A 57230-nucleotide genomic window follows, 5' to 3' on the forward strand; every position below is an offset into this window, starting at 1 on the left:
GAGCCGCTGGTGGGATACCAACCTTGTTTTATTGGGATTCTAACGAGAGACGTAACGAGTCTTTGGACAGTCTCAGGCGGGCAGTTTGACTGGGGCGGTCGCCTCCGAAAGAGCAACGGAGGCGCCCAAAGGTTCCCTCAGCGCGGACGGAAACCGCGCGAAGAGTGTAAAGGCAGAAGGGAGCTTGACTGCGAGACGGACAGGTCGAGCAGGGACGAAAGTCGGGCTTAGTGATCCGGTGGTAGAGAGTGGAATTGCCATCGCTCAACGGATAAAAGCTACCCTGGGGATAACAGGCTTATCTCTCCCAAGAGTCCATATCGACGGGGAGGTTTGGCACCTCGATGTCGGCTCATCACATCCTGGGGCTGAAGTAGGTCCCAAGGGTTGGGCTGTTCGCCCATTAAAGTGGTACGCGAGCTGGGTTCAGAACGTCGTGAGACAGTTCGGTCCCTATCCATCGCGGGCGGAAGAAACTTGAAAGGGGCTGCTCCTAGTACGAGAGGACCGGAGTGGACGGACCAATGGTGTACCAGTCATGGCGCCAGCCGTGCAGCTGGGTAGCTACGTCCGGGACGGATAAACGCTGAAAGCATCTAAGCGTGAAACCAGCCTAAAGATGAGGTTTCTCATTGTGAAAGCAAGTAAGGTCCCATGAAGACGACATGGTAGATAGGCCGGGAGTGGAAGTGCAGTGATGCACGGAGCGGACCGGTACTAATAGACCGAGGGCTTGACTTAAGTAGAGAAGCGGTTTTAAAAGAGCGAAAGCGACGCGTAAAACCGACTGAATCACTTATCCTTTAGGGTAAGCAGAGAAGCGCTTACTCCCGAAGGGAGTGGGTGAGGAAATCTGGAAGCAGGTTCTGAAAAAGGAAGACCGTAACAGAGCGGAGGCTCGTTAAGGAAGTTCGTTTTATGCAGTTGTAAGGGCACGGGCCCTTAGGAAAATTCAGTGGCGATAGCTGCGGGGATCCACCTGTTCCCATGCCGAACACAGCAGTTAAGCCCGCAAACGCCGAAAGTACTTGGGGGGAGGCCCCCTGGAAGGATAGGAAGCCGCTGATTATTATAGGGGTATAGCTCAATTGGTAGAGTAGCGGTCTCCAAAACCGTCGGTTGAGGGTTCAAGTCCTTCTGCCCCTGCCAAAAAGGGATTATATCTGTTAGCGATTTAATCCCTTCCATGACTCGGTAGCTCAGCTGGATAGAGTGACTGACTACGAATCAGTAGGTCTAGGGTTCGAATCCCTACCGGGTCACCACAGAACAGCTCATGCAATTTGTATGAGCTGTTTTTTTGTATACTTAAATGGGCGTAATGATTTTACTTTTGACTGTGTTTCTATTAAAATATATTCAAAAGTCTAAATATATGAGGAGTACTAACATGAAGATTTCAGAGATCGGCGAATTTGGATTCATTGATGCCGTCAAGGAAGGGACCTTGTTTAATCCTTCTTCTGTCGTCGTGGGAATTGGCGACGACGGCGCTGTGTATAAGACGACAGAAGGCATGGAACAAATTGCCGTCATTGATACGATGGTCGAGGGGAGTCATTTCATCATAGGGAAGACGGCTTCCTGGTTTGACGTCGGGTATAAAGCAGTGGCTTCTAATTTAAGCGATATCGCCGCGATGGGAGGCATTCCGACGCATATCGTCCTGTCTACTGCAATTCCTACGGATATGGAAATGGCTGATTTGACGGCGCTGTATGAGGGAATGAAAGACATATGCAAAACCTACGGCGTCAATATTATTGGCGGGGATACGGTTTTGTCTAAAGGCGCGTTAGTCATCACTGTGGCGGCCTTTGGCGAAGTGGAGTCAGGGAAAGCTATTTGCCGCAGCGGAGCCAAGCCGGGCGATGTCGTCGCCGTTTCGCATACGATTGGCGATTCTGCCGGCGGTCTGGATGTACTTCTTCATGGGATAGATGGGTATACTCATTTGAAAAAAGCTCATCAATTTCCAACGCCGCAGATACAACTAGGACGAGCTTTGGTAGCATATCGTGCCCATAGTTTAAATGACATCAGCGACGGCTTAGCTAGCGAATCCAATGAAATTGCCAAGGCCAGCGGCGTCGATTTGATATTGGATAAAGAGGCGATTCCCTGCAGCGAGGAGCTGCGGCAATGGGCCCAGTCTGTACAGAAAGATATATATGCCTATGTATTTAACGGCGGAGAAGATTATGAGTTGATCTTTACGATGGCTCCCGACGATTTCGAAGCCCTGCGGAGGGAGTATCCCTATGTGACGGCCATTGGGCAGGTATGGCCCGGCAAGGGACAGGTATATGTCCGGCATGAGGGAAAGACGTCTGTATTACAGCCGACTGGTTGGAATCATTTTCATAGGTGAGGAGATGCGTCATGATAGATATAGAAACACATTCGGAACAAGATACGATTGCCTTAGGCGCTGCGTTAGGACGAGTTTTAAGCGACGGCGACGTATTAGCGCTGCAGGGGGATTTGGGCGCGGGAAAAACGCATTTTGTCCAAGGCATTGCTAAGGGAATGGGCATTGACGAGCCCGTCGTCAGTCCGACGTTCACTATATTGAACTATTATGAACATGCCGTTCCGCTGCAGCATTTTGATTTTTATCGTCTGGAAGACGAATATGAATTAGACGATTTGGGTTTTGACGATTACTTGACGAGAGGCGTGACCGTCATCGAGTGGTCGGAAAAATTCCCCGAACGCCTGCCGGAGGACGCGGCTCGCGTTTTTATCGAAAAAAAGGGTTTGACGGAACGCATCTTTCATTTTGAATTTAACGGCGCCCGCTGGGCTGCCGCGGAAAAAGAGGTAGAGTCTTATGTTGTTAGCCATTGAAACATCCAGCCTTGTGTCGAGCGTGGCCCTTTTACATGAGCAGACGCTGCGGGCGGAGCTTACGATACAAGCAAGATTAACCCATTCGGAACAGCTGATGCCGCATATCGCCGATATGCTGGATAAGGCGTCGGTAGGCAAAGCCGATATCGACGGGATTGTCGTATCTATCGGACCGGGGTCTTTTACGGGGCTGCGCATCGGCTTGGCGACGGCTAAGGGATTGGCCTTTGCCTGGCAGACGCCTATTGTCGGCATAGAAACGCCGACGAGTTTGGCTTGGAATTTTGTAGGAAATGCGGATAAAATCTGTCCTCTTATCGACGCGCAGAAGGGGAACGTGTACGCATCGGTATACAAGTGGAACCGGGGCATACTGGAAACGCTGGACGACGTGTCTGTCATGCCGTTGGACGACGTATTGGAACGGCTGCAGCAGCAGGGCGAGCCCGTCGTATTTTGCGGAGACGGTGCCTTGCTGGGCCGGCAGAAGATTGCCGCTGCCAGCGATTTATTCCGCATCGCACCGCCGACGATGGTCATTCCCCGTGCTGGCAGTTTGGCCCTTGCCGGCCAGCAGCGCCTGGCCGCTGGAGAGGCAGACGACTGCATGACCTTGACGCCGGCGTACAAGCGCCGGAGCGAGGCGGAGGTATTGTGGGAAAAACGTCATGGAGGCCAACGGTGCCTATGATTGTAAGAAAAGCAGAAGAGGCTGACGCCCAAGGCATTTTCGACGTAGAGACAGAATCTTTTTCCGTGCCGTGGTCGTTGCAGGCGATAACCAGAGAGCTGGCCAATCCGAATTTGACCATGTATTACGTATTAGCCGATGAAGATGGAACTATTGCCGGATATGCCGGGTTGTGGCGCGTTCTTGACGAAGGGCAGATTACGAACATCGCGCTGAAACAGCAGTACCGCCGGCAAGGCTACGGTGAACTGCTGCTGCGGGTCTTGATGGAAGCGGCTTGGGAAGACGGATGCAGCGATATTTTTTTGGAAGTGCGCGTTTCTAATATCGGGGCGCTGCATTTGTACCGCAAATTAGGATATCAGGTCCTGTCAGTACGGAAAAACTATTATTCTGAGCCGGAAGAAGACGCCTACGTAATGGACTGTAAAAAAGAAAATTATCAGTGGATTACCAATTCATATAAAAAGGATGAGTAAGGATGTATACTTTAGCACTGGAAACGAGTTGCGACGAAACGTCGGCCGCCGTCATTCAGGACGGACGGCAGATTCTTTCTAATATCATATCGACGCAGGTGCCGATTCACCGTAAATTCGGCGGCGTCGTCCCGGAAATTGCTTCGCGGCAGCATATCGAATACGTCATGCCGATTATTAAAGAAGCTCTCGATACGGCGCATGTGTCGCTGCAGGAGATAGATCACATTGGCGTTACCTATGGTCCGGGGTTAGTCGGCGCGCTGCTGGTCGGTGTCGCGGCCGCCAAGGCCCTGAGCTTTGCCTTGGATAAGCCCTTGGTCGGCGTCAACCACATGGAGGGACATATTTTTGCCAATTTCCTCAGCCATCCCGAGCTGGAGCCGCCCTTTTTGGCTCTGGTCGTGTCGGGGGGCCACACGCAGCTGGTAAAAATCGAAGGATACAATACGTTTACGCTGCTGGGGCAGACGCGGGATGACGCGGCGGGGGAAGCCTTCGATAAAATTGCCCGCGTCATGGGCTATCCCTATCCTGGCGGCCCGCAGATCGACAAGCTGGCGAAGGACGGAAATCCTGACGCCATTGCATTTCCTAAGGCCCTGCATGAAAAGCATAACTTTGAATTCAGCTTCAGCGGCTTAAAATCGGCGGTGCTGAATTACCTTCATACACAGGAACAGCGAAAGCAGCCCTATGACGTACACGACGTTGCGGCAAGCTTCCAAAAGACCGTAGTGGAAACGCTGGTAGAAAAGACCATGGACGCAGCGGCGTACTGCGGCATGAACAAGATTGCCGTTGCCGGCGGCGTTTCGGCCAACAGCGCCTTAGCCGCGGCGATGGAACAGGCCTGCGCAGCCCACGGGTATTCGTTTTATCGGCCAGAGCCCGTTTTATGTACGGACAACGGGGCGATGATTGGATGCCGGGCTTATTACATGGCCCTGGAAGGGCATTTCGCCGATTTAACGCTCAACGCCAAGCCGGCCTTGGCGATTTCCTCGTATTAAAGAGGTCCTGATTATGTCTTCTATCGAAACGATTTGCCGCAGTGCCAGCGCCTTGTCGGACGTACAAATTCATATTCTAAAAAACAGCGAAGATTTGCTGCAGTTTGCCAGCGACTTATCCCATCGGGAGCTGCTGGTCTTTGTGCCGGGGCAGAAGGCTGGCACGGTAGTCTTGGCGGCGCAGCGCCTCCCGCTGCTGCAGCCGGCGGAAACGCAGGCGAATAGAAAAAAAGCCGGAACAGTCTGCGCCGGGTACGAAGAACCGGTCGTGCTGCAGGTACTGCAGACGGGGCAGATGATGCAAGGCAGCAAAGAGGTAGATTATGGGCGTATTGAGCCGCTGTTCGCCTATCCTTTCGTCGATAACGGCGGGGAAACGATCGCCGTCGTCGCCTTTGTCGGCACAATAGAAAGCAACCGCGATATGCTGACTGAAACGGCTTTTTTGGCCCTGCAGGTTCCCATCGAGAGGGATTTCCGCAAGCTGTACCGCCCCTTATCCGTCCAGGACGGCGTCATCCTCATCAACTGCAACGGCGTCGTGATTTACGCGGACGAAATGGCGGAAAGCATCATGCACATGCGCGGATATTCCGGCATGCTGGTCGGTTCTAATATCTACAACAGCCGGACCAATCTGACCGGCGCGAAGCAGGCCCTGGCGACGCGGGAAGGCTTTGCCGAGGACATTACCTTCGGGGAAGTCGTCGTCACGCGGCGGGTCATTCCTCTGCTGCGGCGCGGCAAGGTATATCGGGTCATAGCTATTTTGACGGAGCGGACTGAGTTGTATCGCAAAGAAGAAGAGCTGATGATCAAGACGTCGGTTATCAAGGAAATTCACCACCGCGTAAAAAATAATTTGCAGACTGTCGCCAGCCTGCTGCGCATGCAGATGCGCAGGACCGAAAGCCGGGAGGCGAAGGATGTGCTGCAGGAAAGCGTAAACCGCATACTCAGCATTTCCTTGGTTCATGAAATTTTATCGCACCACGACGAAGAATCTATTGATATCTGCGTAGTCGCCAAACAGCTGCTGTCGCTGCTGACTCATGGCATGGCCGGGGCGGAATGCCGCGTCAGGACGTCGTTTTCCGGAAACGAGCTGCCCCTGCCGTCGGATATGGCTACGTCGCTGGCGTTAGTGCTGAATGAACTGATTACTAATGCCATCATCCACGGCTTTGAGGGGCTGGACGAAGGGGAAGTGCGCGTCGCCGTGACGCAGGCAGGGACGACGTGCGCGCTGACCGTCAGCGATACGGGCGTCGGCATGACCTTGCCGCAAGGCGGCGAAGGGCGCAAGCATTTGGGCCTGACAATCGTCCGCACGTTGGTGGAAAAGGATTTAAAAGGAGAGTTGTCGTTTACTCCCGTTGTGCCGCACGGCACGGAAGTACGAATACAGTTTTCTATTGCAGAGAGGGGATAACGAATATGGGGTATCGCGTCGTAATTGGGGACGATGAATCTATCATCCGGCTGGATTTATGCGAAATGCTCGAAGAAGCCGGCCATGTGGTCGTGGGGGAAGCGGCCGACGGCGTGGAAGCGCTGGAATTGGCGCGGAAAGAAAAGCCGGATATCGTATTGCTGGACATCAAAATGCCGCGGCTGGACGGCATCCATGCGGCTAAAATGATCTGCCACGAACGCATTGCGCCGGTTTTGCTGCTGACGGCTTACAGCCAGCAGGACGTCGTCGAGCAAGCCAAGGATTCGGGTGTGCTGGGATATTTGGTCAAGCCCGTGAGCCCGGTCAACCTGTTTCCTGCCATGGAAATCGCCATATCTCAGTTTAAACGGCAGGAAGAAACGGCGCGGCGGCTCTGGGAAATGAACGAGCGCATAGAGACGAGAAAAGTCGTCGAAAAGGCAAAGGGATACTTGATGGAGCTGTATAAGATATCCGAACAGGAGGCGTATCGCCGCCTGCAGCAATACAGCATGAAAAAGCGCCGTTCGTTAAAATCCGTTGCCGAGGCGGTCGTCGCCAGCGCAGAGCAGCGCCGCGGCGGCTCGACGTAAGGGTTGCGAAAAAAAGAAGACAAAAGTCTTGACTTTTTCACCTTTCATGAGTAATATATATATTGTAATTAGCACTCGGATACAGCGAGTGCTAACAAGATGAAAGATACAGTGTATGATTGAGGAGGAATATAAAATGTTAAAACCGTTAGGAGATCGCGTTGTTATCCGCGTATTGGAACAAGAAGAAAAAACTGCCAGCGGCATCTTTTTGCCTGATACGGCTAAAGAAAAACCGAGCCAGGGCGAAGTCGTTGCCGTAGGTCCAGGCAAAGTGCAGGACAATGGCAGCCGCGTTGCATTGGATGTAAAAGTCGGCGACAAGATTATTTTCTCCAAATATGCAGGCACGGAAGTCAAATATGAAGGCACTGAATATTTGATCGTCAGCGAACGCGACATCTTGGCTATTTGCTAATTTTATAGAACCTAGATTACTTTACATACAGGAGAGTGTTTAACAATGGCAAAACAGATTTTGTTCAATGAAGAAGCACGCCGCGCTTTGGGCAAAGGCGTCGACGCTTTGGCAAACGCAGTAAAAGTGACGTTGGGACCTAAAGGCCGCAACGTCGTGTTGGATAAGAAATTCGGCGCCCCGACGATTACGAACGACGGCGTAACGATTGCCCGCGACATTGAATTGGAAGATCCCTTTGAAAACATGGGCGCACAGCTCGTCAAAGAAGTCGCTACGAAGACAAACGACGTAGCAGGCGACGGCACGACGACGGCTACGCTGCTGGCTCAGGCTATGATCCAGGAAGGCATGCGCAACGTAGCGGCCGGCGCAAACCCGATGATTTTGAAACGGGGCATTGAAAAAGCTGTCGCTAAATTGGTAGAAGAAATCAAACAGCGTTCCATCGCCGTTTCCGATAAAGCCGCTATTGCTCAGGTAGCATCTATTTCCGCAGGCGACGAAGAAATCGGCGGCCTCATTGCCGACGCTATGGAAAAAGTTGGTAAAGACGGCGTCATCACCGTTGAAGAATCCAAGACGATGGGTACGCAGCTGTCTGTCGTCGAAGGCATGCAGTTCGACCGCGGCTACATTTCCCCGTACATGGTAACGGATCCGGATAAGATGGAAGCCGTTATGACTGAACCGTACATCCTCGTTACGGATCGCAAAATCGCTTCTATTCAGGAAATGCTCCCTGTCCTCGAAAAAGTCGTACAGGCTGGGAAAGAACTCCTCATCATCGCAGAAGACGTAGAAGGCGAAGCGTTGGCTACGTTGGTAGTCAACAAGCTCCGCGGCACCTTCAGAGCCGTTGCCGTTAAGGCTCCGGGCTTCGGCGACCGCCGCAAAGCAATGCTTCAGGATATCGCTATCCTCACCGGCGCTACTGTCATTACAGAAGACGTAGGCCGCAAACTTGACAGCATTACGATGGAAGACCTCGGCACGGCTCGTCAGGTTCGCGTTACGAAGGACGAAACGACGATTGTTGAAGGTCACGGCAACGCTGAAGAAATCAAAAACCGCGTTGCGCAGATCAAAGCGCAGATTGCTGAAACGACGTCTGATTTCGATAAAGAAAAATTGCAGGAACGCTTGGCCAAGATGTCCGGCGGCGTAGCTGTCATCGAAGTCGGCGCTGCGACGGAAGTTGAATTGAAAGATAAGAAGCTTCGCCTCGAAGACGCCTTGAATGCTACGCGCGCAGCTGTTGAAGAAGGCATCGTAGCCGGCGGCGGCACGACGTTCATCGACATTCTCCCGGCTTTGGATGAATTCCATGAAGAAGGCGACGTACAGACGGGCATCAACCTCGTAAAACGCGCTATTGAAGAACCGGTTCGTCAGATTGCCGCTAATGCAGGCTTGGAAGGCTCGGTTATCGTAGCGAAGGTTAAAGCATCCGATAAGGGCGTTGGCTTTAACGCGCTGACGGAAGAATACGTCGACATGGTAAAAGCCGGTATCGTAGACCCGGCTAAGGTTACGCGTACGGCCTTGCAGAACGCTGCTTCCATCGCCGCTTTGGTATTGACGACGGAAACGTTGGTTGCAGACAAACCGGAACCGGCTCCGGCAGCCCTGGCAGCTCCCGGCATGGGCGGCATGCCTGGCATGATGTAAGAGTTGCTCTTACCTGTGTAAATGTAATTGCAAAAGCTCTCGTGATTTTTCGCGAGAGCTTTTTTTACGTGCATTTTTCTTGACCTTTCGCTTAAAATTTTATATGATAGGGAAGTTCAATTCTTAGCTATATCAGGAGATGTCGTTTTTTTATGAACCACCGTATTTCATTGCGTCAATTTCTGCCTCTGGCGGGGATTACCGTTTCGGCTTTTTTATTTAATACGTCGGAATTTATGCCGATTGGACTGCTGACGAGCATCGCTTCGGATTTTCAGATTACCGAAGCGCAGGCCGGCGTCATGATATCGGCCTATTCCTGGGCGGTTACGATTTTATCTCTGCCGCTCATGCTGCTGGCCTGCAAGGTAGAATACCGCAAGCTGCTGCTGATGACGCTGGGCATGTTTTGTCTGGGGCAGGCACTATCGGCTTTTTCCAGCCAATATGCATTGCTGACGGCGTCGCGCATCTGCGTGGCCTGCGCTCATTCCGTCTTTTGGTCTATTGCGGCTCCTATGGCCGTTCAGCTCGTAGAAAAGGAACATCGCTCGACGGCGCTGAGCATGGTGGCGACGGGAACTTCTATCGCGATGATTTTAGGCCTGCCTTTAGGCCGCGTCATCGGCTTGTATATTGGCTGGCGCATGACCTTTTTGACGATCGGCATCATATCTTTTCTCACCTTGGTTTATATATGGCGCGTATTTCCGCAGATTCCCAGCCGCTCGGCTTTCTCGGTACGGCAGCTGCCGGAGCTCGTTAAAAATCCCGTCTTGATTCGTTTATATGGGCTGACCGTAGTCATGGCGACGGCATATTATACGAGTTACAGCTATATCGAACCGTTTTTGCAGCAGATTGGCGGTATGTCGGAAGAGAGGATTACTTTGACGCTGATTCTTTTCGGCCTCAGCGGATTAGGCGGCAGCGTCTTGTTTTCGCGCGGCTACGGCCATTTTCGCTTCGGAATGCTTCGCCTGTCGTTTATCTGCATGGCTGTGCCGCCATTATTGCTGCACGCGGCTTCAGGCAGCTTGTATGCCGTCATGATATTATGCGCGGTCCTCGGCATGGCTGCTACGATTTTCAACGTATCTTTCCAGGCCGAACTAATTCAGCATACGTCTCTCGGTGCGGCTGCCGTGGCGATGTCTATCTTTTCTGGCATCTTCAACTTGGGAATCGGCAGCGGAACCTGGATTGGCGGCATGGTTTCTACGTACAGTTCTATTGCCTATATCGGCTATGCCGGAGGCGGCTTGGCGGCTGCGGCGTCGGCGTATTGTATTTTCAGCTTTATCAAACGGCTGAAACAAGGGTAATTGCGGTAAAATGGATGTGTAAGGCCGGCGAGCAGGCTGGGACATAGAGGCGTCAGAATTCATCAAAAAATTTTCAAAAAAGTACTTGCATTTTTTCTTTCTTACTAGTATAATAAATATCGTTCCAGTGAGAACACATGAGTTATTCCTCAATAGCTCAGTCGGTAGAGCAATCGGCTGTTAACCGATTTGTCGTAGGTTCGAGTCCTACTTGAGGAGCCATGGCCCCTTGGTCAAGTGGTTTAAGACACCGCCCTTTCACGGCGAGAACATGGGTTCGAATCCCGTAGGGGTCACCACTATCCGGGCGATTAGCTCAGCTGGGAGAGCGCCTGCCTTACAAGCAGGATGTCAGCAGTTCGATCCTGTTATCGCCCACCAGACTCGAGAGCGCTAGTGCAGTGATGCACTAGCGTTTTTTTTCGTATACGGAGATATACTTTAATATGGAAAACAGCCAGATATGCCGGGGCACATCTGGCTGTTGTGTCAGGATTCTGTTGGTTTTTTCAGGGATTGCTTTAATTTTTTGATCGATAAGCCGACGCGGCCGCGGGAGCTGTCGACGGAGATGATGACGGCATCGACGACGTCTCCGACGCTGATGACGTCGGTCGGGTGGCGGAAGGGATGATTGCACAGCTCGGAGCGGTGAATCAGCCCCGGTGTCTTTAATCCGAAGTCGACGAACGCGCCGAAGTCGACGACGTTGTGGACGGTGCCGCGGACGACGGTTCCTATTTTTAATTCGTCCAGAGATACGACGTTGCGGCGCGTCAGCGGCAGAGGGAATTCACTGCGGACATCGCGGCCCGGCTTGCGCAGCTCTTCCAGGATATCGCGGATCGTCGGCTCGCCGGCCTGGAATTTGGCGGCCAGGACGGGGACGGCATTCATCTGCACCTTGCTTTGCAGGGCGCGGAGCTTCGCTTCGTCGTGGAGGTCTGCTTTCGTCAGGCCATAATGGCTGATGATTTTTTCTGTCAGCTCGTACGATTCGGGATGGACCGACGTGTTGTCCAAGGGTTCGTCGCCGCCTTTAATGCGCAGGAAGCCGGCGCACTGCGTAAAGGTAGCCGGGCCTAAGCGGTTGACCGACAGCAGCTCCTGCCGGCTGTGAAAGGGGCCGTTTTCCTTGCGGTAGGCGACGATATTGGCCGCCGTGGCCGCCGTCAAGCCCGACACGTGCTGCAGCAGGGCTGCCGACGCCGTGTTGAGGTCGACGCCGACGTAGTTGACGACGGATTCGACGACGGCGTCCAGGGCGGCTGATAAGGACTTTTGGTTGACGTCGTGCTGATATTGGCCGACGCCGATTGATTTCGGGTCGATTTTGACGGCCTCTGCCAGGGGATCCTGAATCCGGCGGGCAATGGATACGGCTCCGCGGATGGTGACATCCAGGTCGGGCAGCTCTTCCCTAGCCAGATCGGACGCAGAGTAGACCGACGCGCCTGATTCGTTGGCGATGATGTAGCGGCAGGATAAGTCGTTTTCCTGAATGAGGCCGGCTACGAACTGCTCCGTTTCATAAGAGGCCGTGCCGTTTCCGATAGATAAGAGCGTTACGCCGTGATTTTGAATCATGCTCAGGAGGGTGTCGGCGCTGGCGCGGCGCTGTTTTTCCGAGCCGGTCAAATAGCAGACGCCGTAATCGAGGACGTTGCCCGTCGCGTCGATGACGGCGGCCTTGCAGCCCGTGCGGTATCCCGGGTCCAGGCCTAAGATTACCTGTCCGGCAAAGGGCGGCTGGAGGAGCAGGCTGCGCAGGTTCTTGGCGAAGATAGAAATGGCCTGCTTTTCGGCCCGTTCTGTCAGGTCGCTGCGGATTTCCCGTTCCAACTGGGGGAAGATGAGGCGCTTATAGCTGTCGGCTGCTGCTGCGGCGATGATCTGCCCGTAAGGCGAATCGCAGACTGTTACGTCTTGTATGAGCTTGCCGATGTTGGCGTCCGGCGTGTCGGTCAGAGTTACCTTCAGCAGCTTCTGCGCTTCTCCTCGGTTGATGGCCAGTATGCGGTGGCTGGGAAGGGAGGCGATGCGGCCGCTGAAGTCCTTATAGGTCAGCATGGCCTTGGCTTCGTCCTCTTCGACTAACAGGGCGCATTCCAGCTTTGACGTTTTCCACAAGGCGCGGCGGAGATACTGACGGTACGGCGCAAGCTCGGACATGCGTTCCGCTAAAATATTGGCCGCGCCGGCAATGGCGTCTTCGATTGTCGGTATCGTTTCATTCAGGTAAGATGCGGCGGCCTCTTCCGGAGACGGCCCGTGGGGATCCTGCTGCCAGAAGATGTCGGCCAGCGGCTCCAGCCCGGCGTCGCGGGCCATGGACGCTTTTGTCCGTTTTTTCGGCTTATAAGGCATGTAAAGGTCTTCGATTTCCTGCAGCTTGCCGGCCTGGTCTAGGAGACGGCCTAATTCTTCCGTCCACTGGCCTTGCTCCATAATGGACTGGCGCACGGCTTCGCGGCGGCTGGACAGGGCTTGTTCATATTCGTACTGCTCCTGGATTTGGCGCAGCTGTATTTCGTTCAGCATACCCGTCGCTTCCTTGCGGTAACGGGCGATAAAGGGAATCGTGTTGCCGCTTTGCAGGAGGCTCAGGGCCGTCTGGATTTGCTTTTCTGACACGTGTATCGTATGAGCGATTGTTTGAATAATGTGTTGGTCTGTCATGGAAAACTCCTTTCTAATATAGTATATATATTATGCTTGCAAATTTTGTATTCGTCAAATTAAAAAATTTTATCTATTTATATTGAAAAATCTATTAATAACCGTTACAATGTAATAGAGAATACTTTCGCATATTATATGTTTAGTTAGTATGCTCAGTATCCTTGCACAAAAGGGGGGAAACGATATGAATATTGCCGAATTATTACGGAGTAACGGCTACAAGGTTACGCCGCAGCGGCTGGCTGTATACGATGCGATCGATCATAATATGACCCATCCCAACGCAGAATCCATTTACCAGCAGCTCCAGCCCCAGTATCCATCGATGAGCTTGGCGACGGTGTACAAGACCATGGAGATTTTTGCAAAAATCGGCGTAGTAAAAATTTTGCAGTGCGGCGAAGACGCCCACCGCTACGATTATAATACATCCCAGCACGCCCATATACGGTGCGTCAAATGCAACCGCGTGCTCGACGTCGATATCGACGAAGGCCAGCTGGCCAGACAGGCCGAGGCGCAGACAGGATTTTCTGTCAGCGGCGTGAGTTTGTCTTTCCTGGGTGTATGCAAGGACTGCCAGGAGGCAGAATAATAAAAAATACGAAGAGCGCTGCAGCGAAGTGACATACTATTTGCTGCAGCCTTTTTCTTATGCGAGGTGAAGAAATATGCTGCATATAGGATGTCATCTGTCCGTTTCTCAGGGCTTTCGCCATATGGGCGAGGAAGCTCTGACCATCGGGGCCGATACGTTTCAGTTTTTTACGCGCAATCCCCGCGGCGGCAGTGTCCGCAAGCTGGATATAGACGATATGAAACAGCTGAACGAGCTCATGGCGGCCCATGATTTTGCGCCTATTCTGGCCCATGCGCCGTATACGCTCAACGGCTGTTCCAAGACGGAGAGAACGCGGCAGTTTGCCGTCGAAGCGATGAGCGAGGATTTGCAGCGGCTGGAATATCTGGATAACTGCCGTTACAATTTTCATCCCGGCAGCCACGTCGGGCAGGGCGCGGACGAGGGAATCCGCCTCATTGCGTCCATGATGAACCAATGCATGTTTTCGGGACAAAAGACGATGGTGCTGCTGGAAACCATGGCCGGCAAGGGGACGGAAGTAGGCCGCAGCTTTGAAGAGCTGGCGGCTATTATCGACAAGGTGCAATTCTCCGATAAGGTAGGCGTCTGCCTGGATACGTGCCACGTATTTGACGGCGGCTATGACATTACGGAGCACCTGGACGAGGTGCTGGAGCAGTTTGACCGCCTTATTGGATTGGAGCGGCTGAAGGCCGTTCATATTAACGACAGCAAAAATCCCCTGGGCAGCCGCAAGGACCGGCATGAAAAAATCGGCGAAGGCCATATCGGACTGGAGGCATTTCGGAAGATTATCAACCATCCGGCCCTGCGGACGTTGCCGTTTTATCTGGAAACTCCTAACGAGTTAGACGGCTACGCCAGGGAAATTGCTATGCTGCGGGACTTATACTGCGAATAAGGAGGGATTGCCTATGCGGATTCTGCATACGGCAGATTGGCATTTAGGAAAACTATTTTACGGCGATTACCTGACGGACGACCAGGCCTATGTGCTGACGGAACAGCTTCTGCCGATGATCCGGGACGAGGGCATCGACGCCGTCGTGCTGGCCGGCGACGTATACGACCGCAGCCTGCCGCCGGCAGACGCCGTGGCCTTGTTTGATGAAATCGCGACGAAGATTACGGCGGAAACGGGCGTTCCCTTTTTCGTCATCAGCGGCAATCATGACAGCGCGGCCCGCCTGTCCTTCGGCAGCCGGATGCTGGAAAAACAGGGGTTTTATATTGCCGGGGAACTCGACAAGCTGATCGGGCCGGTCGTCCTGCACGACGCCTATGGGCCCGTGGCCTTTGTGCTCCTGCCGTTTATCGAGCCGGCAGCGGCCAGGCTGTATTTCGGCGACGATACGATCCGCAGCCATGAGGACGCCTTAGCCCGTTTTATAGACAGCCGGCGCGCCGGAACGGCGATGCGGACGGTCTGCGTCGCCCATGTCTTCGCTGCCGGCGGCGAAAGCAGCGATTCAGAACGCCCGTTGTCGATCGGCGGCAGCGACGCCGTTTCGCCGGCCTTGTTTTCCGACTATACGTATACGGCTCTGGGCCATCTCCACGGGCCGCAGCAGGTGGGCGGGCCGAACGTGTGCTATGCCGGCAGCCTGCTGAAATATTCCTTCGGCGAATGGAGGCAGAAAAAAGGAGCCGTCATCGTGGATATAGACGAAAAGGGCGGGACGGCGACGTCGTTTTTGCCCTTTTCTCCCCGCCATGACGTACGCGTTGTCGAGGGCTTGTTTGAGGATATCATGGCCGGCGAAGACTTGCATACCGACGACTATATCCTGTTCCGCCTGACCGATACGGCTCCGATTCTGGATGGCATGGCTAAGCTGCGGCAGAAATATCCGCGAGCGGCGGCGCTGGAAATGCCGAACCGTCAAAGCGGCGGCACGGGAGAGCGGGATTTCGACCTGCGCAGGACTACGGAGCGGCAGCTGTTTGAGAGCTTTGCCGCTGCCATGATGCCGGACCGGCCGCTGACGGAGGCCGAGCAGGCTTGTATGGACGATTTATGGACGGATATGCTGCAGCGGGAAGGAGACGGCTTGTTGTGAAACCCTTATATTTGGAAATGAACGCCTTCGGCCCCTATGCCGGGCGTCAGGTCATTGATTTTAGCCGGCTGGAAGAACACAAGCTGTTTTTGATATACGGGCCGACCGGCGCCGGTAAGACGACCGTGCTGGACGCGATGTGCTATGCCCTGTACGGCGAAACGAGCGGAAACCGCCGCTCAGGCGCCCATATGCGCAGCGAATACGCCTCGCCGGAAGAGGAGACATACATCGTTTTCGCCTTTGCCATCGGGCCGGCGCGGTACTGCGTCGAGCGAAGGCCGGAGCAGCAGATAGCGAAAAAGCGCGGCACTGGCTTAAAGAAATCGGCGGCGTCGGCCGCCTTATACGCCGTGGACGAAAAGGGCGAAAAAACGGCGGTCATTGCGACGAAAAAGGTCGGCGAAGAGGTGGAACGGCTGCTGGGCTTTAAGGCCGAGCAATTCCGGCAGGTCGTCCTGCTGCCGCAGGGAGATTTCCGCCGGTTGCTGCTGGCCAGCTCGGCGGACCGCCAGCAGATTATGCAGACCTTGTTTCATACCCAGCGCTACGCCCGGCTGCAGGAGTTGGCAAAGGAAAAATACAACGATATCCTGTCGCAGTACGACTTGCGCAAAGAGCGCATCGTCCAGCTTTTGCAGAGCCTGGGGGCCGATGATGCCGAGGCGCTGACTGCTATGGAACTGGCTGCAGACGAAGAACAACGGCTGCGTCAGGGAGAATTGGACGCGGCTATAGCCGACCGCGACGCTTATCAGAAAACGGTCCAGGACGCGCAGGTATTGTACAGCCATTGGCAGAACCTGAAGGAAAGCAGCAGGCTGCAGAAACAGCTGCGGCAGCAGGAAACTGCTATGGCGGAGAAGCAGGCCTATATCGACGTGCTGCGCCGCGCACAGCTGTTGGCGGAACCGTGCCGCCAGCTCGACGATATACAGGCTCAGGGCGTCACCGCCGGCAAAAAAGCCGGCGAAGCTGCCGTACAGGCCGAACGGGCGCTGCAGCGCCTTCAGGCTGTGCGCAAAGAGGCCGAAGCGCTGCAGGCACAGGGTGCGGCTCATGACGCCGACGCAAGGCAGCTCGTGCTGCTGCAGAACATGGCGGAAAAAGCCGAGCAGTATGGAGACCTGTGCCGCAAAGCCCGGCAGCTGGCGGACCAGAGCCGGCACGCCGATGAGATATTGGCGGCGCTGCAGAAGGAACGGGAGGCTCTGCAGGCCCGGATCGACGCCGGACGGGCGGAGGTAGCCGGCCAACCCGAACTGGCCGCGGCGTGGGAACAGGCCAAAGGGCAGGCCGCTGCCTGGGAAGAACGGCTGAATCGGGAAGCGGCAATAGAGGCCTTGGCTGAGGAAATCGCACAGAGGGAACGAGCGTGCTGGGCTGCTGAGGACGCCTGCCGCCGGGCCGCCGCCGGGGCGGAGCAGGCGCGGCTAGATTACGAAGGCGTACAAGCCTTGTTTTTACAGGGGCAGGCTGCTTTGCTGGCTAAGGAACTGAAAGCAGGAGAGCCGTGTCCCGTTTGCGGCGCGACGGAGCATCCTATGCCGGCTCCTTTGGCGGCTCATATGCCGCGGAAGGAGGACGTAGAAGCGCGGAAACGGCAGGCCCGGCAGCGCGATGAGGAGCGCCGTCAGGCTGAACTGACGCTCCAGCGCGTACAGGCGGAATTTCAAAGCCTGAAACGGCAGCGCGACGACCTGCGCGCTCAGTATCCTTTTGAATATACGTCCGCCCAATGGCAGGCACGGTTGGACGAGCAGAAGCAGAAGGTTAGCCTCCTGGGAGAACAAGCCGCCCGGGCAGAACGGACGAGAGCCGCCGTGACGCAGTGGGAGCTGAAGCAAAAGGAAGAAATACAAAAAGAAGAACAGGCCCGCCGGCAGGCGGAAGCGGCCCGACTTGCCGCCGCGCAGAGCCAGTCGGCGAAGGAACAGGCTGAAGCGGACGTGCCGGCAGCATATCGGGACGCCGCCGTACTGAGACGGCATATGGATGATCTGAGCCAGCGCGTCAAATCCTATGACGCACAGGCGGAGCGGAGCCGAAAAGCCGTCGTCGACGCCGAAAAGGAGGCCGTGCGCTGGACGGAGCAGGAGCGCCTGCTGCAGGCACAGGTGACGGCCCTGCGAAATCAGTATAAAGCGTACGCTGCCGATTTGAAGGAACGGGTTCGCCAGGCGGGCCTGGAAAGCCTGCAGCGATGCCGGGACCTGCAGCCCTTCATAGGCACCATCGACAGGGAGCAGCAGGCTGTCGACGAATATAATCGGGATGTACAGCAGGTACAGGGCCGGATAGCGCAGGAAGAAAAGGCCGTCGGCTTGCAGCCGGAACCGGATATGGCGGCATATAAGGCGCAGCTTGACGAAAAAAACAAGTTGTGCCAGCGAATATCTGAATCCTGTGCCGCCGCGGCGATACGCTGCCAGGAGCTGCGCCGGGGGCGGGAGCAGATTGCCGCATGGCAGGGAGAGCAAGCGGAGCTGTCGGCTCGGTATGAGGCTGTCGGTTCCGTATATGAACTGATTTCCGGCCAGCATACAGGCGTCAACTTCGAGCGGTATGTACTGGGAGCGCTTCTCGACGAAGTCTTGGCGGCGGCCAACGCCCGCCTCGATTTGATGAGCCGCCGGCGGTATGAGCTGCAGCGTTCTCGCTCGTGGGACGATAAGCGCGTGCGGCGCATCGGCCTGGATATCGAAGTATTCGACAACTATACGGGATATGCCCGTCCGGCCAATACGCTCTCCGGCGGTGAGACCTTTTTAGCTTCCCTGGCCCTGGCCTTGGGACTGGCTGACGTGGTACAGGCCTATTCCGGCGGCATTCACCTCGATACGATATTTATCGACGAAGGCTTCGGCACCCTCGACGGGGAAACGCTGGATTTCGCCTTAAAGGCCCTGATGGAACTCAAGCAGGGAGGCCGTCTCGTCGGCATCATCTCCCATGTGCCGGAGCTGAGAGAACGCATCGACGCGCGCCTGGCCGTCCATAAGACCGACCGGGGCAGCACGGCCGACTTCGAATTGCCGTAATTCGTAAAATTTATTTGAATCCCTTTCCAAATGGTAATATAATGAAACCTAATAACGCTATGATACAGGAGGGGACAGAAAGAATGTCTATTCAGAAGGTAAGGGAGTATTTTGCCCAGTGGGGCATGGCTGACCGCGTATTGGAACTGGAGCAGTCCAGCGCGACCGTCGACGAAGCGGCGGCAGCCCTTCATACGGAGGGAAAGCGCATTGCCAAATCCATGTCGTTTTTATTGGACGACGGGCCGATTTTAGTATTGTTTGCCGGCGACGCCCGCGTGGACAATCATAAATTTAAGGCGCAGTTCCATAAAAAGGCGACGATGATCAAGCATGACGACGTGGAACGGCTGATCGGCCATCCCGTCGGCGGCGTCTGTCCCTTTGCCGTCAATCCCGGCGTGACCGTATATCTGGACGAATCGCTGAAGCGGTTTGAAACGGTCTTCCCGGCCTGCGGCAGCGGCAACAGCGCCATCGAACTGACACTGCCGGAATTGGAATTATACGCCCGGTCTCAAGGCTGGGTCGACGTTTCCAAGGGCTGGCAGGAAGAAGCATAAGGAGGAACCTACACATGCAGTTTACATTCAGACATACTAATTTCAACGTGCTGGACTTGCAGCGCAGCATGGAGTTTTACAAAGAAGCCCTGGGCCTTACGGAAGTGCGCCGTATCGAAACGCCCGATTTTACGATCGTTTATCTCGGCGACGGTGTTTCTGATTTTCAGCTGGAGCTGACGTGGCTCAAAGACCGAAAAGAGCCGTACAATCTCGGCGAAAACGAATTCCATACGGCCTTTTCTGTCAAGGATATGGATGCGGCCTTGGCCAAGCATAAGGAAATGGGCTGCGTCGTTTATGAAAATCCGGCTATGGGCATTTATTTTATCGTCGACCCCGACGGTTACTGGCTGGAAGTCGTTCCGGAACGGTAAGCCGTGAAGAAGGAATACGCCCAGCGGACGGCGCTGCTGCTGGGATGGGATAAGGTAGAGGCCTTAGCGGACAAAACGGTGCTGGTCTTCGGCGTCGGCGGCGTCGGCTCCTTTGCAGCCGAGGCCCTTTGCCGGGCCGGCATCGGCCGCTTGATCCTCGTCGACGGCGACGTATATGACCCGTCTAATTTAAATCGCCAGCTTGGGGCGACCGTGCCGGCTATTGGCCGGCCCAAGGTCGAGGTCATGAAGGAGCGGTTTTTGTCGATTAATCCGGACATAGCGGTCGAAACGCATCACGTGTTTTACCTGCCGGCAGAGCAGCCGGGCCTGGTCGCCCAGTCGGGCGCCGATTACGTAGTCGACGCCATCGATACGGTGGCTGCGAAGGTCGATATCATAGCAGAAGCCTATGAGGCCGGTATTCCCGTCATTTCCGCCATGGGGGCGGGGAATAAGCTCCATCCGGAGCTGTTTGAAATTGCCGAGATCGAGAAGACGTCTGTCGATCCCTTGGCCAAGGTGATGCGGAAGGAGCTGAAAAAACGGAATATCCGCCGCGTCAAGGTCGTATATTCCAAAGAGTTGCCCCAGCCGGTACGGCGGGAAGAGGGCTGTTCCGGCATAGGCAGTATTTCCTTTGTGCCGTCGGCAGCGGGACTCATTTTAGCCGGAGCGGTGGTACGGGACCTTCTCCAAATCCCATAAAAAATTTTTTATCGAGTTATACACAGGCGGCAGGCTTTCAGAAACGCAGTTTTTTGAAGGCTTGCCGCTCTTTTTGATAGGACTTGATAACAACAGTATCAAGTATTAGGCGATTGACAACGTATACCAGATATAGTAATATGTGTTTGCACTGTTTTACGAAGATAAATCATATATATTGTATATATAATGTTGATTTCAGGTAAATATACACTATATCGTGGGAGGTATACACATGTTGGAAGTCATCAAGCGCAACGGGCAGAGGGCGCCCTTTGACCGCAATAAGATCGTCGCGGCTATAGAAAAAGCCATGAACAGCAGCAGCGGCATTTATGAAGAAGGCCAGGCGGAGAAGATCGCCAGGGAGATTGAAGCCTATGCCTCGACCATGCATAAGGATATGACCATCTACGCCATTGAAGACCAGGTGTATTACCGCTTGATTCAATACAACAATCCGGCGACGGCCCGGGCCTATGAAAATTACAAAGCTATTCAGGCCTTCAAGCGCCAGACAAATACGACGGACTCAGACGTCTTCGGCCTGCTGAACAACACCAATCTCGAGGTCCTTGATGAAAATTCCAATAAAAACGGCCACGTCGTGTCGACGCAGCGCGATTTGATCGCCGGTGAGGTGTCCAAGGATATTGCCCGCCGCAAGCTCATTCCCGCCGACATCGTCCAGGCTCACGACAGCGGGGCCATTCATTTCCACGACATGGATTACATCATCCAGCCTATGTTCAACTGCTGCCTCATCAATCTGGAAGACATGCTGGCCAACGGCACGGTCATCAACGGCAAGAAAATCGACACGCCGAAGTCGTTCCAGGTAGCCTGTACGGTGACGACGCAGATCATCGCCCAGGTAGCCAGCGGCCAGTACGGCGGCCAGTCCATCAACGGCATCGACCGCATTTTGGCTCCTTACGTCCGCAAGTCCTTCAACAAATACATGGAAGCCGTCGTAGAAGAACAGAAGGAAGTCTACGGCATCGAGCCGGATATGGAAAAGGCTGAAGAAATAGCCTGGAAGCGGACGAAAAAGGAAATTAAGGACGGTATCCAGACGATTCAGTACCAGATTAATACGCTCATGACCACGAACGGCCAGGCTCCCTTCGTCACCTTGTTCATGTATTTCCAGCCTGACTACGAATACGCGAAGGAAGCGGCCCTCATCGACGAGGAACTGTTGCGCCAGCGCATTCAGGGCATCAAAAACGAGGCCAACGTCTACGTCACGCCGGCCTTTCCGAAATTGATATACGTATTGGACGAGCACAACGTCCGCAAGGGCAGCCCTTATTTCTATCTGACCGAGCTGGCTGCCGAATGCACCGCTAAGCGCATGTATCCCGACTATATTTCGGCCAAGAAGATGCGGGAAACCTACGAAGGCAACGTATTCAGCCCCATGGGCTGCCGCTCCTTCCTGAGCCCCTGGAAAGACGAAAGGGGCCGCTATAAGTTCGACGGCCGCTTCAATATGGGCGTCGTGTCGATTAACCTGCCGCAAATCGGCATTCTGGCCGACGGCGACGAAGACAAATTTTTCCAGATTCTCCATAAACGGCTGGAGCTGTGCAAAAAGGCCCTGCTGCTGCGCGTAGAACTGCTCAAAAAGATTACGTCCGACGTGTCGCCCGTTCACTGGCAGTATGGGGCCATCGCTCGCCTCAAGCCGGGAGAATCGATTGAAAAATTTATGTACGGCGGCTATGCGACCTTGTCCCTGGGATATATCGGCATATACGAAGCGACGCTTCTCACGAAGGGCTGCTCCCATACGGCTCCGGAAGGAAAGCGGTTTGCCCACCGCATTATGGACGAATTCAACGCCCACATCAAGCGGTGGAAGGAAGAGACGAACATCGGCTTTGCCCTGTACGGCACGCCGGCGGAAAACCTGACGAACCGCTTCTGCAAAATCGACACGGCCCGCTTCGGCGTCATCAAGGACGTGACCGATAAAGGGTATTATACGAACAGCTACCACGTCGACGTCCGCGAGCCCATCAATGTCTTCGAAAAATTTGCCTTTGAAGCGGAATTTGAAGATAAATCGACAGGGGGCTGCATCAGCTATGCAGAAATCCCGAACATGGTCCATAACATTCCCGCCGTCCTGACGATGATCCAATATATTTACGACCGCATTACCTACGCTGAATTCAACACGAAGCTGGATTACTGCCACGAATGCGGCTTTGACGGGGAAATCGTCCTCAACGGCGACAACGAATGGGAATGCCCGCGCTGCCACAACAGGGACCGTTCCAAGCTGACGGTCATCCGGCGGACCTGCGGCTATTTGGGCGAAAACTTCTGGAACGAAGGGCGAACGCAGGAAATTAAGAACCGCGTCCTGCATATCTAGGAGGCGGGGCCATGAGATATGGACAAATCAGGCAGTACGACATCGCCAACGGCCCGGGCATACGGGCGACCGTATTTGTGACAGGTTGCAGCCGGCGCTGTGTCAACTGCTTCAATGAAGAATATCAGGATTTTAACGCCGGCAGCGAATGGACGGCAGCCGAAACTGAACGGCTCATATCCTACCTGCAGGACGATACGAACAGCGGGCTGACCTTGCTCGGCGGCGAGCCGATGGAAAATGCCGAGGACCTGCTGGCGCTGGTGCAGGCCGTCCGCCGCGCCGTGCCGGAAAAAAGCATCTGGGTGTATTCGGGATTTCTGTACGAAGAAATCCTGACTCAGCCGGCCCGCAAAGCACTGCTGGAGGCTTGCGACGTCCTCGTTGACGGCCCCTTCGTCGACGCCATGAAGGACCCGGGATTGTATTTCCGCGGCTCGTCGAACCAGCGGATTATCGACGTGGCAAAAAGCCGCGAAGCCGGAAGAGCCGTGCTCCTTTGGCCGGACGGGAGATGAGGTGCGGGGCAGGGAGCGTAAAATTTGTAAATTTATGTCCTTGCATTTCATGGGGCACTATGCTATACTATCTTAGCATAGGTTTGGTATGATAGATAAGAAAGAGGTGTGAATAGTGAAAGAAGGTATTCATCCGAAGTACGGCACTGCCGTAGTTACGTGCGCTTGCGGCAATACGTTTGAAACCGGTTCGACGAAATCCGAACTGCGCGTTGAAATTTGCTCTAAATGCCATCCGTTCTTTACGGGTCAGCAGCGTGCACAGCAGGCTCGCGGCCGTATCGAACAGTTCAATAAACGTTATGGTAAAAAAGCTAAATAAGAAGTACAAAGTTGGCGGCAGAGCAGCGATGCTCTGCTCTCTTTGTATACGCAGAAATAAATAAGGGGGACAAGCAGTGAAGCAGACGAAGATATATGTAGGCGGACAGGCCGTCATCGAAGGCGTCATGATGCGCGGCCCCGAGTATATCGCCACGGCGGTCCGGACGCCGTCCGGCGAGATTACCGTGAAAAAGGATGCAGTCCATTCGATTACGGAGCGGTATCCTATACTGAAAAAGCCCTTCCTGCGCGGCACCGTCGCCCTGTGCGAGTCGCTGGTGTACGGCATGAAGAGCTTGTCCTATTCGGCGCAGGCTGCCGGAGAGGAAGACGAACAGATTACCAACACGGAAATGGCCCTGACGATGGCCTTTTCCATCGTATTGGCTATCGTCTTTTTTTTGCTCATCCCGACGTACGCCGTCAAATTTATTCCCGGCATCGAGCACAGCGCCGTGTGGATGAATATCGTAGAAGGCGTGCTGCGGCTGGCTATTTTTTTATTGTATATATGGGGCATATCCCTGACGAAGGATATTCGGCGCGTATTTGAGTACCACGGCGCTGAACACAAGACGATCTGGACCTACGAATCGGGACAGGAGCTGACGGTGGAAAACGTCCGCCGCCACAGCCGCCTTCACCCGCGCTGCGGTACGAATTTCCTGCTCATCGTCATGGTCGTGTCGATTTTCGTATTCGCCTTTTTGGGCTGGCCCAGCCTGTTGGAGCGCGTCGCGTCGCGCATCGTCCTCATGCCCGTCGTAGCCGGCATCAGCTACGAAATGATACGGCTGGCCAGCCGGACGGAAAGCCCGCTGCTGCAGACCTTGTTCAAGCCGGGCCTGTGGCTGCAGTATTTGACGACGAGAGAGCCTCACGACGATCAGATCGAAGTAGCCATTCGGGCTCTGGAAGCGGCTAAGCCGGAAGAAAAGCAGGAAGAGCAGGCTGATTCGGATCTTCGCTAAGGATATACGCATAGGATGGGAGAGAGATACAGGTGTTTATTGATAAAGTGCAGGACGTGGAAAATAAATTCATGGATTTGGAGCAGCGCATCAGCGACCCGTCGGTCATTGCCCGCCAGGACGAATGGCAGAAGCTGACGAAGGAACACGCGTCGCTCATGCCGCTGGTAGAAACGTTCCGGAAATATAAGGACGTCGCTAAGACTGTTGAAGGCGATAAGGAAATCCTGAACGATCCGGACAGCGACGCCGACCTCATCGCCATGGCGAAGGAAGAGCTTGGCGAAGCGTCGAAGGAATTGGCCGAGCTGGAAGAACAGCTCCATATCCTCATGCTGCCCAAGGACCCGCGGGACGACAAGAACGTCATCATGGAAATCCGCGGCGGCGCCGGCGGCGACGAAGCGGCGCTGTTTGCCGGGGATTTGTTCCGCATGTATATGAAATATATTGAAAAGCAGCCCGGCTGGAAGACGAGCATTATCAGCTCCAACGCTCCGGAGCTGGGCGGCTTTAAGGAAGTCATCTTTTCCGTCGAAGGCTCGGGCGTATTCGGCAAGCTGAAATACGAATCGGGCGTGCATCGCGTACAGCGCGTGCCGGTGACGGAAGCCGGCGGCCGTATCCACACGTCGACGGCGACGGTCGCCGTCCTGCCGGAAGCGGAAGACGTAGAAGTCGATTTGAATATGGACGACGTCCGCGTCGACTATTTCCGCGCCAGCGGCGCCGGCGGCCAGCACGTCAACAAGACGAGTTCGGCCGTGCGCATGACCCATATTCCGACGGGCATGGTCGTAGAATGTCAGGACGAACGGTCGCAGCTGGAAAACCGGGCTAAGGCCATGCGGGTATTAAAGGCCCGGCTGCTCGATCAGGCTCAGCAGGCGGCCGATGCGGAAATTACGGAGGAACGGCGCAGCCAGGTCGGCACAGGCGACCGGAGCGAACGAATCCGTACCTACAACTTCCCCCAGGGCCGCGTGACGGACCATCGCATTAACCTAACGCTGTACAAGCTGGAAAATATTTTGAACGGCGATATCGACGAATTCATTCAGGCCTTGGCTGAAGCCCGCCGGGCCGAGCTCATGAAAGAAGAAAATCATGAATAAGCTGTGGACTATTGGGAGCCTCCTGCAGTGGACGCAGGAGTATTTCGCCCAAAAGGGCGTTGATACGCCCCGTTTGGATGCGGAAATATTGCTGGCCCACGTCCTGCAGAAGGAACGGATTTATTTATACGCCCACTACGACCAGCCTATGAACCCGCCGGAGCTGGCGGCGTACCGGGAAATGGTCAAGAAGCGGGCTGGCCGGTTGTCCGTCGCCCATATTTTAGGCACGAAGGCCTTTATGGGACTCGACTTCCAGGTCACGACGGACGTGCTGGTACCGCGGCCAGAGACGGAAATGCTCGTCGAGACGATGCTGGACGCGGCGAAATCGCAGCCGCCGGCGTCGATATTGGATATCGGCACGGGAAGCGGCGCGATTATCCTGAGCCTCCTTCATTACCTGCCCGAGGCGGCAGGCACGGGCGTCGACATTTCTCCTAAGGCACTGGCCGTCGCTCGTCAAAACGGCGAGGCCCTGGGACTGGCCGACCGCGTGACCTGGGTGGAGAGCGACGTGTGCGCCGCTTTGCCGGAACAGCGATTTGACTGGATCGTATCGAATCCGCCGTATTTGACGCGGGACGACATGGAGCGGCTCCAGCCGGAAGTCCGCTACGATCCGCCGCAGGCGCTGTTCGGCGGCGACGACGGGCTCGACGCTTACCGACGCATTGCAGAGCAATCCCAGGCCTTTCTGCGGCTTGGCGGCTGCTGCGCCGTAGAGATAGGCGCGGGCCAGACGGAAGACGTCGTGCGCATCTTTACGGATACGGGAGCCTATGGTCATGAGAAAACCGTAACCGATTACGGCGGAATAGAACGGGTCATCTTATTTATACGAAAAGAGCAGATGTAGATGAAACAGACAAAACTTGTACATATTACAGACATCGAAAAAGATAAAGCCGTACTGGAAGAAGCGGGACGCATCATCCGCGCCGGCGGGCTGGTCGTGTTTCCGACGGAAACGGTGTACGGTATCGGCGCCAACGGCCTCGATGCCGACGCCTGCCGGAGCATATACGCCGCGAAGGGCCGGCCCAGCGATAATCCGCTGATTTTAACCGTGCCGGATCAGCACGGGGCGGAAAAAGTGGCGGCCTGCATTACGCCGACGGCGAAAAAGCTGATGGACCGCTTTTGGCCGGGGCCGTTGACGATTATCTTTCCCCGGCAGCCCCAGGTTCCCGACGCGGCTACGGGCGGATTAGATACGGTCGCCCTGCGCTGTCCGGATCACGACGTATGCCGGGCCTTCCTGCGCTGCGCCGACGTTCCCGTTGCCGGCCCGAGCGCCAATTTATCGACCCGTCCCAGCCCGACGACGGCGGAAGAAGTCATGCACGACATGGACGGCCGCGTCGACATGGTCATCGACGGAGGGCCCTGCTGCATCGGCGTCGAATCGACGATCGTCGAATGCGACGGAGACGATTCCGTTACGATTCTACGGCCGGGCGGCATTACGATGGACATGCTGAAGGAAGTCGTCACGTACGTGCGTCTGGATACGAACCTAGTGACCGGCCAGGGCGCTCCCAAAGCGCCGGGCATGAAATACCGCCACTACGCTCCGTCGGCTCCGATGACCGTCGTCGTAGGCTCGGAAGAAGCCGTAACGGCTAAGTTGAAAGACTTGTATGAAGACGCATTGGCCGATGGAAAAACAGTTGGCTTTTTAGTCAGCCAGGAAGTGGGCGCTCATTTCCCGAAAGACGATATGTACATATGGGGACGGCGGGGCGATAAGGCGGCCCTGGCCAACCAGCTGTATACGGGGCTGCTGTCCTTCGATACGGACAAGGTGGACCTCATTCTGGCGGAAGGCGTCGACGGCGACGGTTTGGGCATGGCGATTATGAACCGCATGAAGAAAGCCGCCGGCGGCAACGTCATCATCTTATAAATTGTATTTCAATCTGTTCATCTTCTCTATTGCAGAGTATAATGAATATATACTATATATAATATGTCCGGAGACATAAGGAGGAACGACGATGAAATTAGTACTTGGCGCTGATCACGGCGGATTTGATTTGAAAGAAAACATCAAGGAATATTTAAACGAACAGGGAATCGAATTTACCGATTACGGTACTCTTACGGGCGAACGGTGCGATTACCCGGAAGTTGCCAAGAAGGTGGCCGAAGCCGTAGCGGACGGTACCTTTGACCGGGGCATCCTGTTCTGCGGCACGGGCATCGGCATCGGCATTGCGGCGAATAAGGTGCACGGCATCCGCGCCGCCCTGTGCCACGACCTGTTTTCGGCAGAATATTGCCGCCGCCACAACGACGCCAATATCCTGACCATGGGCGGCCGGGTCATCGGGCCGGGCGTTGCCAGAGAAATCGTGCGGGTCTTCTTGACGACGGGCTTCGACGGCGGACGTCATGCTGACCGCGTCGCGATGATTACGGAAATGGACAAATAATTGGGAAAGGAGCCGCAGAGTATGCAGGTACAGGTAATGGATCACCCGCTGATTCAGCATAAGGTGACGCTGATGCGGAAGAAGGAAACCGGTTCTACCGATTTCCGCAATTTGCTGGAAGAAATTACGATGCTCATGGGGTATGAAATTACGCGGGATTTGCCGCTGGAAGATATTGCCATCGAAACTCCGGTCGCACCGACGACAGGAAAACAGATCAGCGGCAAGAAGCTGGGCATCGTGCCCGTTCTCCGCGCCGGCCTGGGCATGGTTCAGGGCCTGCTCAACTTGATGCCCATGGCCAGAGTCGGCCATATCGGGCTGTACCGGGATCCGGAAACGCTGGAGCCCGTTGAATATTACTGCAAGCTGCCCGACGTGCAGGACCGCGATTTCATCATCGTTGACCCCATGTTGGCTACGGGCGGCAGCGCGTCGGCGGCGATTACCCTGCTGAAGGATAAGGGCGTGCAGAATATTAAGCTCATGTGCCTCGTTGCGGCGCCTCAGGGCGTGCAGCGGGTCAATAAGGATCATCCGGACGTGCGCATTTACGTGGCTGCCCTGGACGATACGCTGAATGAACACGGCTATATCGTTCCCGGTCTCGGCGACGCCGGCGACAGGATTTTCGGCACGAAATAACAAGAAAAATCTTATATTAGGTATACAAAAAGAAGGGCTGGATACGGCAGAAGGTATCCAGCCCTTTCTGTATGCAGGAGCCGTGCCGGCTGTCAGCGGACGCAGAATTTTCCGTGGCCGATGTCTTCCAGGCAGTACGGCGTTTCCTGGTATACGATATTGAGCCAGTTGTGGTAGAACAGATGGGCGTAGCTGCACCAGGTGAAGACCGGCTGGTTCTTGTCGTTGTCCTTGGGATAGTAATGCTTGGGAACGCTGATGGGCAAGCCTTTATTTTTGTCGCGCAGGTATTCGGTTTCCAGCGTCCGCCGGTCGTATTCGAAGTGGCCTAGGACGAAAAAGCGGCGGTGGTCGGCAGTGCCGATGATGTTGATGCCGTTTTCCGGAGAACGGGATAAGATGTCCAGGGCCGGCGTATTGTACACCTTGATATCGTCGATGGCAGTGTGACGGGATTGAGGAATGAAATACCTGTCGTCAAAACCGCGCAGGAGGGGATGGCCTTTCTGCGTGAGCTGGTATTCGAAGATGCCGAATAATTTTTCCGGCAGCAGGCGCTTTTCGATGCCGTAATAATGATAGAGAGCCGCCTGGGCGCCCCAGCAGAAATACAGGGTGGAAAAGGCGTGCCCTGCAGACCAGTCCAGATACGTCGTCAGCTCGGGCCAGTAATCGACGTCTTCGAAGGGAATCTGCTCGACAGGCGCGCCGGTGATGATCAGGCCGTCGTAATAGTTGTCCTTGATATCATCGAAGGTATAGTAATTTTGCTCTAAATACGACGGGTCTGTATGAACGCTTTCATGGCTCGTCGTGCGGCAGAAATCTACTTCGACCTGGAGGGGCGAATCGCCAAGCAGGCGGAGGAGCTGCAGCTCCGTCGGTTTTTTCAGGGGCATGAGATTGAGGATGAGGATGCGGAGGGGGCGGATATCCTGATGGAGGGCCGAGCCCTTGTCTATGGTAAAAATTCCTTCTTCATGAAGCAGTTCTTTGGCCGACAGGCCGTCTGTAATTTTAATGGGCATATAGCTATCTTCCTTTGCAAGTAATTTTGTCTTTATTCTGCGGCGGCCAGGGCTTGCTCGACGTCTGCCAGCAAGTCGTTGACGTTTTCCAGGCCGACGGAGATGCGTACCGTGCCGGGCGTGATGCCGCAGGCCCGCTGCGCTTCTTCCGACAGCTGCTGATGCGTCGTCGAAGCCGGATGGACCAGCAGGGATTTGGAGTCGCCTACGTTGGCTAAATTGGAAAAAATCTCGGCGTGGTCGATAAAGGACCGGGCTGCTTCATAGCCGCCTGCCAGTTCGAAGGAGAAAATAGAGCCCGTTCCCTTGGGGAAATATTTCTGAGCCAGGGCGCAGTATGGCGAAGAGGGAAGGGATGGATAATTGACCTTGGCGACGGCGGAGTGGCTTTCCAGGTATTCGGCGATTTTTTGGGCGTTGGCGACGTGGCGCTCCATGCGCAGGGACAGCGTTTCCATCCCCTGGAGGAGGAGCCAGGCGTTGAAGGGGCTGATGCAAGCCCCGAGATCGCGGAGGCTTTTGGCCCGGATGCGGGTGACGAAGCCGGCTCCCGGCATATCGGTCGCAAAATTGATGCCGTTGTACGACGGGTCTGGCGACGCGATGTCGGGAAATCTTCCCGACGTCCAGTCGAAAGCGCCGTTTTCAATGATGAGGCCGCCGAGGGTCGTGCCGTGGCCGCCGATGAATTTCGTCGCCGAATGGACGACGATGTCGGCGCCGTGCTCGAAGGGGCGGAATAAATAGGGCGTGGCGAAGGTGCTGTCGACGACGAGAGGCAGGCCGTTCCGGTGGGCAATATCGGCCAGGGCTTCGAAGTCGGGAATATTGATGGCCGGATTGCCCAGGCTTTCGATGTACAACGCTTTCGTATGATCCGTAATGAGGGCTTCAAAAGTCGACGGGTCGTCGGCATCGGCGAAACGGGTCATAATGCCGAAGCGCTGCAGCGTTTCCGTAAATAATTCGAAGGTGCCGCCGTATAAGGTCGGGGCCGCGATGATTTCATCACCTGCGCCGGCAAGGTTCAGTATGGTGTAAGCGATGGCTGCGGAACCGCTGGCGACGGCTAAGGCGGCCGTTCCGCCTTCCAGCGCGGCGATTCTCTTTTCCAGCACGTCCTGCGTCGGATTGGTCAGGCGGCTGTAAATATAGCCGGGCTTGCGCAGGGCGAAGATGTCCTCGCCGTCCTGGGCGCTGGCGAAGACGTACGACGTCGTCTGATAAATGGGGACGGCCCGGGCTCCCGTCGCAGGATCGGGGATTTGTCCGGCGTGCTGCTGCAATGTTTCAAATGCATACGTGTCGATAGGGTTCATGATGTGTTCCTCCCGTTGTAAAAAAATTTATGTGACAAGCCGATAGCAGGCAATAAAAAAAGCTCCCGTCCCCAAAGGGACGGAAGCACCGTGATACCACCCAATTTCACCGGACCTTCGCAGGCCCGGCCTCTTCAGGTACGCAGGCCGAAGCCCTGAATACCATAGCACTGTAACGGGTGCGCCCGGGCAGTCTAATGATTCGACTAACCTGCTCGGAGTCCATCTTCCATGAAACGCCCCGGATTCCCTTTCACCACAGCGGGAACTCTCTGTGCCGTTCTTTTTCATGTACTCTTCTCTTCATTGCAATACTATCAAGTTGTTGACGCTAAGTTTAGCATCAAATGAGCCGTTTGTCAAATAAAATTTGAAATCATCTTCGAGGTCAACGATAACGAATAAAGGAAACTCGAGATAATCCGCCTATTCTTTCGGCCAATGCAGTTCTTCGGCAGGGCCTGCGGAGGGCCGGCAAATTTACGAAAAAATCACTTGACAAGGGGTGCCGTAATCTGTAAAATAATTAGGTAAGCTTTTCACTTGGACTCCACTTAGCCCCGGAGAAAGAGCCTTAAAGCTTGGTTAGTTAGTCGTATCAGGGAGGAATCACACAGCATGAAAACTACATTTATGGCTAATGCCGGCAACATCGAACGCAAATGGTTTGTTGTTGACGCTGAAGGCCAGACATTAGGACGTCTTGCTGCCGAAGTAGCCAAAGTTCTTCGGGGAAAACATAAACCTACATTTACCCCGCATGTAGATACAGGCGACTATGTTATCGTAGTCAACGCAGCAAAAGTAAAAGTAACTGGCAAAAAATTGGTTCAGAAAACATATTTCCGTCATTCCGGTTATCCCGGCGGAGCTAAATTCACGCAGCTCGGCCACATGCTCGAAAACCGTCCGGAACGGGTCGTAGAAATGGCTATCCGCGGTATGCTGCCGAAAAACAAATTAGGCGAACAGATGTACCGCAAGCTCAATGTGTACGCTGGTGCAGAACATCCGCATCAGGCTCAGAAACCTGAAGTTCTGAATTTAAACATTCGTTAATCATACCGGGAGGAAGATTTCATGGCAGTAGCACAGTACTACGGCACTGGCCGTAGAAAGACCTCCGTTGCCAGAGTTCGTCTGGTTCCGGGTCAAGGCAAAATCACAGTTAATAAAAAAGATTTGAACGAATATTTCGGCCGTAAAACGCTGGAATTGATCATTAGACAGCCCCTCGTACTGACTGGCGTAACGGAACAGTACGACGTCATTGCTGACGTAAAGGGCGGCGGACCGTCCGGCCAGGCCGGCGCAATCCGTCACGGCATCAGCCGCGCGCTGTTGGAAGTCGACCAGGATTTCCGTCAGTCCTTGAAAAAGGCTGGTCTCCTGACTCGCGATCCTCGTGAAAAAGAACGTCGGAAATACGGCTTGAAGAAAGCCCGCAAGGCTTCTCAGTTCTCCAAACGTTAATCATTTTCATAATAACTACTCTAAAACCTATGCAATCAAAAATGGCGTAACCTCTGCGGTTTACGCCATTTTTTTATGACAAAGGTGTTTTTGCCGACGTCGGATACTGTCATTTGCTCCAACGGTCGTACGTCGCTATTTTTCGATTTAAATAGGCCAGGGCTTCCTGCATCGCTCCCATCCGCTCCTTGAGCCGGTCCCGTTCGCGAATGAGGATGGCCTTTCTCGCCTCATAGGTCTCGCGGCTGCCCTGATTGTACAGCTCGATGTACTCTGTCAGGCCTTCGATGGAGATGTTTCCCGAACGCATGCATTTGATAAAGGCGATGGTATTGCAGTTTTCCTCTGAATAATTGCGGATGCCGTTTTTATCGCGGGGAACGTTGCGGATTAGGCCGATGCGTTCGTAATACCGCAGCGTGTCCGGCGTAATGTCGTATTGCTCGCTTACTTCTTTGATTTTCATGATAGATTCCCTCCTAGTACCCTTACTATACAGTATGGAGTTTACTATAAGTCAAGAGACGGATGGAAATTCGCTGTCCTTGACGGGGTATGATATACTGAAAAAAATACGATAAGGTGATGTCATGGATAAAACACGTGCCGGTATAAAAAATAAAATCATCGCGGCCCTTGCTGTCGCTTGTGCGGCGTATTTTGTCGCTTTCTGGATGGGGACGGAGAAAGAGGCGACGCTGGAGGCCTATGAAAAAGCAGCGGAAGAAGCCATGATAGCCGATACGGAAATCTTGGCTCATAACGGCCATATCCGCGCCATGGACGGGCAAGATACAGAAATACGAGATTTATATAACGACAAGCCCGTGCTCATCTATTTCTGGATGCCCTGGAGCGACGACAGCAAAGAGGGTATGCCTGTGCTGGAAAACATATATCGAAGGTACGGCGATGATATCCATGTCGTCGCCCTTTCTTTCGGCAGTACGGCAGAAGAAGCCCGCTCCTTTTATTTGCAGCATGCCTATGCCATGCCCTTTTATACGGGCGCCTTGTCTGTCGCCGACGACTATAACGTATATGAAGTCCCGCAGTGCGTCATGATCTGCAAAGGCGGAGCCATTTCCGACAGAGTCGCAGGGCTGCCCGATGAAAGATCGTTGGCTTATATGGTGGAAAGAGGGATGGAACCGTGACGTATTGGGCGAAAGCCTTGGGTTGCGAGTTGCTGCGCTCAGAAGGCTGGTCCGTATTGATATTCCCGTTTGGATTGGCAGAATAGGCCTCGATGGAAATTCCTTTTTGGTGCCTATTCACCATGGTTCCTGCATCGATGGTAGGAAGGGAAAAAGTTGATGGCAGCGTGAAAAAGTTATAAAATTACTATTGACAAATTCGCTGATTTTGCCGTATAATAAACAAGTCGCATGGAGCGGCACTGTTGAGGGCGGTTAGCTCAGTTGGTTAGAGTATCTCGTTGACATCGAGGGGGTCGATGGTTCGAATCCATTACCGCCCACCACACACGTAAACCTTACTAGTTCATAGTAAGGTTTATTTTTTTGCCGCACAGCGGCCGGGATGCGCATGTAGGAGCCCTTCGTTTCGGGTTCATCTTTGAAACGTCTTGACAAATATCATATAAACTATTAAAATACGGCTATATACAAGTTTATGTATATTAAAATGCGATGAACAAGACGGCCTGCGTCGGAGGTCTTTACAGCGAACCGGGAAGAGTGTGAGCCCGGGAAAGACGGTATGCAGGCGGATCACTTGGAAGCTTCGGCTGTGAACCAGCCGACGGGTAGCTCCGTTACGGGCATAGAGTGGCTGCACTGCAGTCAATAGGGTGGTACCACGGTGATTACGTCTTCGTCCCTTAGGGATGGAGGCGTTATTTTTTTACTGAATGAGGAGGAAACACAATGGACTACGGCAAGACCTTACATCTGCCAAAAACGGATTTCCCCATGCGCGGCAATCTGCCGAAACGGGAACCGGACTTTTTAAAATTCTGGCAAGAACACAAGATTTATGAAAAACGGCTGCAGAAGCGCGACGGCGCGCCGAAATTTATTCTGCACGACGGCCCTCCGTATGCAAACGGCAAGCTCCATATCGGCCATGCTTTAAATAAAGTATTAAAGGATATTATTTTAAAATATAAGACGCAGCAGGGCTATTATACGAAGTATATTCCCGGCTGGGATACGCACGGCCTGCCGATTGAACACGCCGTCATTAAGGATACGGGCCTGAACCGCCATGAAATGTCTGCCCTCGATTTGCGGGCGAAATGCCGCGATTATGCCTTGGAACGCGTAGAAGAACAGAAGCAGGACTTCATCCGCTTCGGCGTTCTCGGCGATTGGGATCATCCCTACCTGACGCTTCATAAGCAGGTCGAAGTGGCTCAGATCGGCGTATTCGGCAAAATGGCCAAGAAGGGCTATATTTACAAAGGCCTCAAAACCGTTTACTGGTGCCCGCACTGCGAAACGGCCCTGGCTGAAGCTGAAATCGAATACAAGGACGACAAATCCTTCTCCATCTATGTAAAATTCCAGGCTGTTGACTTGAATTGCCACATGCCGAAGGGTGCCGATCCGGATAAGGTATTCGCCTTGATTTGGACGACGACACCTTGGACGATTCCGGCCAACATGGCCATTTGCGCCAATGAAAACTTTGAATACGTATGGGTCAAAATCGGCGAAGAATACCTGCTCATGGCTAAGGAACTCGTCGAAGCGACGATGAAGGCCGGCAAGGCAGAAGACTACGAAGTATTGCCTGAGGTCATGACGGGCAAGCAGATCGAAGGCCTCGTCTTCCAGCATCCCTTCTACGCAGACCGCAAGGTTCCCGTCCTTCTCGGCGACCACGTTACGCTCGACGCCGGCACGGGCCTCGTCCATACGGCTCCGGACCACGGCCAGGACGACTTTGACGTCTGCGTGAAATATGCATCCTGGGGTGTCAAGCCGATCGGCACCGTCGGCTCCAACGGCTGCTATACAGATAAGGTTCCCGATTATGAAGGCAAGTTTGTCTTCGATATGAACGTGCCTATCATCAAGCGGCTGGCTGAAATGGGAGCACTCTTCGCCAAGAGCACCTTCCGCCATCAGTATCCCCATTGCTGGCGCTGCAAGAACCCGATTATCTACCGCGCGACGGAACAGTGGTTCTCCTCTGTCGACGGCTATCGTCAGAAAGCGCTGGAAGCGATTGACCAGGTACAGTGGATTCCCGGCTGGGGCCACGACCGCATTTACAACATGATTCACGACCGCGGCGACTGGTGTATTTCCCGTCAGCGCGTATGGGGCGTTCCGATTCCTATTTTCTACTGCAAGGACTGCGGCGAACACATCATCAACGACGAAACGATCGCTCATTTGCAGACGATGTTTGCCGAAGAAGGCTCCGATACGTGGTGGATGCACGATGAAAAGGAACTGCTGCCCGAAGGCTTTACGTGCCCCCACTGCGGCGGCACCCATTTCCAGAAGGAAAGCGACATCATGGACGTATGGTTCGACAGCGGCTGCACCCATCAGGGCGTTCTCTGCAACGATCCGGAATTGGATTATCCCTGCGAAATGTACCTGGAAGGCTCGGACCAGCATCGCGGCTGGTTTAACTCGTCCCTGCTGACGTCTGTAGCCGTCAACGGCTGCGCTCCGTATAAATCCGTACTGACTCACGGCTTTACCGTCGACGGCGAAGGCCGCAAGATGAGTAAATCCGTCGGCAATACGGTAGCTCCGCAGGAAGTCATCGAACAGTACGGCGCCGACGTCATGCGCCTGTGGGTATCCTCGGCCGATTACCAGGGCGATATCCGCCTGTCCCCGAAGATCTTGAAACAGCTGTCCGACGTGTACCGCAAGATCCGCAACACCTTCCGCTATCTCCTGGGCAACCTCAGCGACTTCAATCCGGAAACAGACGCCGTCGCTTATGCCGATATGACCGAACTCGACAAATGGGCTCTCATGCGTCTGGAACAAGTATATGAAACGGTTACGGAAGCCTATGAAAACTACCAGTTCCACGTCATGTACCATGCGATTCACAACTTCTGCACCGTCGACTTGAGCGCTATGTACCTCGACGTCATCAAAGATCGCCTGTACACGGAAAAGGCCGACTCGCAGGTCCGCCGCAGCGCCCAGACGGCAATGTACCAGATTCTCGATACGCTGGTCAAGATCATTTCGCCCGTATTGTCCTTCACGGCAGAAGAAGTTTGGCAGAACATGCCGCAGATTCCCGGCAAGGAAGAAAGCGTTCTTCTGACGGATTGGCCGAAAGCTCATCCGGAATATTTGAACGCCGATTTGGAAGCTCGCTGGAATACGCTGCTGTCGTACCGCCGCGATTTGACGCGTATCCTTGAAGGCGCTCGTCAGGATAAGAAGATCGGCCATGCCCTGGACGCTGCCGTTGCGATTTACGCTTCCGGCGAAGACTACGACTTCCTCAGCCAGTGGAAAGACCAGCTGGCGACGCTGCTCATCGTCAGCGAAGTTTCCTTGCTGAACGAAGCGGCCCCGGCTGAAGCCGTTTCCGGCGAAGACCATGGCGATATGAAGGTCGTCGTCGCTCCGTCGACTCATGAAAAATGCGAACGCTGCTGGATTCACAGTGAAACCGTCGGCGCTGATGCCGAACATCCGACGCTGTGCGCACGCTGCGTTTCCGTCTTGAAATAAGTAAATATTCTATTCGTATGCATCCCGTCTGCTCTTTCGTCAGGCGGGATGTTTTTTGTTATTGAAGGGAAGGCCGCAGGCTATCGGCGTTGCGAGTATGCTGTGATGTACCGCAAAAAAGCCCTCCCCCGGGCGTACCGTTGGGGGAAGGGCCGTGCAGACTGATACGATTATTTTTGGATGGAGACGGTATGGAGTTCCTCTCCGGAAGGCAGGTATCCCGTAAAGGTAAGGGCAGCGTCGGAGGCTTCCATGACCAGGTAGTTTTCCGTTTCCGGCTGAGGCGCTGCGTATTCGTCCAGGGAATGGTTTTTCCATAGGCCGGGATATTGGACACTGCCGGCTACGCCCGTCAGGATGTACAGCGGACCTGAAGCATCGCGCTGGAAGTTGCGGATATGGCCGCGGTCGCGATAGCTGTGGAGATGGGCTGATAATACGACGTCGACGCAGTATTCGTCAAAGAGGGGCATCCATTGGCGGCCTTCTTCGGAAAAGCCTTCTTCGCGGGGCTGCGGGCGGTTTTGGAACCCGTACTGCAGGACATCCTTGTGCATGACGACGACTTTCCATTTCTTTGTCGTGCGGGCCATGTCCTGGCGGAACCAGGCCATTTCATCTTCCAGCAGCTTGGGCTGGAACTGGGCCATTTCGGAAATCTGCGTGTTGAGGACGACGAAGTGGACGTCGCCGTAATCAAAGGAATAAAATTGGTTCCGATACGGCTCGGGCGCGTTGGCCGGCAGGGCAAACAGGCGGAGATAGGCTTCGGGCATGCGGATCTTCCAGTCGCGGTTGTACGTTTCGTGATTTCCCATGGCGGGCGCAATGGGAATCTTGCTGATCATATCTTCCGCGGCGTCGAACCAGGCGTTCCACTGGTAATGATCCTGGCCGTTGTCGACGAGGTCGCCCATAGAGATGGCGAATTGGGCGTCGGAATGAGCCTGCCAGGCCGGGTCCAGCGTGGCGGCCCATACGCCGTAATCGCTGGACTGCGAGTCGGGAAATATGAGGGCCTTAAATTCGTTTCCTTCTGCCGTGTGCAGGGGAATCCAGGCGCTTCGCTTTTGGCCGTAGCCGACGCGGTATTCGTAGGCTGTGCCGGGTGACAGATCCGTCAGCGTTGCTTGATGGATATACGTTGTCACGCCGTCGTCCGTAAAGGCTTCGCTCGTCGCCGCGACGGCGTAAACCTCGTCCTGTCCCTGCTCATGATACTCGACGACAGCGTCGTCTTCAGCCATCGCCGACTGCCACATGATGGTCCGGGACGTCTCGCTGTCTTCCGTAATGACCTGGCGTATGTTCATGGCGTCTACATTGCTGGTGAGCTCGTAATGCGCGGCCAGGGACTTTGTCGTCCGAAGGCTTTGCTGGGCCGCCGTCTTGACGCCGGGAATGAAGGCGTACGCGGCGGCGCAGGCGATGAGCAATACGGGAACAATTCGTTTCAACAGTTTCTTTTTATTCATTTGCAGCCCTCCTTGCGGTGTATATCCTGAGATGAACTTTATCATATCACATGGAGTTTGCTTTAAGTCAAGACCTTTAACATAAGGTATTCTTACTAATTACATTATAGGTTTTAAATCTGATCATGTCTAATGCTTGCCTTTTATGGCAAGAAATACGATGGAGGCATGGCATGCCCTTAAATCGGTGCTGCTGCGGCGCTTGACAAGGGGATGTGCAGGATATACAATATTGAACGTAATAGAGAATGTCGATGAACGGGAGTAAGTACCCTTGCGGCACCCTTTGCAGCGAGCCGGCGGCAGTGGAAGGCCGGCATGAGGACGCAGGCGGGAATGGGCCCGGGAGATGCGGTCTGAACGACGAGTAGGCGCCGCCGGGACTTCCGCCGTTATGAGGAAGAGCGCATGAAACGTGCGCGTATGAGCCGGGCAGCTTGCCAACCAGGGTGGTACCGCGGAAACGTCTTTCCTTTCGTCCCTATCATAGAGGGATGGAAGGATTTTTTTTATAGCATAGCAATGTGTTGAATTTGAGGAGGATGATACTATGTCGATTATTTTTTCCGGCATTCAGCCGAGCGGCAATCTTACATTGGGAAATTATTTAGGCGCCCTGCGCAATTTTTCGAAGATGCAGGACGGCAACGAATGCTATTACTGCGTCGTCAACCAGCACGCCATTACGGTGCCCCAGGACCCGAAGCTTCTCCATGAACGGACGCGGGCTCTGGCGGCTATTTACATCGCATCGGGCCTCGACCCGGAAAAATCTACGCTGTTCGTACAGTCCGAAGTGCCGGAACACGCCCTGCTGGGCTGGATTATGATGACCCAGTCTTACGTAGGCGAGCTGGAACGCATGACCCAGTACAAGGATAAGGCGGCGAAGCGGGGCGATTCGATTCCTGCCGGCCTGCTCGTCTACCCGCCTCTCATGGCTGCGGATATTCTCTTGTATCAGACCAATTACGTACCCGTCGGCGATGACCAGAAGCAGCATATGGAAATTACCCGCGACCTGGCGCAGCGCTTCAACCGCCTGTACGGCGAAGTATTTACGATTCCCGATATTTACCTGGGACACGACGGCACGCGCGTCATGAGCCTCCAGGAACCGACGAAGAAGATGAGCAAGTCCGACGACAATACGACGGCGACGATTTATCTGCTCGATGAACCGAAGGCCATTGAAAAGAAAATCAAGCGGGCCCAGACGGACAGCGAAAACTCCGTCCACTACGACAGGGAAAACAAGCCGGGCATTTCCAACCTGATTGAAATTTTCTCGGCCGTGACGGATCATACTCATGAAGAAGTCGAAGCAGCGTATGCCGGCAAGGGCTACGGCGCGTTCAAGAAAGACGTGGCCGAAGCCGTAATCGCCGCCCTCGAGCCGATTCAGGCCCGCTACGCCCAGCTGGTCAACGACCCGGAACTGGACGAAATTCTCGACAAAGGCGCGGCGAAAGCCCATGCCAAGGCCAGCGAAACGTACGAAAAAGTCGTCCGCGCTATGGGCCTGAACCGGAAATAAGAGGCCGTCATGAGCCATTTCTTTGCGCTCCTGGCGCGGATGAAATTCATTCGCCGCTGGAGCCTGATGCACAACACGCAGGAAGAAAACATCCAGGAGCATACGCTGCAGACGGCTATGATTGCCTATCATCTCTGCCTTCTCAGCAACCTGCATTTCGGCGGCCGGACGGACCCGAAGCAGGCGGCCGTGTTGGCTCTGTATCATGACGCAGCGGAAATCTTTACGGGAGATATGCCGACGCCGGTGAAATATTTCAACGAAAAGATGCGCCGTACCTACGGCGACGTAGAGGCCATGGCCCAGGAAAAGCTGGTTCAGACGCTGCCGGAGGAACTGCAGGCCCATTACAAGCCGCTCATCTGCAGCGCCGAGGAGGATCCGGCGTGGCCCTTCGTCAAGGCGGCCGATACGCTGAGCGCGTATTTGAAATGCCGGCAGGAACTGGCGGCGGGAAACCGCGAGTTTGCCGAGGCCTTCTCGTCGCTGAAGGCACGGCTGGAACAGCTGGGCATGCCGGAAGTCGATATGTTCTTGGCCGACTACGCGCCGAGTTTTTCCTTGTCCCTGGATGAAATGAATCATTCAGGCTGACAAGAGTTTAAAGAAATAGAAAATAAGGTTTACCGATTTTCGATCGGCAAGCCTTATTTTTTTATAAAAATATTTTGCGATACAAGTTGTATATTTAGTATAATAAGGATCATATGCTGATACATATAGTATATGCATTTCGGCGGGAAATTTTTTTGAAAAAGAAGGTATTTACCTGCCGAGTGTGGAAACGTATAATAAATAAGGCAAATATACTTTAGTAAGTGGAGGTAGTCCTTATGACGCTCAGTTTATTTTGGTCGAGATATACATTAGAGCTGCATGAACGGCATCTGCGCGATGTGGACGCCATGTACCGCTATGTGATTGCTCGGGAAAAATGGAACTGGTTTTTATCTCAAATTCCGGAAAAGGAACAGGTACAGATCCTGCGCGGCCATAATCACGGCGACGAATCGTGGTCGTGCCGGAAGTGGCTGGATCATATGCTGGAATGGATGAAAGAAAATAAGCCGGCCGCCGTATACGAGGCCGTGGCGGAGCGTGTCCGCGCCATGGAAGCCAAGCCGATAGAGGAATTGGAAAAGCAGGCGGCTCATTCATTGTCGCAGGAAGAGCTGCATACGCTGCGGCAGGCCGGATATTTCCGGTGCGTCGACGTGCCGGAAGGTGAGGAGTGATACAAGGAGGTGCCTATGAGTGCAGTGCGGCGCATTTGGTTAGTTGTACTTGGATGGTTCATTATATTATGTTCGGCGGCTGCGCTGCCGTCTGTTCAGGCGGCCGATTCGGTGCGGGCTATCGTCATTTCCGGTGAAATTGACGGGAGCCAGGCCGCTCTTGTGCGGCGTGGCCTGGAACTGGCAGAAGAGTCGGGCGATACGGCCGTTGTCGTGTCTATCGACACCATGGGCGGCAGGGCGGACAGCGCCCTGAAAATACGGGATATGCTGCGGAGCACGTCCTTGCCGACGATTGCCTTCGTCAAGTCGCGGGCCTGGTCGGCAGGCGCTCTCATCGCCTTATCGTGCCGCCACATCGTCATGGCTCCGGGAAGCAGCATCGGCGCAGCCGAGCCGATTCCCAATACGGAGAAAAATATCGCCGCTATGAAATCGGAATTCAGCGCGACGGCTTCCCATATGGGCCATAATCCCCGTGTAGCCGAAGCCATGGTCGACAAGACTCACGGCTATCCCGATTACGCCGAGCCCGGCGAAATATTATCTTTGTCAGACGGACAGGCCAAAGAGCTCGGCATTTCCGAAGGGACGGCCAATTCGCCGGAAGAGGCGCTGAAGTTGTTCAGCCTGGGCGACGCGTCGGTGCAGTATGAAGAAAAGAGCTGGAAGGACAGCATCATCGGCATCCTGCAGAACGAGTACGTCCGCATGGTCGTCATCGCCCTCATCCTGATGGCGATTTTCGTAGAAATCAAGACGGCCGGCATCGGCGTAGGCATCATCACGGCCATCGTCTTAGGCGGCCTGCTGTTCTTATCCGGCGAGGATTCCCTGGGCGACAGCCTGATCGTCTTAGGCGCGTTTATCGGCAGCCTGTTCTTCGTCGGGATGGAAATCCTGTCTCCCGGCATGGGGATTTTCGGCGTCCTGGGCGTGCTGCTGCTCTTCGGCAGCTTATTTTATACGCTGGGGGCGACTATAGATTCTGTCTACATTTTAGCCGGCGGAACCGTCTTGTCTTTAGTTTTGTTTTATTTTGTCGGCAAGCGTCTGCCGAAGAGCCGGCTGGCGGCGAAGTTCATGCTGACGACGCAGTCGACGAAGGAGAAAGGCTATTCGTCCCAGTCTGATAAGAGCAAGTACCTGTATCAGCGGGGAAAAACCATTACTATTTTACGGCCGGCCGGCACCATCCGCATCGGCAAGGAGCGAGTCGACGCCGTATCGGCAGGCTCGTTCATCGAGAGGGACGTAGAAGTGCGCGTCGTAGAAGTAGAAGGAACGCGCGTCGTCGTCGAGCCGGTTCCCAAACGCAGCGAGTAAAGGAGGTACCTTATGTCCATATTATCAGTTCTTGCCGTACCGATTATCGTCATCGTCATAGCCATTGTGGCCATATCCCTGTTTCTGCACTTCGTGCCCATCGGCTTGTGGATTTCGGCCATGGCTGCCGGCGTGTCCGTCGGCATCGTCAATCTCATCGGCATGCGCCTGCGCCGCGTCGTGCCGTCGAAGATTATCCTGCCGCTGGTCAAGGCGAATAAAGCGGGCCTCAACGTCAATGCCAACCAGCTGGAAGCCCATTATCTGGCCGGCGGCGACGTAGACCGCGTCGTCGACGCCCTCATTGCGGCTCACCGGGCTACGATGGCCCTGACCTTTGAACGGGCCTGCGCTATCGATTTGGCCGGCCGCGACGTACTGGAAGCCGTGCAGATGAGCGTCAACCCTAAAGTCATTGAAACGCCCTTTATTTCGGCTGTCGCCCAAAACGGCATTGAGCTGAAAGTACGGGCCCGCGTTACGGTCCGGGCCAATATCGACCGCCTCGTCGGCGGTGCCGGCGAAGCTACGGTTATCGCCCGCGTCGGCGAAGGTATCGTTACCAGCGTCGGCTCGGCCAGCGACCATTCGCAGGTGCTGGAAAATCCCGATGAAATTTCCAAGACCGTGCTGAACAAGGGCCTTGACGCCGGTACGGCCTTTGAAATCCTGTCTATCGATATTGCCGACGTCGACGTAGGCCGCAACATCGGCGCGCGTCTCCAGACGGATCAGGCGGAAGCGGATAAGCAGATTGCCCAGGCTAAAGCAGAAGAACGGCGGGCCATGGCTGTAGCGAAGGAGCAGGAAATGCAGGCTTACACCCAGGAAATGCAGGCCAAAGTCGTCGAAGCACAGGCGGAAGTTCCCTTGGCCTTGGCTCAGGCCCTGCGGGACGGAACGCTTGGCGTGATGGACTACTATAATATGAAAAATATCATGGCTGATACGGAAATGCGCTCGGCTGTGGCCCAGGCCGGCATCCCCAAGGCGAAGCCGGCGCCGGCGAAGGACGAAGGCCATAAAGGCGGATTTACGTCTGAGGCGGAAGAATAAGCAGGTGATACCATGGATATATTCGACGGCAGCCTCTTAAATTACGTCATACCCATTATTATGATTATCCTGTTTTCTCTGCCCGACGCCATGCGTAAAAAGCGGCGTTATCCGAAGCGTCAGACCCCGCCGGCAGAGAAACCGCAGCCGCCTGCGCCGGCTAAGAAAGAACCGGAACCGGTCCGAACGGCGCCGCGCCGCGTTCCTATACGGTCGCGAAAGGTCAAGGCGCCGGCAGAAGAACCAGCCGCTGCCATTCCTGCCGCTGCGGCGCAGCTGGCGGCATACGCCGCGTCGCTGCCGCCTCAGCCCAAATCGGCCGCGCCGGTCCGGCTGGCCAAGACAAAAACAGAACCGTGGAGCGGCTTGACGCCCGAAGCACGGGATCTTTACGCCGGCCTCGTATGGGAAGAGCTGCTGCAGCCGCCATTGGCTCGCCGCCGCAACCGGCGCTAAGGCCCTCCATCGGACATAATGAGACAAAGTGAGGATAGGATATGATACGAGAAACTCGAATTAATATAGACGGCATTCCGGCCCTGCAGATCACCTGCGGCGATATGCCGAAAGGCGTCGTGCTGTTTTATCACGGCTGGACGTCGCAGAAGGAATATCAGTCCGTCCGCGGCCATCTACTGGCAGCTTACGGATACGACGTGCTCATTCCCGAAGCCGTAAACCACGGCGAGCGTGGCCCCATCGACTACAACAGCCCTGCGTCGTACGGTGAATTTTGGCAGACGATTTTTCAAAACATCCGCGAAGCGCCGTCGATCATCAAGTACATACGCAAGTGGCGGCGGCATGTGCCGTGCGCCGTCATGGGCCATTCTATGGGGGCCTTTACGGCCTTGGGCGTCATGACCCACTATACCGAATTCCGTACGGCCGTAGCCCTGAACGGCTCCGGCTGGTGGGATGAATCGGACCGCCGGTTCCGGGCGGCGCTGCACATTGAAAAGCCGAGAAGCTACCGCGTGCTGGCCATGCAGATTCAGGCCATGGACCCCTACGCCTATACGCATAAGCTGGTCGGCCGCTCCGTCCTGGCGCTCAACGGCGGCGCCGACGACGTCGTCGACAATAAAGCCCAGGAGCTGTATATGGAGAAGCTGGCGAAAGACAGCCAGGTTATCAGCCGCTACGGGACGTACGACGGTCTGGGTCATTTCGTGACGACGAATATGATGGGCGACGCCGTACAATGGCTGGATGAAGCGCTGGCTGTTCCCGTGAAATAGCCGGCTTGAGAAAAGAAACTGAATAAGGGAAAAGACTGGGCGTCTGTGCGATGCCGGTCTTTTTTCATATAGAGATGATTGGAGGAACTAGTGTATGGCTTTGCCTAATATATACATCGTAGCCTGCGGCGGGACGATTGCCGGAAAGGCTGCGTCGGAAGAAGATTTGACGGGATATACTGCCGGCGCGGCGACGATAGATGAAGTGCTGCAGGCTGTGCCTGCCGTTCATCAGTACGCCCGGATTCGGGGCGAGCAATTCTGCAGCATAGACAGCTCTGATATGAGCGAAGGGCTGTGGCTGGCCTTGGCCGCCCGGGTGCAGGAGCTGGCCGGCAGGGACGACGTAGACGGTATCGTCGTTACCCACGGCACCGATACGATGGAAGAAACGGCGTATTTTCTGAATCTGGCCGTCCATACGGAAAAGCCCGTCGTCTTCGTCGGCTCCATGCGTCCGGCGACGGCTATCAGCGCCGACGGTCCCTTAAATCTGCTGGAAGCCGTGCAGGCGGCGGCCCAGGCCGAAACGGGCCGTTACGGCGTCGTCATCGTCATGAACGGGACGATTTGCAGCGCCCGGTTTGTAGAAAAGACCGATACGACTCACGTCGACACCTTTAAAAGCCGTCAGCTCGGCTATATAGGACTGATGCAGGACGGAATGCCCATGTTTTATCAAGCCCCGCTGCGCCGCCATACCTATGAGTCCGGCTTGTCCTGCAGCGGCTGTGCCGCCCTGCCGCCCGTCGCCGTCGCCTACGCCTATGTTGGCATGGAACGCTGGATAGACTCCCTCGTCCCGCAGGACGTCTGCGGCCTCGTGCTGGCCGGCTTTGGCCACGGCCGCATGCCCGGAGCCGTATGGCAGTCCCTGCAGAAGGCAATGAAAGAGGGCCTCGTCGTCGTGCGGGCCAGCCGGACCCTGGGCGGGGCCGTTACACCTATCGCTGAATACGAGGGCACGATCTGCGCCGATACGCTGACGCCGCAGAAGGCGAAGATCCTGCTGCAGCTGACCCTGCTCAAAACGAGGAATATCCAGGAGATCAAAGAGGCCTTCCGGGAATACTGATTGGCCAAGGACGGCCTATTCCCTATTCGTTTTGAGTGTGATAAAATAAAAAAGATATGAGAATAACGTATACAGCGATGCTGTGAACTATATAGTATGGACAGGAGAGATGCACGATGAGAAAATATGCGAAAGTTTTCATAACAGCTGCCTTGGCTGCCGGCCTCAGCACGGCCGCCTTTGCGGCAAATAATGCGTCGCAGCTGACGGACATCGACAATTACTGGGGAAAAGCGGCCGTACAGTATTTCTATGACCGCCATTATGTCAGCGGCACAGACGGAAAATTCCGCCCGAATGAGGATATTACCCGCGAAGGCATCGCGGCGATTATCAACAACATGATCGGCGAAGATTCGGCGGCGGTGACGACGGACTTTAAGGACGTCAAGGGCCGCTGGTCTGAACGGGCCATTTCCTCTCTTGTCGATAAGCAGATTATGAGCGGCTACAGCAACGGCACCTTCCGGCCGACGCAGAACATTACGCGGGAAGAATTCGCCGTCATCGCTTATAATTACATGAGCTACAAGGGCATGGCGACGACGGGCGAGCAGACCGTCCCCTTCGCCGACGAAGCCAAGATTTCTCCGTGGGCTAAGGAAGCCGTCAACGCAATGGGCGCGGCAGGCTATATGACGGGCTCCAACAACGTCTTCAATCCGAAGGAATACGTTACCCGCGGCGAAGCGGTCAACGTATTGTACCGCATCGTCATGACTGCCGATTCGGCTCAGGCGGCGGCGCCGGAAGCAACGCCGGAGGAAGCGTCCCTGGAAACGAAGGTATTTAAGGATATTACGGAAGCCTACGGTTCGATTAAGAAATTTGCCGGCGACGGTATTATGTACTGGCAGGGCGATACCCTCCACATCGGCGTGAAGACGCAGAAGAATAAAGACGAACTGGAAAGCGTCCTGGCGGCGGATAAGACCATACCGAAAAACGTCGTATACGTACAGACGGCTAAATACAGCTATGACGACTATAAGAAGATGATGTCAAAAGCCGAAGAAGTATACAGAGCTACGGAAGCTACAGATGCCGTCGTCAAGACCGACGTCGACTATCTCAATGAAAAAGTCGTCCTCACCGTACAGTCCATTTCGGAAGAAACGCGGGCCAACCTGGACGACGCCCTCGGCGGCGCGCTGCGCATCGTAGTTCAGTAAATATTGTCGCAAAAGGAGACATTTGCATGAAATATAGAGCCTTGGCGGCGGTTTTAGGCGCCGCCGCTATACTATCCGCAGGCGCTGCTTCGGCAGAAGCGCCGTATACGGACTTGAACACATTGCCCCAGCGGGCTGCCGTCGACTACTTGTACGATACGCAGTGCCTGACCTTCGTTACGGGCGATCAGTTTCATCCGAATACCGTGTTGACTCGCGGCGATTTGGCCCAGCTCATTTACAACGCTGCTGCCAATATGCCGTTAGCGAATCCGGAGTTTAAGGACGTCCAGCCGGGACGGGCTGCCGACGCCATGGCGGCCGTAGCGGCCCAGGGCATTTTGACGGGCTATGAAGACGGCTCGTTCCAGCCGGATAAAGAAGTGACGCGGGAAGAATTTGCCGGCGTCCTGTACCGGTATCTGCAGTACTGCCGCCTGGCGGACGCCGACGGTGAAGTGGAATCATACGCCGATGAAAGCGACGTATCGCCGGCTGAGCTGACGGCCGTTCAGGTGCTGCACAGCAAGAATATCATGGTGCCCGACGATAACTATTTCCGTCCGAAAGACGGCATTACCCGCATGGAAGCGGCCGAGGTCATATACCGCCTGCTCCATTCGGACGAAGACTACGTATCCCATGTGCAGGTGGAAATGCAGGTCATGAAATGCCTTAACGCTGAATATGGCTCGGCCGTGGCCTATTTCCGGTATGGGACGATGTACTGGGAAGGCAACACCCTCGTGTTAGGTATAAAAGGCAGCCCAGGCCGGTATTTGGAAGACCGCATTGAACATGAAGTGACTCGCGCCGACGCCGTGTCTATTCGCCGCGTCCGCTTGAGCCGGAGCGACTACGACCGCATTCTGAACAGCGCCGTCAATACGATCGTACGGACGGAAGGCGTACAGATCTACGTCGGCTCCATTCCTGATTACGTCAACGAACAGGTCGTCATCACGGTCCGCCGCCCGGTGAGCGAGCAGACCCTCAAGGCGTTGACCGAACGGGTGGGCGCAGGTGTTATCCGCATTGAAACCCTGGCTGCTCCGGGAAAGGCTGTCCATGTGCAGGAAAATCGCAGCGATGACGGCGAAGGCTACGACGTGGACCGCCGCGGCCGCCGTCACGACAATATCAGCTATTCGCCCCTCGTAGACCAGGCGACGTCCAACGCTATCGCTTATGTGGAAAACGATGTAATGAATTAAAAAAGAAATAAAATGAACCGACCCTTCAACGTCAGAGTTTCAGGTTTAACGTCAAAGGGTCGGTTTTTATGCGTTGGGGAGAAAGAGTTCAGTCAGCTCTTGGCAGGAATGGACGAGGTAATCGGGATGAAGGCTTTCTAAAAAGGACGTGTCCCGAAAGCCCCAGGTAACGAGGACCGACGTCAAGCCGGCGTTGTCCGCCGTTTCCTTATCTACTTCCGAATCGCCGACGTAGACGGCCTGCTCGGGCCGGCAGTTCAAGAGGTGCAGGGCTTTTTCTATCATGTCCGGCGCAGGCTTTTTGCGGTACTGCGGCGATTCGCCTATGGAGAAATCGACGAGCTGGCGGAAGAATTCGTCGTGGAGGAGCGATACGGCGCCTTGTCCTTTGTTGGAAACGATGGCCGTCTTGTATCCGCCGTTCCGCAGCGCTGCCAGCATGTCTGCGACGCCGTCGTAGGGACGGGTATTGCCTTGGCAGTGGGCGCTGTAATATTGCTTGAACTCTTCCGCTAACAGGGCCTGCTCGTCGGCCGGCACGGACGGAGCGGCCCGCTCGATCAATCCCGTATAGCCGTAGCCCAGGCAGAGGCGCACCTCCTGCGGAGGGAGCTCCGGCATCTGGTGGAGCCTGAATATATGATTTAGACTATGAGTCAGTTCGGACAACGTATCGAGAACCGTGCCGTCCATATCGAAGATAACGGCTTTGTACGAATGGTTTATTTCATGGGGCATGACGGCCCGCCTCCTTTGTGCAGTATACCCATAGTATACCGTTCCCGGCGGTCTTTGTCCAACGGCGATAGCTTCCTAAATTCATGGGGCTTCATCCTAAATAGGCTAGTGCTAAAATAGATGCAGTATGATACAATAGGGAAAGATATTTGATAGAGCAAGATAGAGGAGAGGTTGATATGGCAAATTTGTTACCATATGCTATTGTAGCTGGCATTGCAGTTGTCTTTTTTGTAGTATGCTATATTTTATTTTCCGGCGGCAGCTCGGAAAAGGAAGAGAAAAAAGGAAAGAACCGCCACAGCCGCGCCGCGTCCGAACGGCCTGGCCAGGGCAAGTCGTTCCTCGGGTATGACGAGGCGGAAAAAAGACGCTCGGCGCAGCCGCAGCAGCCCGTCAGGGAAGATACGGCGCCCATTCCTCGCATTTCTAACGTAACCGTGCGGGAGCGTCAGGAAAATCCCGACGAAACGGCCTTCGTGACGACGAAGGGAGAAGCCGTACGCCGCGACGGAAAAATCGTATACGAAGAACCGCATCGTCCGGCTAAGAAGCAGGAACATCTCGACGCGACACAGGTATTGTCGCGCGAAGAAATATTAGAAGCCATGGATAAAATCGATAAAGAAGAAGCTGCGGCTCACAAGGCGAAGGAAGAAGAAGCCAAGAAGAAAGACATGGCTGAAACATTGCGGAGCGCCAAAGCCGCTGAACGGTCTGAGGGAGAACGGGAAGACGAAGAGGCTCCCCGCGCCGCCTTGGCCGATATGGCCGCCGTCGTAGCCGCCGATTTAGAGGCGAAATCGCAGGGCGAAGCCGCGGCGCGGCCGGGACGCCGCATCGTGCAGGAAGTCATGGCTGAAACGGCCAAGGCTGCCGCCAAAAGCGTCTCCGACGAAACGCAGGTCATCAGTCCGGCCGAGCTGCGCAGAAAGCAGGAAGAAACGGCTGCTGCGGCAGACGAAACAGTTATGTTCGACGCAGGCCGCTTGTCTGATGCCGTGCGTCAGACCGGCGCGGCCCCGGCAAGCGACGAAACGGCCGTCATGCCGCCGGTACGGCAGCATACGCATACTGACGCCGGCAACGAGACGAAGCAGCAGAAGAGCCCCTGGGGCAACGACCTGTCCCGCTCGGCGGCGAAAGCTGCGCCAATGGCCGGCCGGCCGTCTATTTGGGAAGCGGCTCCCGAAGCCGATTCGCCCTTTATGTCCCAATGCACGGCTCATTTCCTGCGTCAATTCGGCATGGTGACCGAGGATATGAAAGCGCAGGCTGCTTCGATTACGGCGGCGGCCTTCCGCCGCATCGGCTGCCACTCCGACGGCGAACGAAAGAAAGCCCTGTCGTCGCTGCTGGCCCAGGAAGCGCTGCAGAACGTGCAGAAGGCCTACGTGGCCCATCCGAAGGATTACGTCGCGGCGATGGCATTGCAGGCCTTTGCCGATATCGTGCAGGGCTCACCCGTTTCGACGCGCCATCTCGTCGCCGTTGACGCCTTGAAAATCATGCCTTATCTGTCGGACAACCACTATAAGATACTGTCTGTCCTGCTGCTGTTCCTGTATTCGCGCAATTCCCACAACGTCGACGCCGAAACCTTCGGCCAGTACATCGACAAGTACGTACTGCCCTTCCTCGACGGATTCCCGACGGAACGCCCCTATTACCAGCAGCTCGATTATCTCCACTGCACGGCTTTTGAAGGCAAGGAAACGCACTTTGCTGAAATCCTGGCTGATTCGTATCCGCTCTTGTTCCGCTACCGCGGCTTTACGGAAGAGGAACTGCGCAAGGTGCTGAAGGGAACGCCCATGCCGGCGGAATATATCGTCCGTTCCTTCAATTCGCCCCTGGTGAAGCTGGCTATGATCGACGAAAGCATGGCGACGCGGTTCTTCCGCCTGGCCGGTATTTCCGACAGGGCCATGCAGTCGCAGCTGCTGCGGCTGGCGAAAAAACGGCCTGCCGGCTTCGGCGGCGAAGAAGCCCTGGATATTATGGAAGATATTTCGCCGGTACTGGCCGATTTGGGCGACATTTGGGACAGCACGATGCTGCGCATTTCCACCTTGTCGCTCTTAGGCTTGTATTTAGCGCAGGGATATATCAAGGAACAGATCGGCGAAGAATTCGATTTGTCCCGCTGGTTTGAATAAGGAGGATCTGCTATGAAGAAAATTCGCAAGGCCGTCATACCGGCTGCCGGCTTCGGCACCCGTTTTTTGCCGGCGACGAAGGCTACGCCGAAGGAAATGCTGCCTATCGTCGATAAGCCGACAATTCAATATATTGTAGAGGAAGCCCTGCAGAGCGGCATCGAAGAAATCCTGATCATCAGCGGCCACGCCAAGCGGGCCATCGAGGACCATTTTGATACGAATCCGGGCCTGGAAATGCATTTGGAAAGCCACGGGCAGGAGTCGCTGCTGAAGATGGTCCGCAGTATTTCGGAAATCAACATCCACTACATCCGGCAGAAGCACATGCGCGGCTTAGGCGACGCTATCTTGTGCGCCCGGTCCTTTATCGACGACGAACCCTTTGCCGTCCTTCTCGGCGACGACGTCGTATACAACGAAACGAACCCGGCTCTGCGCCAGATGATCGACATTTATAACGACTTGGGCGCGACGATTTTGGGCTGCCAGGAAGTGCCCTTGGAGAAAGTATCGTCCTATGGAATCGTAGCCGGCGTTCCCGTCGAAGGAAAGAATGTCCTGCGGGTTACGAATATGATTGAAAAGCCGTCTGTCGAAGAAGCGCCGAGCCGTACGGCCGTCCTGGGCCGTTACATCATTACGCCCGACGTCTTTGAAGTGCTGGCCCGCACCGAGCCGGGCAAGGGCGGCGAAATCCAGCTGACTGACGCGATTCAGACTATGGCGTCGCGCGAAGCCGTATACGCCTACTGCTTTGAAGGCAAACGCTACGATGTAGGCGACAAGCTGGGCTTTTTAAAGGCGACGGTCGAGTACGCCCTGCGCCGTCCCGATTTGGGAGAGCCCTTCCGGAAGTATTTGAAAGATTTGATGACAAAATAAATGGATGCGTGAAATGGAGAGTACCAAAAGGGACTCTCCATTTTTTTGTTCAAATTTCAATATTAAATAAAATAATTATTATCAAAAATATTTACATCAGCCTTCATTTGATATATAATAAATGAGTAATAAGTATCAGTTTCTATTTACGAAGGAGAGGTTGGCTATGTTTCAGAACAGCGATTTTTGGATTGGCTTAGGTATTGGCGTCGTTGCCGGTGTATTTGGGTATAAACTGCTTACGGAGCGGGAGCAGCAGCTGTTGGCCCTGCAGCAGCCGGCAGCCGGGACGGTTACGGCCGATGTGCCTTTGGCTGAATTACAGCGTCAAAAAGAAGAATTGGAAGACTTGATTGCGGCGCAGGAAGCAGCGGCAAAATAAGAAGCGTTATAGAAAAGACTGTCGCCATGGCGGTGACGGTCTTTTTTACACTGGTAATCATTGATAAGAAGGGACGGCTTACTCACGTGCTTCCTGTATCGAAATGGGATTTTATCATCCGCGCTGTGCGCATTTCATCGTATCTTCCGGGGCGCATCCGCTTGTACAGCCGCAAGCTGGTCGGCAATGCGGAGCTGGCCGGAAAGATATATGCCTATGTGGCCAGCTATAGGGAAATTGATAAGGTAGAAATCAATATTGTTACCGGTTCCGTGCTGATTTTGTACAGGCCGCAGGCGCTGCGGAGCAATGCCGAATTGGCCCGGGTGGAACAGTATATCATGAACCATGCGGAAAGGAGAGGTTGATTATGTCTTATGCTTCCGGATTTATGTTGGGAGCTTCTATCGGAAAGGCGATTCATAACATGGTGTCCGGCGGCGGATTTTCTCCGGCCGGAGGAAGGGGCAAGGGAATGGGAAAACAGGCTGCCAATCCTCCCTATGCGGCTCCGGCTATGCCTGCCGCGCCTGTCAGACCGAATATACCGGCTTTTGCCTGTGTATCTTCTACACGGGGCCGACGCCGATATCGGGCTGCCGCATTAGTGCAGAATCAGCCCCTGGCCGAGCTTCTGCAGCAGGCTCTCGGCAGTTTGCCGGCGGCGCGGCGCGTGGAAGTCAATGCGGCGACAGGGAGTATTCTGGTATGCTCGGATAATGAAGGGGCTCTGGATGCGTTGGAACGTTATTTAGGGGAACGTATTTTTCCCGCTGTTCCGGCTCCGCCGTATGTGCCGGCGCCTGTGCAGACGAAAACGGCTGCGTCGGCTTATACGGATGTGCTGTATGAGACGCTGAATTTCTTGAATTCTGCCGTATCGCAGAAGACGGCCAACGTCTTTGATTTGCGTTCCCTCTTGTCTCTCTTTTTGGCCGTGCGGGGCATGCGCAAGATGATCGGCCAGAATCAGCGCCCGTCGGGACCGCAGATGCTGTGGTGGGCTACGTCGCTGATGAGGGGGCGGAGATAAGATGTATACGTGTTGTACCCTGCCGCTTCACAGCGTGCTGCCCCTGCGCATGCGCTCTATCCTGAGCGTCAAGCTGCGCCAGATTCCCGGCGTGGCTGCCGCCTCGTCTGACGAGCAAAAGCTGACCATATACTACCAGGGGAAGGTGGATCTGCGGATTATCCGCATGTTGGTCCGCTCCTTTGAGCAGAAATACGGAAAAGCTAAGGAAGATAAAAAAGAATGGGACGTAGCGGCATACCGGCGCGAAGCCATTATTTCTGTCGGCGGCTTTATCGCCATGAATATTTTACGCAAAACGAATCCGGAATTTTACGACGGCATTCTCCTGTTCCGGCGCTTGTTTACCTTATTTATCGCCCGGCGGTTTATCCAGAACGGCGTCATGGGCGTTATCCGGGACAAGCAGGCTAATGCCGATACGCTGACCGCTACGGCTGTGGCCGCGTCCGTCCTGGCTGGCAAGCCCGAATCGAGCCTGACCTTGCTGGCCCTTTCCAATGGAGCGGAAATGCTGACGGAATATGCTGCCGAACGGGCGCGCCGCCAGATTTCGGGCCTCTTGAAGCTGGATCAGCGGGACGTATGGCTCGTGGAAAATGGCCGGGAACGAAAGGTCCCTGTCGACTCACTGAAGGTAGGCGATACGATTGCCGTCCATCTGGGCGAAAAGATCTGTGTGGACGGGAAAGTCGTCGGCGGGAATGCGGCAGTCAATCAGGCCTCCATTACGGGCGAATCGAATCCGGCTATCAAGCAGCCCGGGACCTTTGTATATGCCGGCAGCGTCATCGAGGCCGGAGACCTCGTCGTCAAGGTCGAAAAGGTCGGCGCCGATACGTCGCTGGCCCAGATTATCCACTTGGTCGAAGAGGCGCAGACCCGCCGCGCGCCAGTGCAGAATTTTGCCGATAAGATGGCCAATATGCTCGTTCCTATTTCCTTTATCGGCGCGGCTATTGTCTATGGTGCGACGAAGGACTGGCAGCGCGTGCTGAACCTGCTGTTCATCGACTTCTCCTGCGGCCTGAAGCTGTCGACGGCGACGGCCATTTCTGCGGCCATCGGCATGGCGGCCCGCAAGGGGATTCTCATTAAAGGCGGCAACTACATCGAAAATCTGGCCGATATCGATACGGTTGTCCTCGATAAGACCGGCACGATTACCATGGGCGTACCGCAGATTGCCCATATTTCTACGGTTCCCGGCGTAGGCGAAAAGGAAATGATTTTACTGGCTGCGTCGGCGGAAATGCACTCCGTTCATCCGCTGGCCGTAGCGGTGCAGAAATACGTCAAGGCTCACGGCTGGGACGTACCGCATCACGATATGTCCGAAACGGTTGTAGCCCGCGGCATGAGGGCCTCCGTGCCTCCCTTTGAAGACTTTGCCGGCGGCGACGTCCTCGTCGGAAGCCGCCGCTTCATGCAGGAAGAAGGCGTGCAGGGCATGCCGGAAAAAAGCGACAAGTCATGGGGAAAAAATCTGCTGTTTGTCGCGCGGGACAAGCAGTATATCGGCTGCCTGACGATTGAAGACCCGGTTCGCCCGGCTATGAAGAAAACCCTCAATCAAATGCGCCGCATCGGTGTAGACGAAGTCATCATGCTGACTGGCGATTCCAAGGAAGTGGCGGCAGAAGTGGCCCGCGAAATGGACATTGATTCCTATCATGCTGAAATACTGCCGGAAGATAAGGCTAATTACGTCATGAAGCTGCAGAAGCGGGGCAGCGTCATGATGGTCGGCGACGGCATCAACGACGCGCCGGCACTGGCCTTTGCCGATATCGGCGTCAGCCTGGGCGGCAACAAGACGGATATAGCGGCTGAATCGGCAGCTATTACGATTCGCTCCGAAGATCCGGGAAAATTGTATGATGCATTGAAGATTGGCCGGCAGACCATGAAGGTCATCAATCAGAATTTTACGGCGACGATTGTCGTCAATTCAGCGGCTATGCTTCTCGGCGCGCTGGGGCGTATCAGCCCCTTATGGGCCGCAGTCATCCACAATACAGCGACGCTGGCCGTCGTATTGAACAGCGTGCGCATTCTCGGCGTGTCTCGCCGCATGGTAAAAGCGTAATTTTATCCTGACATATAAGCTCCTTTGTTCTGGGAATTCCCTGCAGTTGGTACAGTGAATCAGCTGCAGGGAATTATTTTTTATCTGCCGGGGTGGAGAAACAATTTTATCCGGAATTTTATATTTTTTTATGTATACATCACCATATTAGTATGATATACTACTGTATGAATGACGAAAGTCAGTCCTAACCATTAAAGGAGTGAAAGAATACATGTTAGAATTACGCCATGTATCGTTTTCCGTTCCCGACGAAAATGGTACGAAAAATACAAAGGAAATTTTAAAAGATATCAATCTGGTCATCGACGAACAGAAATTCGTCGTCATTACCGGCCCGAACGGCGGCGGCAAATCGACGCTGGCTAAATTAATCGCCGGCATTGAAAAGCCGACGAGCGGCCAGATTTTCTTCAACGGCCAGGACATTACGGACTGGGACATTACGAAGCGGGCCCAGAACGGCATCGGCTACGCTTTCCAGCAGCCTGTGCGCTTCAAGGGCATCACCGTCATGGACCTGCTCTGTCTGGCGGCGGGCAATAAGAAACTCGACAAATGCGTCGTCTGTCAATACCTGTCCGAAGTCGGCCTTTGCGCGGAAAACTACATCAATCGTGAAGTGGACGCGTCTTTGTCTGGCGGCGAATTGAAGCGCATTGAAATTGCTACGATTGTAGCCCGCAAGAACACGGAGCTGGCTATTTTTGACGAACCGGAAGCAGGTATCGACTTGTGGAGCTTCCATAAACTCATCAAGGTATTTGAAAGAATGCACGATCAGAAGCAGTCGATTCTCATCATTTCCCATCAGGAACGCATTCTCAACATTGCCGATGAAATCGTCCTCATTGCTGACGGCACGGTCCGCAAGGTCGGCACGAAGGAAGAAGTTCTTCCCGAATTGATGGACGTCGTAGGAAACTGCAAGTTTTATAAGGAGGAAGACTGATGGATAAGTATCAAGAACATTTGCTGGAAGTCATCGCCGATTTGCATGGCATTCCTGAAGGCGCATATAATATCCGCTCGAACGGCCAGAGCGTCGGCCGCGCTTCGACGGCTCATATCGAAATCGAGCCGCAGAAGGACCGTCCGGGCATCAACGTGTATATTAAGCCGGAAACGCAGCACGAAGCTGTGCACATTCCCGTCGTCCTGAGCCAGGCCGGCCTCAAGGACGTCGTATACAATGATT

54 protein-coding genes, 6 tRNA genes, 2 rRNA genes and 1 other annotated feature (2 of these 63 cut by a window edge) are annotated in these 57230 nt (G+C 54.8%); of the genes, 56 read left to right on the forward strand and 6 right to left on the reverse strand.

Features of this window, described 5'->3' with window-relative positions:
- The 17 genes from OCV58_RS00010 to OCV58_RS00090 all read left to right on the forward strand — a co-directional run.
- A 23S ribosomal RNA gene (locus OCV58_RS00010) occupies positions 1-741 on the forward strand (it extends 2176 nt beyond the left edge of the window).
- Between the two features lie 210 nt (positions 742-951).
- Positions 952-1068, forward strand: a 5S ribosomal RNA gene (gene rrf / locus OCV58_RS00015).
- A 5-nt stretch (positions 1069-1073) separates the two neighbouring features.
- Positions 1074-1149 (forward strand) — tRNA-Trp (locus tag OCV58_RS00020).
- Positions 1150-1188: 39 nt separating this feature from the next.
- A tRNA-Arg gene (locus OCV58_RS00025) sits at positions 1189-1265 on the forward strand.
- Positions 1266-1390: 125 nt separating this feature from the next.
- Positions 1391-2371, forward strand: a complete 981-nt coding sequence (thiL, locus tag OCV58_RS00030; RefSeq protein ID WP_154876534.1) for a thiamine-phosphate kinase — start codon at positions 1391-1393, stop codon at positions 2369-2371.
- An 11-nt stretch (positions 2372-2382) separates the two neighbouring features.
- Positions 2383-2850: a tRNA (adenosine(37)-N6)-threonylcarbamoyltransferase complex ATPase subunit type 1 TsaE gene (gene tsaE / locus OCV58_RS00035; protein WP_095629546.1), complete on the forward strand. Its 468-nt coding sequence runs from the start codon at positions 2383-2385 to the stop codon at positions 2848-2850.
- Positions 2834-3544 carry a tRNA (adenosine(37)-N6)-threonylcarbamoyltransferase complex dimerization subunit type 1 TsaB gene (gene tsaB / locus OCV58_RS00040; protein WP_087478848.1) on the forward strand — a complete coding sequence of 237 codons (711 nt, stop codon included), beginning with the start codon at positions 2834-2836 and terminating at the stop codon, positions 3542-3544. The genes tsaE and tsaB overlap by 17 nt, the downstream gene beginning before the upstream one ends.
- The gene (rimI, locus tag OCV58_RS00045) at positions 3541-4023 is read left to right on the forward strand and encodes a ribosomal protein S18-alanine N-acetyltransferase (protein ID WP_087478849.1); all 483 of its coding nucleotides are present in this window, start codon (positions 3541-3543) and stop codon (positions 4021-4023) included. The genes tsaB and rimI overlap by 4 nt, the downstream gene beginning before the upstream one ends.
- A gap of 2 nt (positions 4024-4025) precedes the next feature.
- A complete protein-coding gene (gene tsaD / locus OCV58_RS00050; protein ID WP_087478850.1) occupies positions 4026-5036 on the forward strand; it encodes a tRNA (adenosine(37)-N6)-threonylcarbamoyltransferase complex transferase subunit TsaD in 1011 nt (336 codons plus the stop codon).
- 13 nt (positions 5037-5049) lie between these two features.
- Positions 5050-6468, forward strand: a complete 1419-nt coding sequence (locus OCV58_RS00055; RefSeq protein WP_095629542.1) for a sensor histidine kinase — start codon at positions 5050-5052, stop codon at positions 6466-6468.
- Positions 6469-6473: 5 nt separating this feature from the next.
- Positions 6474-7064, forward strand: a complete 591-nt coding sequence (locus tag OCV58_RS00060; RefSeq protein WP_154876535.1) for an ANTAR domain-containing response regulator — start codon at positions 6474-6476, stop codon at positions 7062-7064.
- A 136-nt stretch (positions 7065-7200) separates the two neighbouring features.
- Complete coding sequence (gene groES / locus OCV58_RS00065; RefSeq protein ID WP_087478853.1) at positions 7201-7482, forward strand: co-chaperone GroES; 282 nt, start codon at positions 7201-7203, stop codon at positions 7480-7482.
- Positions 7483-7527: 45 nt separating this feature from the next.
- The gene (groL, locus tag OCV58_RS00070) at positions 7528-9153 is read left to right on the forward strand and encodes a chaperonin GroEL (protein WP_154876536.1); all 1626 of its coding nucleotides are present in this window, start codon (positions 7528-7530) and stop codon (positions 9151-9153) included.
- 152 nt (positions 9154-9305) lie between these two features.
- The gene (locus tag OCV58_RS00075) at positions 9306-10478 is read left to right on the forward strand and encodes a sugar transporter (protein ID WP_154876537.1); all 1173 of its coding nucleotides are present in this window, start codon (positions 9306-9308) and stop codon (positions 10476-10478) included.
- 146 nt (positions 10479-10624) lie between these two features.
- Positions 10625-10700 (forward strand) — tRNA-Asn (locus OCV58_RS00080).
- Between the two features lies 1 nt (position 10701).
- Positions 10702-10777: transfer RNA gene (locus tag OCV58_RS00085), tRNA-Glu, on the forward strand.
- A 6-nt stretch (positions 10778-10783) separates the two neighbouring features.
- Positions 10784-10859 (forward strand) — tRNA-Val (locus OCV58_RS00090).
- A 108-nt stretch (positions 10860-10967) separates the two neighbouring features.
- On the opposite strand, the gene OCV58_RS00095 is transcribed toward OCV58_RS00090, so the two are convergent.
- The gene (locus OCV58_RS00095; RefSeq protein ID WP_154876538.1) at positions 10968-13157 is read right to left on the reverse strand and encodes a Tex family protein; all 2190 of its coding nucleotides are present in this window, start codon (positions 13155-13157) and stop codon (positions 10968-10970) included.
- Positions 13158-13344: 187 nt separating this feature from the next.
- Here OCV58_RS00095 and OCV58_RS00100 point away from each other — a divergent pair, with 187 nt between their 5' ends.
- The 16 genes from OCV58_RS00100 (at position 13345) to upp (ending at position 28910) form a co-directional block, all read left to right on the forward strand.
- Positions 13345-13755 (forward strand): Fur family transcriptional regulator, encoded by a 411-nt coding sequence (locus OCV58_RS00100; RefSeq protein ID WP_087477986.1) that lies wholly within the window; start codon positions 13345-13347, stop codon positions 13753-13755.
- Positions 13756-13831: 76 nt separating this feature from the next.
- Complete coding sequence (locus OCV58_RS00105) at positions 13832-14665, forward strand: deoxyribonuclease IV (protein ID WP_154876539.1); 834 nt, start codon at positions 13832-13834, stop codon at positions 14663-14665.
- A gap of 13 nt (positions 14666-14678) precedes the next feature.
- The gene (locus OCV58_RS00110) at positions 14679-15824 is read left to right on the forward strand and encodes an exonuclease SbcCD subunit D (RefSeq protein ID WP_154876540.1); all 1146 of its coding nucleotides are present in this window, start codon (positions 14679-14681) and stop codon (positions 15822-15824) included.
- Positions 15825-15841: 17 nt separating this feature from the next.
- On the forward strand, positions 15842-18865 hold the full coding sequence (locus OCV58_RS00115) for an AAA family ATPase (RefSeq protein WP_449566816.1): 3024 nt from the start codon (positions 15842-15844) through the stop codon (positions 18863-18865).
- An 83-nt stretch (positions 18866-18948) separates the two neighbouring features.
- Positions 18949-19428 (forward strand): YbaK/EbsC family protein, encoded by a 480-nt coding sequence (locus OCV58_RS00120; RefSeq protein WP_154876542.1) that lies wholly within the window; start codon positions 18949-18951, stop codon positions 19426-19428.
- Positions 19429-19442: 14 nt separating this feature from the next.
- Positions 19443-19805, forward strand: a complete 363-nt coding sequence (locus tag OCV58_RS00125) for a VOC family protein (protein ID WP_154876543.1) — start codon at positions 19443-19445, stop codon at positions 19803-19805.
- A gap of 3 nt (positions 19806-19808) precedes the next feature.
- Positions 19809-20513, forward strand: coding sequence for a tRNA threonylcarbamoyladenosine dehydratase (locus OCV58_RS00130; protein ID WP_154876544.1), 705 nt, complete (start codon positions 19809-19811; stop codon positions 20511-20513).
- 235 nt (positions 20514-20748) lie between these two features.
- Positions 20749-22899, forward strand: a complete 2151-nt coding sequence (gene nrdD, locus OCV58_RS00135) for an anaerobic ribonucleoside-triphosphate reductase (RefSeq protein ID WP_154876545.1) — start codon at positions 20749-20751, stop codon at positions 22897-22899.
- Positions 22900-22910: 11 nt separating this feature from the next.
- Positions 22911-23417, forward strand: coding sequence for an anaerobic ribonucleoside-triphosphate reductase activating protein (gene nrdG, locus OCV58_RS00140; RefSeq protein WP_154876546.1), 507 nt, complete (start codon positions 22911-22913; stop codon positions 23415-23417).
- Between the two features lie 115 nt (positions 23418-23532).
- Positions 23533-23739: a 50S ribosomal protein L31 gene (gene rpmE, locus OCV58_RS00145; protein WP_087477995.1), complete on the forward strand. Its 207-nt coding sequence runs from the start codon at positions 23533-23535 to the stop codon at positions 23737-23739.
- Positions 23740-23866: 127 nt separating this feature from the next.
- Positions 23867-24712, forward strand: a complete 846-nt coding sequence (locus tag OCV58_RS00150) for a DUF1385 domain-containing protein (protein WP_198947407.1) — start codon at positions 23867-23869, stop codon at positions 24710-24712.
- Positions 24713-24744: 32 nt separating this feature from the next.
- A complete protein-coding gene (prfA, locus tag OCV58_RS00155) occupies positions 24745-25827 on the forward strand; it encodes a peptide chain release factor 1 (protein WP_204967924.1) in 1083 nt (360 codons plus the stop codon).
- The gene (prmC, locus tag OCV58_RS00160) at positions 25820-26686 is read left to right on the forward strand and encodes a peptide chain release factor N(5)-glutamine methyltransferase (protein WP_154876548.1); all 867 of its coding nucleotides are present in this window, start codon (positions 25820-25822) and stop codon (positions 26684-26686) included. Before prfA ends, prmC begins: the two co-directional genes overlap by 8 nt.
- Positions 26687-27736, forward strand: a complete 1050-nt coding sequence (locus OCV58_RS00165; protein WP_154876549.1) for an L-threonylcarbamoyladenylate synthase — start codon at positions 26687-26689, stop codon at positions 27734-27736.
- A 91-nt stretch (positions 27737-27827) separates the two neighbouring features.
- The gene (gene rpiB / locus OCV58_RS00170; RefSeq protein WP_087477999.1) at positions 27828-28265 is read left to right on the forward strand and encodes a ribose 5-phosphate isomerase B; all 438 of its coding nucleotides are present in this window, start codon (positions 27828-27830) and stop codon (positions 28263-28265) included.
- Positions 28266-28286: 21 nt separating this feature from the next.
- On the forward strand, positions 28287-28910 hold the full coding sequence (gene upp / locus OCV58_RS00175) for a uracil phosphoribosyltransferase (RefSeq protein WP_087478000.1): 624 nt from the start codon (positions 28287-28289) through the stop codon (positions 28908-28910).
- A gap of 92 nt (positions 28911-29002) precedes the next feature.
- Here the strand turns inward: upp and OCV58_RS00180 are convergent, their stop codons facing one another.
- Both OCV58_RS00180 and OCV58_RS00185 read right to left on the reverse strand, forming a co-directional pair.
- The gene (locus OCV58_RS00180) at positions 29003-29938 is read right to left on the reverse strand and encodes a homoserine O-succinyltransferase (RefSeq protein ID WP_154876550.1); all 936 of its coding nucleotides are present in this window, start codon (positions 29936-29938) and stop codon (positions 29003-29005) included.
- A gap of 32 nt (positions 29939-29970) precedes the next feature.
- A complete protein-coding gene (locus OCV58_RS00185) occupies positions 29971-31257 on the reverse strand; it encodes an O-acetylhomoserine aminocarboxypropyltransferase/cysteine synthase family protein (RefSeq protein ID WP_154876551.1) in 1287 nt (428 codons plus the stop codon).
- Between the two features lie 72 nt (positions 31258-31329).
- Positions 31330-31573: a binding site (T-box leader), on the reverse strand.
- 302 nt (positions 31574-31875) lie between these two features.
- Between OCV58_RS00185 and rplM the strand changes: the two genes are divergently transcribed.
- Positions 31876-32316 carry a 50S ribosomal protein L13 gene (gene rplM / locus OCV58_RS00190; RefSeq protein ID WP_087478003.1) on the forward strand — a complete coding sequence of 147 codons (441 nt, stop codon included), beginning with the start codon at positions 31876-31878 and terminating at the stop codon, positions 32314-32316.
- Positions 32317-32337: 21 nt separating this feature from the next.
- On the forward strand, positions 32338-32730 hold the full coding sequence (gene rpsI, locus OCV58_RS00195; protein WP_087478004.1) for a 30S ribosomal protein S9: 393 nt from the start codon (positions 32338-32340) through the stop codon (positions 32728-32730).
- A gap of 109 nt (positions 32731-32839) precedes the next feature.
- Here the strand turns inward: rpsI and OCV58_RS00200 are convergent, their stop codons facing one another.
- Positions 32840-33196: a MerR family transcriptional regulator gene (locus OCV58_RS00200; RefSeq protein ID WP_154876552.1), complete on the reverse strand. Its 357-nt coding sequence runs from the start codon at positions 33194-33196 to the stop codon at positions 32840-32842.
- A 124-nt stretch (positions 33197-33320) separates the two neighbouring features.
- On the opposite strand from OCV58_RS00200, the gene OCV58_RS00205 reads away from it, so the two are divergent.
- From OCV58_RS00205 to ileS, 3 genes are all read left to right on the forward strand, one after another.
- A complete protein-coding gene (locus OCV58_RS00205) occupies positions 33321-33887 on the forward strand; it encodes a TlpA family protein disulfide reductase (RefSeq protein WP_154876553.1) in 567 nt (188 codons plus the stop codon).
- Between the two features lie 249 nt (positions 33888-34136).
- Positions 34137-34213: transfer RNA gene (locus OCV58_RS00210), tRNA-Val, on the forward strand.
- A gap of 406 nt (positions 34214-34619) precedes the next feature.
- The gene (gene ileS / locus OCV58_RS00215) at positions 34620-37415 is read left to right on the forward strand and encodes an isoleucine--tRNA ligase (protein WP_154876554.1); all 2796 of its coding nucleotides are present in this window, start codon (positions 34620-34622) and stop codon (positions 37413-37415) included.
- 170 nt (positions 37416-37585) lie between these two features.
- On the opposite strand, the gene OCV58_RS00220 is transcribed toward ileS, so the two are convergent.
- On the reverse strand, positions 37586-38890 hold the full coding sequence (locus OCV58_RS00220) for a purple acid phosphatase family protein (RefSeq protein WP_154876555.1): 1305 nt from the start codon (positions 38888-38890) through the stop codon (positions 37586-37588).
- A 550-nt stretch (positions 38891-39440) separates the two neighbouring features.
- Between OCV58_RS00220 and trpS the strand changes: the two genes are divergently transcribed.
- The 10 genes from trpS (at position 39441) to OCV58_RS00270 (ending at position 48746) form a co-directional block, all read left to right on the forward strand.
- Positions 39441-40427: a tryptophan--tRNA ligase gene (gene trpS / locus OCV58_RS00225; protein WP_087478009.1), complete on the forward strand. Its 987-nt coding sequence runs from the start codon at positions 39441-39443 to the stop codon at positions 40425-40427.
- A gap of 9 nt (positions 40428-40436) precedes the next feature.
- Complete coding sequence (yfbR, locus tag OCV58_RS00230) at positions 40437-41021, forward strand: 5'-deoxynucleotidase (RefSeq protein ID WP_087478010.1); 585 nt, start codon at positions 40437-40439, stop codon at positions 41019-41021.
- A gap of 239 nt (positions 41022-41260) precedes the next feature.
- On the forward strand, positions 41261-41662 hold the full coding sequence (locus OCV58_RS00235) for a hypothetical protein (RefSeq protein ID WP_107196439.1): 402 nt from the start codon (positions 41261-41263) through the stop codon (positions 41660-41662).
- A gap of 15 nt (positions 41663-41677) precedes the next feature.
- Positions 41678-42988: an NfeD family protein gene (locus OCV58_RS00240; protein WP_154876556.1), complete on the forward strand. Its 1311-nt coding sequence runs from the start codon at positions 41678-41680 to the stop codon at positions 42986-42988.
- A 12-nt stretch (positions 42989-43000) separates the two neighbouring features.
- Positions 43001-44044: a flotillin-like protein FloA gene (gene floA, locus OCV58_RS00245; protein WP_087478013.1), complete on the forward strand. Its 1044-nt coding sequence runs from the start codon at positions 43001-43003 to the stop codon at positions 44042-44044.
- A 12-nt stretch (positions 44045-44056) separates the two neighbouring features.
- Positions 44057-44500 (forward strand): hypothetical protein, encoded by a 444-nt coding sequence (locus OCV58_RS00250; protein ID WP_087478014.1) that lies wholly within the window; start codon positions 44057-44059, stop codon positions 44498-44500.
- Between the two features lie 41 nt (positions 44501-44541).
- Positions 44542-45285 carry an alpha/beta fold hydrolase gene (locus OCV58_RS00255; protein ID WP_154876557.1) on the forward strand — a complete coding sequence of 248 codons (744 nt, stop codon included), beginning with the start codon at positions 44542-44544 and terminating at the stop codon, positions 45283-45285.
- Between the two features lie 94 nt (positions 45286-45379).
- Positions 45380-46360 (forward strand): asparaginase, encoded by a 981-nt coding sequence (locus OCV58_RS00260; RefSeq protein ID WP_154876558.1) that lies wholly within the window; start codon positions 45380-45382, stop codon positions 46358-46360.
- A gap of 116 nt (positions 46361-46476) precedes the next feature.
- Positions 46477-47532, forward strand: coding sequence for an S-layer homology domain-containing protein (locus OCV58_RS00265; RefSeq protein ID WP_107196443.1), 1056 nt, complete (start codon positions 46477-46479; stop codon positions 47530-47532).
- A gap of 26 nt (positions 47533-47558) precedes the next feature.
- Entirely contained in the window at positions 47559-48746 is a 1188-nt protein-coding gene (locus OCV58_RS00270) for an S-layer homology domain-containing protein (RefSeq protein ID WP_154876559.1), read from the forward strand.
- A 66-nt stretch (positions 48747-48812) separates the two neighbouring features.
- Here the strand turns inward: OCV58_RS00270 and OCV58_RS00275 are convergent, their stop codons facing one another.
- Positions 48813-49484 carry an HAD family hydrolase gene (locus OCV58_RS00275; protein ID WP_095629517.1) on the reverse strand — a complete coding sequence of 224 codons (672 nt, stop codon included), beginning with the start codon at positions 49482-49484 and terminating at the stop codon, positions 48813-48815.
- Between the two features lie 179 nt (positions 49485-49663).
- Here OCV58_RS00275 and OCV58_RS00280 point away from each other — a divergent pair, with 179 nt between their 5' ends.
- From OCV58_RS00280 to OCV58_RS00315, 8 genes are all read left to right on the forward strand, one after another.
- Positions 49664-51643 (forward strand): LPO_1073/Vpar_1526 family protein, encoded by a 1980-nt coding sequence (locus OCV58_RS00280; protein ID WP_154876560.1) that lies wholly within the window; start codon positions 49664-49666, stop codon positions 51641-51643.
- 12 nt (positions 51644-51655) lie between these two features.
- On the forward strand, positions 51656-52528 hold the full coding sequence (galU, locus tag OCV58_RS00285; protein WP_154876561.1) for a UTP--glucose-1-phosphate uridylyltransferase GalU: 873 nt from the start codon (positions 51656-51658) through the stop codon (positions 52526-52528).
- 166 nt (positions 52529-52694) lie between these two features.
- Entirely contained in the window at positions 52695-52910 is a 216-nt protein-coding gene (locus tag OCV58_RS00290; RefSeq protein WP_087478022.1) for a 50S ribosomal protein L9, read from the forward strand.
- Between the two features lie 26 nt (positions 52911-52936).
- A complete protein-coding gene (locus OCV58_RS00295) occupies positions 52937-53278 on the forward strand; it encodes an HMA2 domain-containing protein (RefSeq protein WP_087478023.1) in 342 nt (113 codons plus the stop codon).
- 2 nt (positions 53279-53280) lie between these two features.
- The gene (locus tag OCV58_RS00300) at positions 53281-53943 is read left to right on the forward strand and encodes an HMA2 domain-containing protein (protein ID WP_095629513.1); all 663 of its coding nucleotides are present in this window, start codon (positions 53281-53283) and stop codon (positions 53941-53943) included.
- Between the two features lies 1 nt (position 53944).
- Entirely contained in the window at positions 53945-56032 is a 2088-nt protein-coding gene (locus OCV58_RS00305) for a heavy metal translocating P-type ATPase (protein WP_107196448.1), read from the forward strand.
- Positions 56033-56246: 214 nt separating this feature from the next.
- On the forward strand, positions 56247-56984 hold the full coding sequence (locus tag OCV58_RS00310; RefSeq protein ID WP_087478026.1) for an ABC transporter ATP-binding protein: 738 nt from the start codon (positions 56247-56249) through the stop codon (positions 56982-56984).
- Positions 56984-57230 carry the 5' portion of a SufB/SufD family protein gene (locus tag OCV58_RS00315; RefSeq protein ID WP_095629511.1) on the forward strand. Its footprint extends 671 nt past the window's final position, so 247 of the gene's 918 nt are visible here — the first part of the coding sequence; it begins with the start codon at positions 56984-56986; the stop codon falls past the right edge of the window. Before OCV58_RS00310 ends, OCV58_RS00315 begins: the two co-directional genes overlap by 1 nt.

The sequence above is a fragment of the Megasphaera stantonii genome (assembly GCF_025567065.1).
GTDB classification, from domain to species: Bacteria; Bacillota; Negativicutes; order Veillonellales; family Megasphaeraceae; genus Megasphaera; species Megasphaera stantonii.

Bases quoted from the DNA above. Each gene is read 5' to 3' on its own strand.
- tsaD (WP_087478850.1), top strand. From the start codon at position 4,026: ATGTATACTTTAGCACTGGAAACGAGTTGCGACGAAACGTCGGCCGCC.
- OCV58_RS00150 (WP_198947407.1), top strand. From the start codon at position 23,867: ATGATGCGCGGCCCCGAGTATATCGCCACGGCGGTCCGGACGCCGTCC.
- yfbR (WP_087478010.1), top strand. From the start codon at position 40,437: ATGAGCCATTTCTTTGCGCTCCTGGCGCGGATGAAATTCATTCGCCGC.
- OCV58_RS00220 (WP_154876555.1), bottom strand. From the start codon at position 38,890: ATGAATAAAAAGAAACTGTTGAAACGAATTGTTCCCGTATTGCTCATC.
- groES (WP_087478853.1), top strand. From the start codon at position 7,201: ATGTTAAAACCGTTAGGAGATCGCGTTGTTATCCGCGTATTGGAACAA.
- groL (WP_154876536.1), top strand. From the start codon at position 7,528: ATGGCAAAACAGATTTTGTTCAATGAAGAAGCACGCCGCGCTTTGGGC.
- OCV58_RS00305 (WP_107196448.1), top strand. From the start codon at position 53,945: ATGTATACGTGTTGTACCCTGCCGCTTCACAGCGTGCTGCCCCTGCGC.
- OCV58_RS00250 (WP_087478014.1), top strand. From the start codon at position 44,057: ATGGATATATTCGACGGCAGCCTCTTAAATTACGTCATACCCATTATT.
- OCV58_RS00060 (WP_154876535.1), top strand. From the start codon at position 6,474: ATGGGGTATCGCGTCGTAATTGGGGACGATGAATCTATCATCCGGCTG.
- galU (WP_154876561.1), top strand. From the start codon at position 51,656: ATGAAGAAAATTCGCAAGGCCGTCATACCGGCTGCCGGCTTCGGCACC.
- rimI (WP_087478849.1), top strand. From the start codon at position 3,541: ATGATTGTAAGAAAAGCAGAAGAGGCTGACGCCCAAGGCATTTTCGAC.
- OCV58_RS00270 (WP_154876559.1), top strand. From the start codon at position 47,559: ATGAAATATAGAGCCTTGGCGGCGGTTTTAGGCGCCGCCGCTATACTA.
- OCV58_RS00120 (WP_154876542.1), top strand. From the start codon at position 18,949: ATGTCTATTCAGAAGGTAAGGGAGTATTTTGCCCAGTGGGGCATGGCT.
- nrdG (WP_154876546.1), top strand. From the start codon at position 22,911: ATGAGATATGGACAAATCAGGCAGTACGACATCGCCAACGGCCCGGGC.
- OCV58_RS00095 (WP_154876538.1), bottom strand. From the start codon at position 13,157: ATGACAGACCAACACATTATTCAAACAATCGCTCATACGATACACGTG.
- OCV58_RS00105 (WP_154876539.1), top strand. From the start codon at position 13,832: ATGCTGCATATAGGATGTCATCTGTCCGTTTCTCAGGGCTTTCGCCAT.
- OCV58_RS00075 (WP_154876537.1), top strand. From the start codon at position 9,306: ATGAACCACCGTATTTCATTGCGTCAATTTCTGCCTCTGGCGGGGATT.
- thiL (WP_154876534.1), top strand. From the start codon at position 1,391: ATGAAGATTTCAGAGATCGGCGAATTTGGATTCATTGATGCCGTCAAG.
- nrdD (WP_154876545.1), top strand. From the start codon at position 20,749: ATGTTGGAAGTCATCAAGCGCAACGGGCAGAGGGCGCCCTTTGACCGC.
- OCV58_RS00110 (WP_154876540.1), top strand. From the start codon at position 14,679: ATGCGGATTCTGCATACGGCAGATTGGCATTTAGGAAAACTATTTTAC.
- OCV58_RS00265 (WP_107196443.1), top strand. From the start codon at position 46,477: ATGAGAAAATATGCGAAAGTTTTCATAACAGCTGCCTTGGCTGCCGGC.
- rpsI (WP_087478004.1), top strand. From the start codon at position 32,338: ATGGCAGTAGCACAGTACTACGGCACTGGCCGTAGAAAGACCTCCGTT.
- OCV58_RS00180 (WP_154876550.1), bottom strand. From the start codon at position 29,938: ATGCCCATTAAAATTACAGACGGCCTGTCGGCCAAAGAACTGCTTCAT.
- OCV58_RS00200 (WP_154876552.1), bottom strand. From the start codon at position 33,196: ATGAAAATCAAAGAAGTAAGCGAGCAATACGACATTACGCCGGACACG.
- OCV58_RS00115 (WP_449566816.1), top strand. From the start codon at position 15,842: ATGAACGCCTTCGGCCCCTATGCCGGGCGTCAGGTCATTGATTTTAGC.
- OCV58_RS00235 (WP_107196439.1), top strand. From the start codon at position 41,261: ATGACGCTCAGTTTATTTTGGTCGAGATATACATTAGAGCTGCATGAA.
- OCV58_RS00165 (WP_154876549.1), top strand. From the start codon at position 26,687: ATGAAACAGACAAAACTTGTACATATTACAGACATCGAAAAAGATAAA.
- ileS (WP_154876554.1), top strand. From the start codon at position 34,620: ATGGACTACGGCAAGACCTTACATCTGCCAAAAACGGATTTCCCCATG.
- OCV58_RS00300 (WP_095629513.1), top strand. From the start codon at position 53,281: ATGTCTTATGCTTCCGGATTTATGTTGGGAGCTTCTATCGGAAAGGCG.
- OCV58_RS00280 (WP_154876560.1), top strand. From the start codon at position 49,664: ATGGCAAATTTGTTACCATATGCTATTGTAGCTGGCATTGCAGTTGTC.
- trpS (WP_087478009.1), top strand. From the start codon at position 39,441: ATGTCGATTATTTTTTCCGGCATTCAGCCGAGCGGCAATCTTACATTG.
- OCV58_RS00205 (WP_154876553.1), top strand. From the start codon at position 33,321: ATGGATAAAACACGTGCCGGTATAAAAAATAAAATCATCGCGGCCCTT.
- OCV58_RS00310 (WP_087478026.1), top strand. From the start codon at position 56,247: ATGTTAGAATTACGCCATGTATCGTTTTCCGTTCCCGACGAAAATGGT.
- OCV58_RS00275 (WP_095629517.1), bottom strand. From the start codon at position 49,484: ATGCCCCATGAAATAAACCATTCGTACAAAGCCGTTATCTTCGATATG.
- rpiB (WP_087477999.1), top strand. From the start codon at position 27,828: ATGAAATTAGTACTTGGCGCTGATCACGGCGGATTTGATTTGAAAGAA.
- floA (WP_087478013.1), top strand. From the start codon at position 43,001: ATGTCCATATTATCAGTTCTTGCCGTACCGATTATCGTCATCGTCATA.
- OCV58_RS00255 (WP_154876557.1), top strand. From the start codon at position 44,542: ATGATACGAGAAACTCGAATTAATATAGACGGCATTCCGGCCCTGCAG.
- OCV58_RS00100 (WP_087477986.1), top strand. From the start codon at position 13,345: ATGAATATTGCCGAATTATTACGGAGTAACGGCTACAAGGTTACGCCG.
- rplM (WP_087478003.1), top strand. From the start codon at position 31,876: ATGAAAACTACATTTATGGCTAATGCCGGCAACATCGAACGCAAATGG.
- tsaE (WP_095629546.1), top strand. From the start codon at position 2,383: ATGATAGATATAGAAACACATTCGGAACAAGATACGATTGCCTTAGGC.
- upp (WP_087478000.1), top strand. From the start codon at position 28,287: ATGCAGGTACAGGTAATGGATCACCCGCTGATTCAGCATAAGGTGACG.
- OCV58_RS00295 (WP_087478023.1), top strand. From the start codon at position 52,937: ATGGCGGTGACGGTCTTTTTTACACTGGTAATCATTGATAAGAAGGGA.
- OCV58_RS00055 (WP_095629542.1), top strand. From the start codon at position 5,050: ATGTCTTCTATCGAAACGATTTGCCGCAGTGCCAGCGCCTTGTCGGAC.
- OCV58_RS00260 (WP_154876558.1), top strand. From the start codon at position 45,380: ATGGCTTTGCCTAATATATACATCGTAGCCTGCGGCGGGACGATTGCC.
- OCV58_RS00240 (WP_154876556.1), top strand. From the start codon at position 41,678: ATGAGTGCAGTGCGGCGCATTTGGTTAGTTGTACTTGGATGGTTCATT.
- OCV58_RS00290 (WP_087478022.1), top strand. From the start codon at position 52,695: ATGTTTCAGAACAGCGATTTTTGGATTGGCTTAGGTATTGGCGTCGTT.
- tsaB (WP_087478848.1), top strand. From the start codon at position 2,834: ATGTTGTTAGCCATTGAAACATCCAGCCTTGTGTCGAGCGTGGCCCTT.
- prmC (WP_154876548.1), top strand. From the start codon at position 25,820: ATGAATAAGCTGTGGACTATTGGGAGCCTCCTGCAGTGGACGCAGGAG.
- OCV58_RS00185 (WP_154876551.1), bottom strand. From the start codon at position 31,257: ATGAACCCTATCGACACGTATGCATTTGAAACATTGCAGCAGCACGCC.
- OCV58_RS00125 (WP_154876543.1), top strand. From the start codon at position 19,443: ATGCAGTTTACATTCAGACATACTAATTTCAACGTGCTGGACTTGCAG.